The sequence below is a fragment of the Phytohabitans aurantiacus genome (assembly GCF_027923225.1).
Lineage (GTDB): Bacteria > Actinomycetota > Actinomycetes > Mycobacteriales > Micromonosporaceae > Phytohabitans > Phytohabitans aurantiacus.
Genome location: NZ_BSDI01000015.1, coordinates 1 through 57,258, shown reverse-complemented (window position 1 = coordinate 57,258; position 57,258 = coordinate 1). Strand labels below are relative to the sequence as shown.

Annotated in this window: 51 protein-coding genes and 2 pseudogenes (1 of these 53 only partly in view); 26 read left to right on the top strand and 27 right to left on the bottom strand. The window is 71.0% G+C overall.

Annotated features, from left to right (window positions below):
* On the bottom strand, positions 1 to 513 hold the 5' portion of the coding sequence (locus tag QMG73_RS17830) for a putative RNA methyltransferase (protein WP_407676816.1). It extends 321 nt beyond the left edge of the window; the window shows 513 of its 834 coding nt (coding positions 1-513); its start codon is at positions 511 to 513; the stop codon falls past the left edge of the window.
* Positions 514 to 522: 9 nt separating this feature from the next.
* Between QMG73_RS17830 and QMG73_RS17825 the strand changes: the two genes are divergently transcribed.
* From QMG73_RS17825 to QMG73_RS17805, 5 genes are all read left to right on the top strand, one after another.
* Positions 523 to 1,596: an adenosine deaminase gene (locus QMG73_RS17825; protein ID WP_281896971.1), complete on the top strand. Its 1,074-nt coding sequence runs from the start codon at positions 523 to 525 to the stop codon at positions 1,594 to 1,596.
* Positions 1,597 to 2,042: 446 nt separating this feature from the next.
* Positions 2,043 to 5,468: a sensor histidine kinase gene (locus tag QMG73_RS17820; RefSeq protein WP_281896968.1), complete on the top strand. Its 3,426-nt coding sequence runs from the start codon at positions 2,043 to 2,045 to the stop codon at positions 5,466 to 5,468.
* Positions 5,468 to 5,872, top strand: a complete 405-nt coding sequence (locus QMG73_RS17815; protein WP_281896966.1) for a roadblock/LC7 domain-containing protein — start codon at positions 5,468 to 5,470, stop codon at positions 5,870 to 5,872. The genes QMG73_RS17820 and QMG73_RS17815 overlap by 1 nt, the downstream gene beginning before the upstream one ends.
* Positions 5,873 to 5,944: 72 nt before the next feature.
* Complete coding sequence (locus tag QMG73_RS17810; protein ID WP_281896964.1) at positions 5,945 to 6,322, top strand: DUF742 domain-containing protein; 378 nt, start codon at positions 5,945 to 5,947, stop codon at positions 6,320 to 6,322.
* Positions 6,323 to 6,338: 16 nt separating this feature from the next.
* Positions 6,339 to 6,911 carry a GTP-binding protein gene (locus tag QMG73_RS17805; RefSeq protein WP_281896963.1) on the top strand — a complete coding sequence of 191 codons (573 nt, stop codon included), beginning with the start codon at positions 6,339 to 6,341 and terminating at the stop codon, positions 6,909 to 6,911.
* A 1,156-nt stretch (positions 6,912 to 8,067) separates the two neighbouring features.
* On the opposite strand, the gene QMG73_RS17800 is transcribed toward QMG73_RS17805, so the two are convergent.
* Both QMG73_RS17800 and QMG73_RS17795 read right to left on the bottom strand, forming a co-directional pair.
* A complete protein-coding gene (locus tag QMG73_RS17800) occupies positions 8,068 to 10,695 on the bottom strand; it encodes a transposase (protein ID WP_281896961.1) in 2,628 nt (875 codons plus the stop codon).
* 61 nt (positions 10,696 to 10,756) lie between these two features.
* Positions 10,757 to 11,725: a DNA primase gene (locus QMG73_RS17795; protein WP_281897095.1), complete on the bottom strand. Its 969-nt coding sequence runs from the start codon at positions 11,723 to 11,725 to the stop codon at positions 10,757 to 10,759.
* A 96-nt stretch (positions 11,726 to 11,821) separates the two neighbouring features.
* On the opposite strand from QMG73_RS17795, the gene QMG73_RS17790 reads away from it, so the two are divergent.
* Positions 11,822 to 12,148, top strand: a complete 327-nt coding sequence (locus QMG73_RS17790; RefSeq protein ID WP_281896959.1) for a PadR family transcriptional regulator — start codon at positions 11,822 to 11,824, stop codon at positions 12,146 to 12,148.
* An 11-nt stretch (positions 12,149 to 12,159) separates the two neighbouring features.
* On the opposite strand, the gene QMG73_RS17785 is transcribed toward QMG73_RS17790, so the two are convergent.
* From QMG73_RS17785 to deoC, 10 genes and pseudogenes are all read right to left on the bottom strand, one after another.
* Complete coding sequence (locus tag QMG73_RS17785) at positions 12,160 to 12,828, bottom strand: permease prefix domain 1-containing protein (RefSeq protein ID WP_281896958.1); 669 nt, start codon at positions 12,826 to 12,828, stop codon at positions 12,160 to 12,162.
* 60 nt (positions 12,829 to 12,888) lie between these two features.
* Positions 12,889 to 14,592, bottom strand: a pseudogene (cydC, locus tag QMG73_RS17780) (thiol reductant ABC exporter subunit CydC); the annotation flags it as partial.
* Positions 14,523 to 16,181 (bottom strand): thiol reductant ABC exporter subunit CydD, encoded by a 1,659-nt coding sequence (cydD, locus tag QMG73_RS17775; protein WP_281896955.1) that lies wholly within the window; start codon positions 16,179 to 16,181, stop codon positions 14,523 to 14,525. The gene cydD and the pseudogene cydC, both read right to left, overlap by 70 nt.
* The gene (locus QMG73_RS17770) at positions 16,178 to 17,125 is read right to left on the bottom strand and encodes a cytochrome d ubiquinol oxidase subunit II (RefSeq protein WP_281896954.1); all 948 of its coding nucleotides are present in this window, start codon (positions 17,123 to 17,125) and stop codon (positions 16,178 to 16,180) included. The genes cydD and QMG73_RS17770 overlap by 4 nt, the downstream gene beginning before the upstream one ends.
* Positions 17,126 to 17,135: 10 nt before the next feature.
* Positions 17,136 to 18,392, bottom strand: coding sequence for a cytochrome ubiquinol oxidase subunit I (locus QMG73_RS17765; RefSeq protein WP_281896952.1), 1,257 nt, complete (start codon positions 18,390 to 18,392; stop codon positions 17,136 to 17,138).
* Between the two features lie 105 nt (positions 18,393 to 18,497).
* On the bottom strand, positions 18,498 to 19,391 hold the full coding sequence (locus QMG73_RS17760) for a M56 family metallopeptidase (RefSeq protein WP_281896950.1): 894 nt from the start codon (positions 19,389 to 19,391) through the stop codon (positions 18,498 to 18,500).
* 32 nt (positions 19,392 to 19,423) lie between these two features.
* Positions 19,424 to 19,762: pseudogene (locus QMG73_RS17755) on the bottom strand (BlaI/MecI/CopY family transcriptional regulator); the annotation flags it as partial.
* A 79-nt stretch (positions 19,763 to 19,841) separates the two neighbouring features.
* Positions 19,842 to 20,666, bottom strand: a complete 825-nt coding sequence (locus QMG73_RS17750; RefSeq protein ID WP_281896948.1) for an aldehyde dehydrogenase family protein — start codon at positions 20,664 to 20,666, stop codon at positions 19,842 to 19,844.
* Positions 20,659 to 22,083, bottom strand: a complete 1,425-nt coding sequence (locus tag QMG73_RS17745; RefSeq protein WP_281896945.1) for an aldehyde dehydrogenase family protein — start codon at positions 22,081 to 22,083, stop codon at positions 20,659 to 20,661. The genes QMG73_RS17750 and QMG73_RS17745 overlap by 8 nt, the downstream gene beginning before the upstream one ends.
* A 3-nt stretch (positions 22,084 to 22,086) precedes the next feature.
* On the bottom strand, positions 22,087 to 23,037 hold the full coding sequence (gene deoC, locus QMG73_RS17740; protein WP_281896944.1) for a deoxyribose-phosphate aldolase: 951 nt from the start codon (positions 23,035 to 23,037) through the stop codon (positions 22,087 to 22,089).
* A 40-nt stretch (positions 23,038 to 23,077) separates the two neighbouring features.
* Between deoC and upp the strand changes: the two genes are divergently transcribed.
* Positions 23,078 to 23,710: a uracil phosphoribosyltransferase gene (upp, locus tag QMG73_RS17735; RefSeq protein WP_281896943.1), complete on the top strand. Its 633-nt coding sequence runs from the start codon at positions 23,078 to 23,080 to the stop codon at positions 23,708 to 23,710.
* Positions 23,711 to 23,712: 2 nt separating this feature from the next.
* On the opposite strand, the gene QMG73_RS17730 is transcribed toward upp, so the two are convergent.
* A complete protein-coding gene (locus tag QMG73_RS17730) occupies positions 23,713 to 24,201 on the bottom strand; it encodes an NUDIX hydrolase (protein ID WP_281896942.1) in 489 nt (162 codons plus the stop codon).
* A 50-nt stretch (positions 24,202 to 24,251) separates the two neighbouring features.
* Between QMG73_RS17730 and QMG73_RS17725 the strand changes: the two genes are divergently transcribed.
* Positions 24,252 to 24,932 (top strand): GOLPH3/VPS74 family protein, encoded by a 681-nt coding sequence (locus tag QMG73_RS17725; RefSeq protein WP_281896941.1) that lies wholly within the window; start codon positions 24,252 to 24,254, stop codon positions 24,930 to 24,932.
* Between the two features lie 3 nt (positions 24,933 to 24,935).
* On the opposite strand, the gene QMG73_RS17720 is transcribed toward QMG73_RS17725, so the two are convergent.
* Both QMG73_RS17720 and QMG73_RS17715 read right to left on the bottom strand, forming a co-directional pair.
* Positions 24,936 to 26,552, bottom strand: a complete 1,617-nt coding sequence (locus tag QMG73_RS17720) for a phospho-sugar mutase (protein ID WP_281896939.1) — start codon at positions 26,550 to 26,552, stop codon at positions 24,936 to 24,938.
* 67 nt (positions 26,553 to 26,619) lie between these two features.
* Positions 26,620 to 28,485 carry a serine/threonine-protein kinase gene (locus QMG73_RS17715; protein WP_281896938.1) on the bottom strand — a complete coding sequence of 622 codons (1,866 nt, stop codon included), beginning with the start codon at positions 28,483 to 28,485 and terminating at the stop codon, positions 26,620 to 26,622.
* 185 nt (positions 28,486 to 28,670) lie between these two features.
* Between QMG73_RS17715 and QMG73_RS17710 the strand changes: the two genes are divergently transcribed.
* Both QMG73_RS17710 and QMG73_RS17705 read left to right on the top strand, forming a co-directional pair.
* A complete protein-coding gene (locus tag QMG73_RS17710; protein WP_281896936.1) occupies positions 28,671 to 30,254 on the top strand; it encodes an acyl-CoA mutase large subunit family protein in 1,584 nt (527 codons plus the stop codon).
* 349 nt (positions 30,255 to 30,603) lie between these two features.
* Positions 30,604 to 31,869: an amidohydrolase gene (locus QMG73_RS17705; protein ID WP_281896935.1), complete on the top strand. Its 1,266-nt coding sequence runs from the start codon at positions 30,604 to 30,606 to the stop codon at positions 31,867 to 31,869.
* 7 nt (positions 31,870 to 31,876) lie between these two features.
* On the opposite strand, the gene QMG73_RS17700 is transcribed toward QMG73_RS17705, so the two are convergent.
* Positions 31,877 to 32,779, bottom strand: a complete 903-nt coding sequence (locus QMG73_RS17700; protein WP_281896934.1) for a DUF4349 domain-containing protein — start codon at positions 32,777 to 32,779, stop codon at positions 31,877 to 31,879.
* Between the two features lie 83 nt (positions 32,780 to 32,862).
* Here QMG73_RS17700 and QMG73_RS17695 point away from each other — a divergent pair, with 83 nt between their 5' ends.
* The 3 genes from QMG73_RS17695 to QMG73_RS17685 are packed head-to-tail and all read left to right on the top strand — an operon-like array spanning position 32,863 to position 35,590.
* Positions 32,863 to 33,723, top strand: coding sequence for a coiled-coil domain-containing protein (locus QMG73_RS17695; protein WP_281896933.1), 861 nt, complete (start codon positions 32,863 to 32,865; stop codon positions 33,721 to 33,723).
* A complete protein-coding gene (locus QMG73_RS17690) occupies positions 33,720 to 34,571 on the top strand; it encodes an SCO6745 family protein (RefSeq protein ID WP_281896932.1) in 852 nt (283 codons plus the stop codon). The genes QMG73_RS17695 and QMG73_RS17690 overlap by 4 nt, the downstream gene beginning before the upstream one ends.
* 8 nt (positions 34,572 to 34,579) lie before the next feature.
* Positions 34,580 to 35,590: a GNAT family N-acetyltransferase gene (locus QMG73_RS17685; RefSeq protein ID WP_281896929.1), complete on the top strand. Its 1,011-nt coding sequence runs from the start codon at positions 34,580 to 34,582 to the stop codon at positions 35,588 to 35,590.
* Here QMG73_RS17685 and QMG73_RS17680 read toward each other — a convergent pair.
* Positions 35,542 to 35,997: a gamma-glutamylcyclotransferase gene (locus QMG73_RS17680; protein WP_281896927.1), complete on the bottom strand. Its 456-nt coding sequence runs from the start codon at positions 35,995 to 35,997 to the stop codon at positions 35,542 to 35,544. The genes QMG73_RS17685 and QMG73_RS17680 overlap by 49 nt on opposite strands.
* 72 nt (positions 35,998 to 36,069) lie before the next feature.
* Between QMG73_RS17680 and QMG73_RS17675 the strand changes: the two genes are divergently transcribed.
* Positions 36,070 to 37,473 carry an NAD(P)H-quinone dehydrogenase gene (locus QMG73_RS17675; RefSeq protein WP_281896926.1) on the top strand — a complete coding sequence of 468 codons (1,404 nt, stop codon included), beginning with the start codon at positions 36,070 to 36,072 and terminating at the stop codon, positions 37,471 to 37,473.
* On the opposite strand, the gene QMG73_RS17670 is transcribed toward QMG73_RS17675, so the two are convergent.
* Positions 37,400 to 38,131 (bottom strand): DedA family protein, encoded by a 732-nt coding sequence (locus QMG73_RS17670; protein ID WP_281896924.1) that lies wholly within the window; start codon positions 38,129 to 38,131, stop codon positions 37,400 to 37,402. The genes QMG73_RS17675 and QMG73_RS17670 overlap by 74 nt on opposite strands.
* A gap of 278 nt (positions 38,132 to 38,409) precedes the next feature.
* On the opposite strand from QMG73_RS17670, the gene QMG73_RS17665 reads away from it, so the two are divergent.
* The 4 genes from QMG73_RS17665 (at position 38,410) to thrS (ending at position 43,145) form a co-directional block, all read left to right on the top strand.
* A complete protein-coding gene (locus QMG73_RS17665) occupies positions 38,410 to 39,993 on the top strand; it encodes a circularly permuted type 2 ATP-grasp protein (protein ID WP_281896923.1) in 1,584 nt (527 codons plus the stop codon).
* A complete protein-coding gene (locus QMG73_RS17660) occupies positions 39,987 to 40,925 on the top strand; it encodes an alpha-E domain-containing protein (protein WP_281896920.1) in 939 nt (312 codons plus the stop codon). The genes QMG73_RS17665 and QMG73_RS17660 overlap by 7 nt, the downstream gene beginning before the upstream one ends.
* Positions 40,925 to 41,782: a transglutaminase family protein gene (locus QMG73_RS17655; RefSeq protein WP_281896917.1), complete on the top strand. Its 858-nt coding sequence runs from the start codon at positions 40,925 to 40,927 to the stop codon at positions 41,780 to 41,782. The genes QMG73_RS17660 and QMG73_RS17655 overlap by 1 nt, the downstream gene beginning before the upstream one ends.
* Before the next feature lie 169 nt (positions 41,783 to 41,951).
* On the top strand, positions 41,952 to 43,145 hold the full coding sequence (thrS, locus tag QMG73_RS17650; RefSeq protein WP_281896915.1) for a threonine--tRNA ligase: 1,194 nt from the start codon (positions 41,952 to 41,954) through the stop codon (positions 43,143 to 43,145).
* Here thrS and QMG73_RS17645 read toward each other — a convergent pair.
* The 4 genes from QMG73_RS17645 to QMG73_RS17630 are packed head-to-tail and all read right to left on the bottom strand — an operon-like array spanning position 43,123 to position 45,808.
* Positions 43,123 to 43,929 (bottom strand): ABC transporter permease, encoded by an 807-nt coding sequence (locus QMG73_RS17645; RefSeq protein ID WP_281896912.1) that lies wholly within the window; start codon positions 43,927 to 43,929, stop codon positions 43,123 to 43,125. The genes thrS and QMG73_RS17645 overlap by 23 nt on opposite strands.
* Positions 43,926 to 44,888, bottom strand: coding sequence for an ABC transporter ATP-binding protein (locus tag QMG73_RS17640; RefSeq protein ID WP_281896909.1), 963 nt, complete (start codon positions 44,886 to 44,888; stop codon positions 43,926 to 43,928). The genes QMG73_RS17645 and QMG73_RS17640 overlap by 4 nt, the downstream gene beginning before the upstream one ends.
* A complete protein-coding gene (locus QMG73_RS17635; protein WP_281896908.1) occupies positions 44,872 to 45,336 on the bottom strand; it encodes a MarR family winged helix-turn-helix transcriptional regulator in 465 nt (154 codons plus the stop codon). Before QMG73_RS17635 ends, QMG73_RS17640 begins: the two co-directional genes overlap by 17 nt.
* A gap of 25 nt (positions 45,337 to 45,361) precedes the next feature.
* Positions 45,362 to 45,808: a DoxX family protein gene (locus QMG73_RS17630; RefSeq protein ID WP_281896907.1), complete on the bottom strand. Its 447-nt coding sequence runs from the start codon at positions 45,806 to 45,808 to the stop codon at positions 45,362 to 45,364.
* A gap of 84 nt (positions 45,809 to 45,892) precedes the next feature.
* Here QMG73_RS17630 and QMG73_RS17625 point away from each other — a divergent pair, with 84 nt between their 5' ends.
* Positions 45,893 to 46,465, top strand: a complete 573-nt coding sequence (locus QMG73_RS17625) for a TetR/AcrR family transcriptional regulator (protein ID WP_281896906.1) — start codon at positions 45,893 to 45,895, stop codon at positions 46,463 to 46,465.
* A gap of 13 nt (positions 46,466 to 46,478) precedes the next feature.
* Here QMG73_RS17625 and QMG73_RS17620 read toward each other — a convergent pair whose 3' ends face one another.
* Positions 46,479 to 47,918, bottom strand: a complete 1,440-nt coding sequence (locus QMG73_RS17620; RefSeq protein WP_281896903.1) for a GuaB1 family IMP dehydrogenase-related protein — start codon at positions 47,916 to 47,918, stop codon at positions 46,479 to 46,481.
* A gap of 10 nt (positions 47,919 to 47,928) precedes the next feature.
* A complete protein-coding gene (locus tag QMG73_RS17615) occupies positions 47,929 to 49,677 on the bottom strand; it encodes an acetyl/propionyl/methylcrotonyl-CoA carboxylase subunit alpha (protein ID WP_281896901.1) in 1,749 nt (582 codons plus the stop codon).
* Between the two features lie 76 nt (positions 49,678 to 49,753).
* Here QMG73_RS17615 and QMG73_RS17610 point away from each other — a divergent pair, with 76 nt between their 5' ends.
* The 4 genes from QMG73_RS17610 to QMG73_RS17595 all read left to right on the top strand — a co-directional run bounded on the left by QMG73_RS17610 (position 49,754) and on the right by QMG73_RS17595 (position 53,341).
* The gene (locus QMG73_RS17610; RefSeq protein WP_309299488.1) at positions 49,754 to 50,356 is read left to right on the top strand and encodes a PadR family transcriptional regulator; all 603 of its coding nucleotides are present in this window, start codon (positions 49,754 to 49,756) and stop codon (positions 50,354 to 50,356) included.
* 80 nt (positions 50,357 to 50,436) lie between these two features.
* Positions 50,437 to 51,393 carry an ATP-binding cassette domain-containing protein gene (locus QMG73_RS17605; protein WP_281896900.1) on the top strand — a complete coding sequence of 319 codons (957 nt, stop codon included), beginning with the start codon at positions 50,437 to 50,439 and terminating at the stop codon, positions 51,391 to 51,393.
* 2 nt (positions 51,394 to 51,395) lie between these two features.
* The gene (locus QMG73_RS17600; protein ID WP_281896899.1) at positions 51,396 to 52,142 is read left to right on the top strand and encodes an ABC transporter permease; all 747 of its coding nucleotides are present in this window, start codon (positions 51,396 to 51,398) and stop codon (positions 52,140 to 52,142) included.
* Positions 52,143 to 52,183: 41 nt separating this feature from the next.
* Complete coding sequence (locus QMG73_RS17595; protein WP_281896897.1) at positions 52,184 to 53,341, top strand: MFS transporter; 1,158 nt, start codon at positions 52,184 to 52,186, stop codon at positions 53,339 to 53,341.
* Positions 53,342 to 53,349: 8 nt separating this feature from the next.
* Here the strand turns inward: QMG73_RS17595 and QMG73_RS17590 are convergent, their stop codons facing one another.
* Entirely contained in the window at positions 53,350 to 54,003 is a 654-nt protein-coding gene (locus tag QMG73_RS17590; RefSeq protein WP_281896895.1) for an O-methyltransferase, read from the bottom strand.
* Entirely contained in the window at positions 54,003 to 54,596 is a 594-nt protein-coding gene (locus tag QMG73_RS17585) for a Maf family protein (RefSeq protein ID WP_281896894.1), read from the bottom strand. Before QMG73_RS17585 ends, QMG73_RS17590 begins: the two co-directional genes overlap by 1 nt.
* Positions 54,597 to 54,626: 30 nt before the next feature.
* On the opposite strand from QMG73_RS17585, the gene QMG73_RS17580 reads away from it, so the two are divergent.
* From QMG73_RS17580 to QMG73_RS17570, 3 genes are all read left to right on the top strand, one after another.
* On the top strand, positions 54,627 to 55,577 hold the full coding sequence (locus tag QMG73_RS17580; protein WP_281896893.1) for a type IV toxin-antitoxin system AbiEi family antitoxin domain-containing protein: 951 nt from the start codon (positions 54,627 to 54,629) through the stop codon (positions 55,575 to 55,577).
* A 101-nt stretch (positions 55,578 to 55,678) separates the two neighbouring features.
* Positions 55,679 to 56,176: a SigE family RNA polymerase sigma factor gene (locus QMG73_RS17575; protein WP_281896890.1), complete on the top strand. Its 498-nt coding sequence runs from the start codon at positions 55,679 to 55,681 to the stop codon at positions 56,174 to 56,176.
* A complete protein-coding gene (locus QMG73_RS17570) occupies positions 56,169 to 56,924 on the top strand; it encodes a hypothetical protein (protein ID WP_281896889.1) in 756 nt (251 codons plus the stop codon). Before QMG73_RS17575 ends, QMG73_RS17570 begins: the two co-directional genes overlap by 8 nt.
* Positions 56,925 to 57,258: the final 334 nt, after the last annotated feature.

Genomic DNA, 57,258 nt, shown 5'->3' with positions numbered 1-57,258 from the left:
GCCGGGCCGCAGTACGCGGCGGAACTCCGGGCCGTTGCGGGGCGCGAACACGTCGAGCACCAGGCCGGCCGCGCTGTCGGCGAGGGGCAGCCGCCCCCACGTGTCGCACACGGCCGCGCCCGCCCGCGGGTGGGCCCGGGCGGCCCGTCGCAGTGCCGGCTTCGAGGCGTCGAGCGCCAGGCCGTGGGCGGTCGGCAGAGCATCGAGCACGGCGGCCAGGTGATGGCCGGTGCCGGCGCCGGCATCCACGACCAGGCCGCCCGGGTACGCCTTTCGCGCGGCCTCGCACAGCGCGGTCGTGATGAAGTCGTAGTGCCCGGCGGCCAGGAACTCCGCCCGGGCCGCCACCATCTCGGCCGTGTCGCCCGAGTGCGGCGCCCGGCCCGCGGCCAGGTTGACGTAGCCCTGGCGGGCGCGGTCGAAGCTGTGCCCTCGGGTGCAGCGCAGCGCGCCGGCGGAGACCGTCATCGACTCGCGGCACAGTGGGCACCGGAGCAAACCAAGAGCATCCATACTGCTTTCATGGTCGCAATCGCACTCGATGACATCGTCAAGGCCCCGAAGGCACTGCTTCACGACCACCTCGACGGTGGCCTGCGACCGGCGACGATCGTCGACCTGGCCGGTGCGGTGGGTCATCAGTTGCCACACACCGACCCCGATGAGCTGGGCAGATGGTTCGTGGCGGCGGCCGATTCCGGGTCGCTGGAGCGATACCTGGAGACGTTCGCGCACACCGTGGCGGTCATGCAGACCGCGCCCGCGCTGCACCGGGTCGCCGCCGAGTGCGCGCTCGACCTGGCCGCCGACGGCGTCGTGTACGCCGAGGTCCGCTTCGCACCCGAGCAGCACCTCTCTCGCGGGCTGACCCTCGACCAGGTCGTCGAGGCGGTACTGGCGGGGTTCGCGGACGGCGCCGCGCAGGCCGCCGAGGCGGGCCGCCAGATCCGGATCGGGACGCTGCTCACCGCGATGCGGCACGCGGCCCGCTCACAGGAGATCGCGGAGCTGGCCGTGCGGTACCGGGACGCCGGCGTCGTCGGCTTCGACATCGCGGGCGCCGAGGCGGGCTTCCCACCCACCCGTCACCTCGACGCCTTCGAGTACCTCCAGCGGGAGAACTTCCACTTCACCATCCATGCGGGGGAAGCCTTTGGGTTGCCCTCGATCTGGCAGGCCATCCAGTGGTGCGGGGCCGATCGGCTGGGCCACGGGGTACGGATCGTGGACGACGTCACACCAGGGTCGTCGCCGGTACTCGGGCGGCTTGCGGCATATGTCAGGGATAAGCGGATACCGCTGGAGCTGTGCCCCTCGTCCAATGTGCAGACCGGCGCCGCGACCTCCATCGCCGAGCACCCGATCGGGCTACTGCGCGACCTTCGCTTCCGGGTGACGGTGAACACGGACAACCGGCTCATGAGTGGCACCTCCATGTCGCGGGAGATGGCCCTGCTGGTGGAGGCGTTCGGATACGGCTGGGCAGAGCTTCAGTGGTTCACGATCAACGCGATGAAGAGCGCGTTCATCCCGTTCGACGAACGGCTGGCGATCATCAATGAAGTGATCAAGCCGGCGTACGCGAAGCTGATTTGACCGACCTTCGGATGTCGACAATGCCGATTCGGTGACTGTCAAGGGGACGACTGGTTACTCAGTGGTATGCGCGGACTGCGTAAACCGGCGTTTTGGTCTTGCCTCGGGTGTACGGTCGGGCAATGGTCGGCAGGGTTGGACCTTGGGAAATAATCATTGAGCGCACAACAGGCGGTCCGGTACGCCCGACATAGGTCGGCTTGTCCTGGCCTAAAAAGCCGTCGGTGAGACAATTCGGACAGCCACTGTGGTGACTAAGTGTTATCGACCGCAAACGCCTTGCTATCAATTGCCCTTGCTGTCCCAAGATCGGGGCGTTCAGGGGCAACCTGGCCTTTCTCTTTGACACGCGTCGTGATGGAATCTCGGAGGTTCGACCCGACCGGGTCGGTCGATGAGCGGTGCCCAGCAAGAAGGATCGGGCGCCGGTACGGGAGGGCGGTGACGTGAGCAAGCGGCCGAAGACGGCGGACTCTGTCATGTCGCGTCTCCGCCGGCCACTGGGTCGGCTCCGCGATCTTCCGATCTGGTCGAAGCTCGGCCTCATCATGATCGTCCCGACGCTGGCGACCATCGGGGTCGGCACCAACGGTCTGATCGAGCACCTCGGCACGGCCAACGACGCCGACCGGGCACGCACGCTCGCGCAGCTCACCGAGGCCTCCGGCGCTCTGGTGCACAACCTGCAAAACGAGCGAGCCGCCGCGGTGATGCTGCTGGGCGCCCGTGACGACGGGACGGAAAAGCGGTACCTCGAGGCGTACAACAAGCTGACCCCGCCCGTCGACGAGACCAAGCGGCCGTACCAGCAGGAGCGCAACGCCCTCAACGCCGGCGACCTCCCCGCGAACTTCCGCGAGCTGCTCGACCGCATCGACACCGGGCTCGCCGAGCTGCCCGCCACCCGCAGCCAGGTGACCAACGCGCGGCTCACGTTCAGTGACGCGTCCAAGGACTACACCGAGCTGCTCACCTCGCTGCTGTCCATTCGCGACTCCGCGGCGCAGCTCGCCGGCGACAGCACGCTGGGTGACCAGATGCGCTCCGCGGCGGCGCTGGCCCGCGACAAGGAAGCCTCCTCGCAGGAGCGCGTCGTGGTGCACGACATGCTCAGCAAGGGCCAGTTCACGCCCAACCTGCGAAACAACTTCATCGAGACGCGGGCCGCCCAGAAGCAGGCCGAGCAGACCTTCAACACAGTCGCCACCCGGGAGTACCAGGAGCTGTTCAGCCAGACGGTGGCCGGTCCCGACGAGCGCAAGGCGGCCGGCTTCGCTGGCTTCCTGACCAGCAAAGACTCCGCGACCATGACCGACGTCCCGTTCAACACGGACACGTGGGACGACGCGATGGTCAACAAGGCCGACCTGATCCGCAGCGTCGAGTCGCAGATCGATGGCGATGTCGCCGAGCGGGCCACCGCACTGCGTGACGACGAGTACGAGCAGCTCCTCGTCGAGGCCGGCGTGCTGCTGGGCGTGCTCCTGCTGGCGATCCTCTTCGCCTGGGCGGTCGCCCGGTCGATGGCCCGATCGCTGCGCGAGCTGCGGCACGGCGCGCTCTCGGTCGCCCAGTACGGGCTGCCGCAGGCGGTCGCCCGGCTGCGTGACCCGCAGATCTCCAGCCAGCTCTCTCCGGTGCAGGTCGCCAACCAGATCGCCGAGCCGCTGCCGGTACGCACCAAGGACGAGTTCGGGCAGGTGACCGAGGCGTTCAACGCGGTCCACCTGGAGGCGGTTCGCACCGCCGCCGAGCAGGCCGCCCTCCGCGCCTCCGTCGCGACCATGTTCGTCAACCTGGCCCGCCGTTCCCAGATCCTGGTCGACCGGCTCATCGGCCACCTCGACCGGCTGGAGCGCGGCGAGGAAGACCCGGATCGGCTGGCCGAGCTCTTCCAGCTCGACCACCTCGCCACCCGGATGCGCCGCAACGACGAAAACCTGCTGGTGCTCGCCGGCGCCGACTCGACCCGCGTGCAGCGCGAGCCGGCGGCCCTCATCGACGTGCTCCGGGCCGCCCAGTCCGAGGTCGAGCACTACACGCGCATCGAGTTCGGGGTCGTCGACCGTGACATCGAGGTCTCCGCGAACGCGGTCAACGACCTCGTGCACCTGGTCGCCGAGCTCTTCGACAACGCGACCGCCTTCTCGCCGCCCGACTCGCACGTGGTCGTCGAGGCCCGCCGGGTCGGCGACCGTGCCGTCCTGTACGTCGAGGACCGCGGCATCGGCATGTCGCCCGACCAGCTCCACGACCTCAACGAGCGGCTCGCCACGCCGCCGATGGTCGACGTGGCCGTCTCCCGGATGATGGGCCTCGTCGTGGTCGCCCGGCTGGCGGCACGCCACGGCGTCAAGGTCGAGCTGCGGCCCGCCGCCGAACGCGGCACCGTCGCCGACGTCACCCTGCCCACCTCGGTACTGGTGCCGCGCGCGCTCTCCGGCCGCCTCCAGCCCGGGGCACCGCTGCCGCCGCCCGTCAACCAGCCCATGGCGCAGGAGCCGCCGGCACCGCCGCGCCCGCTGTTCAGCGCGCCCCTGGCGCTGGAGAGTGGCCCGCCGGCACCGATGGTCCCGCAGCAGCCCGGCCCCGGCCGCGCGTTCGAGCCGGCACCGCTCAACGGTGGCGGCAACCCGCCCGGCCCGATGGCCACCCCGCGCTCCATGCCCGCCTGGTCCGACCTCACCGGCGCCTCGTCGGCCGTCAACGGTTCGGCCAACGGCACCAACGGCACCAGCGGTCCCCACGGCGACATGTTCAGCCCTCGCACGCCGACCAACGGGCAGCACAGCGACCCGTTGCCGCAGCGCCGCGGTGGCGACCACTGGACCGTCGACGGCGAGGTCAGCGGTCCGGCGGGCAACATCCCGCGCCAGATGCCGCCGCCGGTCTCGGCGCCGCCGGCCCGCCCGGTCTCCGGCGCACCCAACGTGGTGCCGCCCGTGTCCGGCATCCCGGTGTCGGGCATGCCCGCCTCGGCTCCGCCGTCGCACGTGCCGCACCAGCAGCCGCCCGCCAGCGTCCCGCCGCCTGCGTGGCCACCGGTCAACACGCCTGATCGCGAGGCGACTACTCCGCCGGTACCCGAAAAGCTCGCCGCGGCGCTCGACATGACCGCGGAGCTGCCGAAGCTCAGCAGGCCGCAGCCCTCGGAGGGCGCGAGCCAGCCGCCCCTGACCGCAGCCGGTGCCAACGCGGCCGCAGCCGCGTCGGCGGCAGCCGCGGCCGCCGGGGCCAAGCAGCGGTTCGCCGACGAGACGATGGAACTGCCGATCTTCCGCGAGTTGGAGTCGGCGTGGTTCCGCACGCGCCGCTCGACCTCCGAGAAGCCGACCGCCGCGCCGACGCCCTCGCCGGCCAAGCCCGCTCCGACGCCGCCGCCGGTCAAGCCCACCGAGGCTCCCGCCGCGACCACGCCGAAACCGGCCGAGGTCAAGGACGACTTTGTCACCGTCGACGCCGGCATGGTCGCCGCGCCGGTAGCAGCGCGCAGCGGCCCGCCGGCCACCGGCAACGGCGTTGTGCGCCCGGAGGCCCCGACCAGCGGTTGGCAGACCGCTGCCGACGACGGCTGGCGGGCGGCCACCAAGGCCGCCGGCTCTTCATCCAGCGAGACCACCCAGGCCGGCCTGCCCAAGCGTGTGCCGATGGCACAACTTGTGCCCGGAGGGGTGGACAAGGGCGCCACTTCGGTGCAGCGTCGTACGCCAGAGGCGGTGCGCGGTCTGCTTTCCGCGTACCACCGAGGAGTGCAACGCGGACGCACGCACCCCAAGGACGAGCAACCGGCCAGCCCGGAGGCCACATCCAAGGAGCCTCCAGCTGCCGGCGCAGGCCCCGCGGCCGGGAACGGCCAGAAGGAGCATGAGTGATGACAACAACGCAGGATCTCGGCTGGCTGCTCGCCAACTTCGCCGATCGTGTGCCCGGGGTCGCTCACGCGGTCGCGGTCTCGGCGGATGGCCTGCTGCTGGCGGCGTCGCGCGACCTGCCGCGTGACAGAGCCGACCAGCTCGCCGCCATCGCGTCCGGCCTGGTGAGCCTCACCCAGGGCGCCGCGCGGTGCTTCGAGGGTGGCGCCGTGCTCCAGACGGTGGTCGAGATGGACAACGGCTTCCTGTTCCTGATGTCGATCTCCGACGGCTCGTCCTTCGCCGTGCTGGCCGCCCGCAACTCCGACGTCGGTCAGGTCGGATACGAGATGGCACTACTCGTCGACCGGGTCGGCGACGCGCTCACCCCGGCACCGCGCACCGCCGCGGGCATGCTGGGTTGATCAAGGCATACGTGAGCCGGGCGACCGGCTGTCATAACAAACGGGTCTGTTGAAAGGGGGTGAACGGCGTTGATGGCCGAACGTGACGAACCAACCGGCGCGCTGGTCAGGCCGTACGCCGTTACCCGCGGACGGACCCGCCCCAAGCTGGATATCGCGCTGGAAGCGCTCGTCGAGACCACGGTGCGAGGCCGGTCCGCGGGTGCCACCAAGGGCGGCCAGGGCAGGGAGCATCAATACATCGCCGCGCTGTGTGACGGTCGGCTGCAATCGCTCGCGGAGATCGCGGCGCGCATGCAGCTGCCGCTCGGGGTGGCTCGGGTACTCATCGCCGACATGGCCGCCGACGGCCTTCTCGCGGTGTACGAGCCCGCGTCCCTCGAAGACTCCAATGACGCGGTGGGCACTGAATTGCTGGAGAGGGTGCTGAGTGGACTTCGCAGGCTCTGACACGTCGCACCGCCCCATGACCGGGCGCGTGACCTCGGCGAAGATCGTCATCGCCGGTGGGTTTGGCGTCGGCAAGACGACGCTCGTCGGCTCGGTCTCGGAGATCACACCGTTGACCACCGAGGCCATCATGACCTCGGCAGGCGTGGGTGTCGACGACACCCGCCAGGTGCCGGGCAAGACGACCACGACGGTCGCCATGGACTTCGGTCGCATCACGATCGATCGCGATCTGATCCTGTACTTGTTCGGCACACCGGGCCAGACACGCTTCTGGTTCATGTGGGACGAGCTGGTCCGTGGCGCGATCGGCGCGGTCGTACTGGTCGACACCCGGCGGCTCGCCGACTGCTTCGCGGCGATCGACTTCTTCGAGCATCGGCGGCTGCCGTACCTGGTGGCGATCAACTGCTTCGACGGGATGCAGTACCACGACCCGCAGGACGTACGCGACGCGCTCGCTATCTCCAGCGACGTACCGGTGATCAGCTGCGACGCCCGCAACCGCGAGTCGACCAAGCACGTCCTGATCTCGCTCGTCGAGTACGTGCTGACGATGCGCCGCTCCCGCGCCGTAGCCCCCGCCTGACCGGGCCCGAGGACGCCGCGCGCAAGCGCGGCGCCCCCACCCCATCCAGCGCACTCTTGCGCCCACCGCGCCGTGCCCGCGCAGCGCGCCCTGTCCGCGCGGCGCCCTGCCCGCGCGCAGCGCGCTCCTTGCCGCCGATCAAGGGCGAACGCACGTGCTTTGATCTCCGATCCGCGTGCATTCGCCCTTGATCGATGAGCTTCTCCTCGATCGCGGTCTGAGGGCGAGACATCCCTGAACTTGTCGCAATGCCGCGCGGCCAGCACCAAGCCGACGGCAGATCTACGCGGCACTCGCCCTCCCGCCGGCCACAGACGGGCATACGACCCCCGAAGCCCCGCCCCTTCGCCAGCAAGCGGATCCTCGCCGCCCAAGGGCAGACGGCGCCTAGTCGGCGCCGGCCGACGCCCGTTCTGGGAGCCGCGCCCCGCGCGGCCGAGCGGGGAGGCGGCGCCGTTGAGGCGGAGGGCCCGGGCCAGGAGAGGCAAGGTCGCCGTTGCGGGGCAAGCTGTGAACGTTTGTGGCTGCTCCAGCAGCCACAAACGTTCACAGCGCGAGAGGTTCGGCGGACGAATCGCGACAATACGGCCGGTGTACCGGCGCCTAGCGGCAACCGCCGCGTAGCGGCGCCTGGGCGGCGGTGGGTGCAACCTGACACGGCGCGGATCGCGTAGCTCAAGAGCGACGATCCCCGGAGACACGCCGCCGAGCTGGGCGAGTCCGACTGCGGTTGAGGGCCCGCCGCTCGGCGGATCTTTGTGCACTTGTTGAGCTCGCCAGGGCAGCAACAAGTGCACAAGATTCATGCGGCCGCAGGTAGATATCGGGCAATCCGCGCGCTGGCGGCGCGGGGCCGGACCGGACGTTGCCGTGGCCTCGACTGAGGGCCGCCACGCCTCACTCGGCGGCGCCGATCAAGGAGATCTACATGGATCAAGGGCGAATGCACGCGGAAAAGAGATCCAACCGCGTGCATTCGCCCTTGATCGACGGAACGGGGGCGCGCGCAGGTGCGCGGGCGGCGTGCGGAGCGGGGGGCGCGCGCAGGCGCGCAGGCGGCGCGCGCAGCACGGGTGCGCGCGGGCGCAGTGCGGAGCAGGGGGCGAAAGCGCTGTGTCGGCGCGTGCGGGCTGCGGCGCGCGAGCGCCGACGACGGTTAGGAGCGGTAGGCGGCGGGGGAGCGGTAGCCGTAGCCGTCGGTGTCGTCGCGGTTGACGGTGTCGCGGCTGAAGTCCCAGCCGCCGGCGGACTCGCGGCCTGGGCGACCGCCGACAGCGTATCCGCCGATCTCCTGGCCGCGCCGCCAGCCGCGGAAGTAGCTGCTGGTGTGCGCAGCGATGTTTTCGGCGTCGCGGACGATCCGAAGTGGACGCTCCTCGCGCAGCGGCGAGCCGGGCACCAGGTTGGCGTTGGGCACGCGTCGCGGGAGGCCGGAGTTGGTCTCGGCGCCCACGGCGGGCCGGGCGGCCTGCTCGGCGGCGCGCCAGCCGCTGTCGACGGAGGAGGAGGTCCAGGTCAGCTCGGAGTCCTGCTCGGGGTGACCGATGAACCACGCCGAGCGGGTCTGGGCGAAGATCAGCAGGTCACCGTCGCCCTCTTCGGCCACGGGGACGGCGCTGCGCTCGACGGCGCGGCGCGACCGTGGGCTGCGGGCGCCGCTGTCGGTGTCGACCAGGCGCAGCGACGGGGTGTCGAGCGCGGACGGGCCGAGGGCCGCCGGGGTGAGGTCGTCGCGAAGCGCGCGGTCGGCCAGCGGGGGCGGCTCGACCAGGCGCAGGCTCGGCGGCTCCTGGGGGAGGTCGTCGGCCTGCCACGGGGGCTTCACGCGGCCGCTGTCAGAGGCCGCTGGGACGGTTTGACGGTCGAGATCGCTGTAGCCGTAGGGGCGGTCGTTGACGCCCGGCTGGCGGCCTCCTGGGACGGTGGCGCGGTCGTCGTCGCTGCCGATGAGCGGCCAGTTGGCCCGCGACCCGGGAGGGGCGTCGGGAGCCGGACGCGGGGTCGGCACCGGCACCGTGAGGTCGGTGGCGGCGAACCCGCCGCCAGCGGGAGCCGGCGGTGGATCTGTGCGGGTGTTGGGGCGCGGCACGATCGGCGTGGGGCGCCGCTCGGCACGCGCGCTGTTGATCGCCGCGGTGGTCAGCGTCGCGCGGAACGGCTCGCCCGCGTCGACCGGGGCCGTCGTGCGCTGTCCGGGCACGACCGGTGCGATCGGCGTGATACCCGGTGGCGGGGGCGGCGGCGCGGAAATCGGCCGGTTCGGCGCTTCGACCGGGCGCCCCATCTCGGAAGCCGGGCGCCCCAGGTCAGAAGCCGGGCGTCCGAGGTCAGAGCCTGGGCGCCCCAGGTCGGAGGTGATCTCCGGCGGGCGCGGGCCAGCGACCTCGGCTCGCGCGGCGGGCACCTCGAGGCCGCGTGACGGTGACGGCCGTGCCGGCGGCGCCGAAGACCGGATCGGCAACGGCGTCGGCGCGCTGAGCGCGGCCGGCGACATCGGCGGGGTCAGCGGCAGCGGTGCCGGCGGTGGGGGAGGCGCCTGGCGGGTGGCGGCGGGCAGGTCGACCGACGCGGCGGCGGGAGCCGCTGGCGCTGGCCGGGCTGGAGGCGGGGTGGGTGCCGCGGGCGGCTGGGGAGGAGCCACCGCGGCGGGACGGTTGACCGGAGGCGGAGCCACCGGCGGGCGGTGCACCGGCGCGGGAGCGACGGGCGGTGTGGTCAGGGGCTGCGGTGACGCGGGTGTCGCGCTCGCGGCGGCCGGCTCCGGGCGCGCCCGGCGGCCGACGCGGGTGGCTGGGTGCTCGGCGGTCGGCGTGCGGACCGCGTGCAGGCCGGCCACGGGAGGAGTGCCGGGCGTCGCGGCGCGGCGGACGGTGCTCCGGCGGGCGTTTGCGGGCTGGCTGGTGAGGCGGGCGCTGAGGGTGCCGACGAGCGCGTCGCAACCCGCGTCGCAGGCCCGTACGGCGGCGACGGCCTGGCGCACGGTCTCGGCGACCGCCGAGGTGAGCGACTTGTTGGCCGGGCTGCGGCGGGGCGTCTCGGAGATCGCCACACGCAGCGCGGTGATCGCGTCGTCGATCGTGTCGACCTCGGCCAGCCCGTCGGCGGCGAGCCGTGTGATCAGCGCCTCACTGGCGGCGGCCGACTCGCGACGGCCACCGCTGCCGCCGTTGAGCATGCCCGGCTCGGGGAGGGCGTCGAGCACGGCGAGCGACACCGGCTCGGCCGGGTCGGGATAGGCGCGGAGGGCTGCCGGGTACAGCTCGCGCAGCACCTCGCGGAGGGCGACCGCCGCGGAAAGCCGGCCGTTGCACAGCGCCGCGTGTGCGGCGAGCACCGGCTTGTACGGCAAGAGGTCGCGCGGCACCGGCAGGACGACAGCGGAGAGCGCACCGGCCTGCAGAGCGCGTGCGAGGCCGACCGCGCGGCGTTCTGCCGCGGGTGACTGCATCTCCTCGACCGACTCGTCGTCGGCGAACCGCTCGGCGTAGTCGTCGGCGGCGTCATCGTCGGAGATGGCCAGCGGGCGACCTGCCGCGGTGAGGAGCGACGTTACGAGATGGTCGTCGCTATCCGCCGCGATGGCGACACCGGTCGGTCCACTCGAACGCTCCACGAGCAGCGCGGCCAGCCGGGCGTACCCAGCCGGATCGTCACTGATCTCGCAGACGTCGAGCAGCCGCCCTGCGTCGTCAACTACGGCGACCGTCAGCGGCGACTCGGCTGGAGCCGGTCGCGCTGTTGGATCTGCCGACGCCAGCCCGCAGTACACCCGCACGAGCGCCACGGCGTCGTCCTCCTCCCCGGACAGTGTCGTGTGCCAAGGACTGATGCTCCCTGGTGAGGGGTCAGTCGCGCCAGTCCACAGCGGCAGAGATCTTGCCGATAATCGTGCGCCAGCCAATACTTGCCTGTTGTGCCCCGATTTTCTTCAATCGGCGCCGGCCGCGAAACGCCCCAAGCCCGCCACCAGCGGCGGAACGGAGGGCCTCATCCAGATCGTCCAGAGGGGATCCGGGCGAGAGAGCCGTGAGCACAGGCTGTAGCCGCAACGCATACGCGAGGTCACGGGCCACTTCGCCGGCGTCGATGAGCAGGTGCAGATCCCACGAATCGTGGCCACCGCGCAGGTTTTCCACGACGAGGTCGAGCTCGTAAGAGTCCTCTTCGGACGCTGCCACGTCGGCGGGCTGGATCCGCTCGCGCAACTCGTCCCAGGTGTCGAGCTGGGCGAGGTCGTTGGGCGCGCCGGACCGGACGAAGGCGACCAGCGACTCGGCGTTCTTGAAGAGGAGCAGCTGACCCTTGTAGGTCAGGAACGCCGGCACGTCTTCGGCCGGCTCCTCGTCTTCTTCCTCGTCTGCCTCGGCGTCTTCGTCTTCGTCGCGCTCGTGCTTACCGCGCCGCTCGATCTCCTCGGTGGCGTCCTCGTCCTCTTCGGCGGGGAAGTCGTCGTCGAGGATGATGACGGTGTCTTCGTCGTCTTCGGGCACCGCGTGCCGGGCGCGCGACTCGAACAGGTCTTCCTCGCGCTCGCCGATATCGGTCGGCGTCAGCGTCGTGGAGAGGCGGTAAGCCCGCAGCGTCAGACCAACGCCGGACGGCAGCGCGATCTCGACCGGATCGATGCGCGTATCGGTCCAGAGCGACCGGTCTCCGGTCGCGGCGGCGCCTTCGGCGGTGGGGGTGTCGTCGTCGAGCTCCTCGTCGAGCTCGTCGGCCTCGAGCTCGTCGGCGTCGATCTCGGGCTCGTCGGCGTCTGGCCGGTTGGGCGACTGGCGGGCCACGCTGACCTCCGTGTGTGAACTGTCGTGCAGGTGACTCTGCGCACACACACCCTAGTCGTCCATCCTGAGCCGTGAGCGCCCGCACCCCGTTGGAACTCGCGGCGCGAATCGGTAGTCTGTCTACTTATGAAGGCCCAGGCCCTGCACGGGCACCTGGATGCGCTGCTCCTGGCGGTGCTGGAGGGTGGAGCGCTGCACGGATACGCCATCATCGAGGCGCTTAAATTCCGCAGCGGCGGTTCGCTCGATCTGCCTACCGGCACCGTCTATCCGGCCATGCGAAGGCTGGAGCGAGCCGGATACGTGGAGAGCGCGTGGAGCACCGTCAATGGCCGGGAACGCCGGACATACCAGCTCACCAAGGCGGGGCACGGCGCGCTGGCGGGCGAGCGCGAGAGCTGGCAGGAGTTCAGCACGACGGTGAGCCGCTTTCTGGGCGCCGCACCGGCCTGAGCACGCGCCGGCTATGCCAGGCGCGCCGCCGCCACGCAGGTCGCGGCCGAGCGGCCCAGCCACCAGTACGCCACCATGATCGCGCCGCCACCCAACAGCATGGGCGGCCAGGTGAGCGCGGCATTCCAGAGCACCACCGACCACACGTACAGGACGAAGCCGCCCGCGGAGTTGACCGCCACCAGGGCGAACGCCCCGACGCCGACCGCCTTGGCAAGACCGCGCCGCACCGGGCCTCGCCGCCGGGCGGACCACATCATCAGCCCATACGCCGACAGGGCCATCAGTGCGACCACGTATCCGAGGTGGTCCTGCACGTCGGAGGCGAAGACGTAGGCATCCGGCGGGAACGGGCCGGACGCGGTCCACGGCGCCCGCCACCACATGAGCTGAGCGAACTGCGAGAGCAGGACAGGCACCAGCGCCAGTCGCAGCGCGAGCTGCCGGGCCGCGCCCATGGCCAGCTCCGCCTGGTAGGCCGGGGCCAGCTCCACCACCGTGCCGAACTCGGCCACCGCCTGCCGCTCGGCCTCGGACTCTGGCAGACCAGCCTCGCGGTATCCCTCAACGGCGTCGACCAAGCCGTGGCGCGCCTCGGTGAGCATGTCTTGCTTGAGCCGGCCGGGACCGATCAGTGCACCGTCGAGGTGGCGCATGTAGTCGTCGATGGTGGCGCGCATACCGCCGAGCGTGCCACGGGGCACCGACAGGTTGCATCAGGGTTAGACCCCTAGGCATCCTTAGGCGGCGCTGAGATAGCCGCGTTCGGCGGTCTCCTGTGCGAGCCACTGGTCCCGGTACCAGCCAGGAGCCTCGACCAACTCGGCGTGGCGGCCCTGCTGCACCACGCGGCCGTTGTCGAGTACGACGACGTGGTCGAAGTCGGCGAGGCCGCGCAGCCGGTGTGTGACAAGTACCACCGTGGCGCGGGCACTCGCCACCACGGCGGCCAGCACGCGGTCAGCGGCGCTCGGGTCGAGCCCTTCGGTGGGCTCGTCGAGCACCAGGACAGCCGGGTCGAGCAGGACCGCGCGGGCCAGCGCGAGCCGCTGCCGCTGCCCGCCGGAGAGCTGGCCACCGTCTTCGCCCACCACGGTGTCCCAGCCGTCCGGCTGTTCCCGTACCCAGTCCAGGAGCCCCGCGGTCGCGCAGGCCGCGGCGAGGTCGTCGTCGGTGGCGCCGGCCCGGCCGAGCGCCAGGTTTTCGCGCACCGTGGCGTGGAACACGTGCGCGTCGGCGAGCAGCCCACCCACCGCCGAGGGGGCGGCCGACTCGGCGAGCACCCGGAGCAGCGTGCTCTTGCCCGCCCCGCTCGGCCCCACGATGCCGATGCGGTGGCCGGGCGGCAGTTCGAGGCTGACGCCGTCGAGCGCCGGTGGTCCACCCGGCCGGTACCGCACGGTGACGTCGCGCAAGGCGGTCGGCGTGTCTCCCGACCGGTCTTCGAGGGGCGGCGGGTCCAGCAGGTCGGCGACGCGGCGCAGGCCGGTGCGCAGCTCGGTGTGCTGGCGGGCGGCGGTGACCAGCGCCAGGCTCGCCTCGACCGCGGCGAGCGTGCCGACGGCGAGCACCCCGACGAGCACGCCGTCGACGCTGGCGGAGAGCGCGGCGGCCACCACGGCGGCCGAGGTGGCGCCGGCGATCAGCACACCGGCCGCGTCGACGGCCCAGCCCGCCGCCGCGAGGCGCCGCTCCAGCGCGGCAAGCTCGCGGGCCCGGCCGGACGCCGCGTCGAGCGCGGTGCCGGTGGCGCCGAACGCCGCCAGGTCGGCCGCGCCGTGCGTGAGGTCGATCGCGTCGGCGGCAAGGGCGGCGCGCAGCGGGGCGACACGATCGGCGGTGCGCCTGGTCAGGGCGGTCGCGGCGGCGGGCAGCGCCACGCCGGCCACGAGCAGGCCACCTGCCAGCGCAAGCGCCGCCGGAAGCGAGATCGCCGTCGCACCAGCCAGCGCCAGTACGCCCACAGCCGACGCCGCGGCACCCGGCACGAGCACCCGGAGCAGCAGATCCTGTACGGCGTCCACATCGGACACGAGCCGGCTGAGCGCGTCGCCCGAGCGGGCCTGCTCGCGCCGCCCGGCCAGCGTCGCGAAGGCGCGAGCACGGACCTCCGTGATGATCCGCAGTACCGCGTCGTGCCCGGCGAGCCGCTCGGTGTATCGCAGCACGCCGCGCCCGATGGCCAGCGCGCGCACGGAGACGATCGCGACGGTGAGCGCGGCGACCGGCGGCTGCCCGGCGGCCGTGATCAGCAGCCAGGTGGCGGTCGCCATGAGGGCGAGGCCCGCCAGTTCGGTGCCCGCGGCCAGTACGCCGGCGAGCAGCAGCCGGCCCAGGTACGGGCGGGCGAGCCGCAGGACGCGGCGCTCGGGGCTCATGCTGGCGCTCCCACGGGGGAGTCGGCGGTCACCCGGCCGCCTTCGACCCGGATGACCCGGTCGGCCTCGGCGAGCAGTGCCGGCCGGTGCGCCACCAGCAGCGCGGTGCGGCCGGCGACGAGCTTGCGGGTGGCTGCCAGTACGGCTGCTTCGGAGGCGGCGTCGAGCCGGGCGGTCGGCTCGTCGAGGAGCAGGATCGGCGCGTCGCGCAGGAAGGCTCGGGCGAGCGCCAACCGCTGCCGCTGCCCGCTGGACAGGCCGTGGCCGCGCTCGCCGAGCACGGTGTCGAGCCCGTCAGGCAGGGCGTCGACGACCTCGTCGAGCGCGGCGGCCTTGAGCGCGATCCGCACCTGCTCGTCGGTGGCGCCGGGCGCGCCGAGGCGGATGTTGTCGGCCAGCGACGAGGCGAACAGGTGGGCCCGCTGCGGCACCCACGCGATCTGCCGGCGCCACCCGTCGAGATCAGCGGTGGCGAGGTCGACGCCGCCGACCAGTACCCGCCCGGAGGTGGGCGTCACGAACCCGAGCACCAGCCCCAGCAGCGTGCTCTTGCCCGCTCCGCTGGGCCCGATCAGCGCGACCCGTTCGCCGGGCCGGATCACGAGCGACACGTCGCGCAGCGCCACGCCCCGCTCGTACTCGACCGTCACGCGCTCCAACCGGATCTCGCCGGCCGGCACGGAGGCGGTGGCGGACGGCCGGGCGGACGGGTCACCGATCAGCGCGAAGGATTGGTTGAGGGCGGTGAGACCCTCCATGCTCGCGTGGAACTTGGCGCCGGCCGCCCGCAACGGCAGGTACGCCTCGGGGGCGAGCAGCAGCACCAGCAGCGCTGTCTGGAGCGTCAGGCCACCGGACAGCAGCCGCAGCCCGACCGGTACGGCCACGAGCGCCACGGACAGCGTGGCGACCAGTTCCAGGGCGAGCCCGGACAGGAACGCGATCCGCAGCGTGCGCATCGTGGCCACCCGGTGCCCGTCGGCCATCCGCCGGACCACCTCGACCTGGGCGCGCACCCGCCCGAACGCCCGCAGCGTCGGAAGGCCGGCCACCATGTCGAGGAAGTGGCCGCCGAGCATCGACAGGCGCCGCCACTGGCGCTCGGTGGCGGCCTGCGCCTGCCAGCCCAGCAGCGCCCCGAAGATCGGGATGAGCGGCAGGGTGACCGCGACGATCAGCGCCGAACTCCAGTCGGCGAAGGTCAGCCGCGCCAGCACCGCGACCGGCACGGTCACGCTGAGGACGAGCTGTGGCAGGTATCCGGTGAAGTAGGCGTCGAGTGCGTCCAGGCCCCGACCGGCGAGCGTGGCGATCTCGCCGGCGCGCTGGCCAGCCACCCATGCCGGTCCCCGCGCGCCGACCGAGCCGAGCAGCTCGGTGCGCAGCGCCGCCTTGACGGTGGCCGCGGCGCGGGCGGCCACCACGCCCTGCCCCCAGACCACGCCGGCTCGGGCCGCCACGGCGGCCACGAAGGCCGCGAGCGCCGGGCGATCGAGCCGGCCGTCCGCCGCCGCGGCGAGCAGCGTCGCGAGGGCGGTCGCCTGGGCGATGACGACGACACCGGCCGCGATCCCCAGCGCACCGAGTGCGCCGAACTGCCGCCGGGTCGCGGGAACCCGGCGGAGCAGTCGGGGATCGAACGGCCGTCGGCTCACCAGTACACCGGCGCCCGGTCGTCGATCCGGCCTCGGAAAGCCCACCAGCACATCGCTTGGAAGCCTAGTAGGGCCGGCAGCAGCGGGACGGCGAGCCAGCTCAACAGCCGCAACGTGGGACCGCTGGCCGCGGCGTCGGCCACCGTCAGGCCCGTGACCGGCGAAAACGGCCACATCGTGGCTCCCACCAGCAACACCGGCACCGCCAGCGCCAGGGATGTCGCCGCGAACGCGACACCGTTTCGCCGGCCCAGAGTGACGCGAGCCACCATCAGGCACACCACCAGCAGCGCCAGTCCGGCGATCACCACTGGTAGGCGGTGCGCGTGTCCGCGTACCCGAGAAGAGAGCAGGCCCGCGACGGTGGCGGCGCCGACCGCGGCGAGTGCCAGGGGTGCCAGCTTGCGGCCGATCTTGTCGAAGCCTCCCTCGGGGAGGCGCAGCGCGAGGAACGCGGCGCCGTGCGTCGCGACCAGCGCGACGAACGCGAGACCTGAGATCAGGGCGAACGAGGTGAAGACATGGCCGGGTACGCCTTGGAGGAGCCCGGCGAGCACCGCTCCCCAGGCGAAGGCGGCGACCGTGCTGCTCACGATGATCACGCGGTCCCAGGCGTGCTTGGCGACGTCGCTGGCCGGCCGGCTGCGCAACTGCACCGAGGCGGTCACGGTGAGCACGGCGGCGAGAGCGAGCGCCACAGCGGGATAGAGGCCGGACAGCAACTCGCCCTCCAGCAGGGGGAACGCGCCGAAGAGGATGCCGACGGCGGCGACAAGCCAGACCTCGTTGCCGAGGAAGAACGGGCCGACCGCGGTCAGCATGGCGCGGCGTTCCGGTGCGGTGCGGGCCCGCGCGAGCAGGATGCCGGTGCCGTAGTCGTAGCCACCGAGCACGAAGTAGGTGGCGAAGAAGAGCCCGAGCAGGGCGTACCAGGCGGTGCTCACAGGAACCTCCTCAGGCCAGGACCCGCTCGGGCCGGGGCTCGGTGGTGGGACTTTCGTAGTGACGCCCGAGCGAGGGGTCGGCGGCGCCGGCATGGGCGTATCGAGCTATCAGGTACCAGTCGGTGATCGCCAGCGTCAGCAGGAGCGCGGTGAAGCCGAGGAAGGAGGCGAGCATCGTGCCGCCGCTCACCGGGCTGACCGCGTCGGACGTCTTCTGCAGCCCGTACACGATCCACGGTTGGCGGCCGATCTCGCGGAACAGCCAGCCGAAGATCGCCGCGACGAACGGCAGCGGCACGGCGAACAAGAGCATGAACAGCGGTGCCCGCATCCGGATGATCCAGTCACGGAAGAGGAGCGGGAGCAGGAAGACGACGAGGCCCAGCAGGTTGGCAATAATGATCATGAAGCCGAGAGGGGCGCCGACCCATTCCGGTGGCAGGTAGTCGGCCGCGCTCCCGCCGAACCGGGCGGCGAAGTCGGTCGCGGCGGCCATCTTGTCGTGTTCGTCGCCGAACTTGGTGGGCTGGATCGTGCCCAGGTAGCCGAACTGGGCGTATCCGAAGCCGGTCACCATGACGGTGCCGATGCTCGCAGTGACGACGCCGATCCGCAGTGACGTGCGGAAAAGCTCGTAGTCGGCGGTGCGCCGGATGAGGTGCCAGGCGCTGATGCCCGCGACCAGGAAGCCGCCGACCGTCAGCGCGGCGAAGGTCACGTGGCCGAAGGCGATGCCGAACGACTGGTTGCGCAGCAGGGCACCGAAGTCCGCCAGGTGCAGGACGCCGTCTCGCACCTCGTAGCCCACCGGGTGCTGCAGGAACGAGTTGGCGACCATCACCCAGAACGCGGAGGCGTATGCCGTGATAGCGACGCCCCATAGCAGCGCCAGGTGCACGCCGCGCCGCAGCCGGTGCCACCCGAAGATCCACATGCCCAGGAACGTGGACTCCAGGAAGAACGCGACCAGCGTCTCGATGGCCAGCGGTGCCCCCACGACGTTGCCGGCGTAGTGCGAGAGGCCGCTCCAGTTCAGCCCGAACTGGAACTCCATCACCAGCCCGGTCGCGATTCCCAGGACGTAGTTGATCAGGTAGAGGGTGCCCCAGAAGCGGGTGAGGCGCTCGTACACCGGCTTCTTGGTGATCACCCATGCGGTCTGCAGGTAGACCAGCACGGTGACCAGGCCCAGCGTCACGAGCACGAACAGGAAGTGGATCGACGTCGTCGTGGCGAACTGGAGTCGCGCGAGGAGTAACGGGTCCATGAGTCAGCCCCCTCTCGATGTAGCCAGCCTACACGTAGGCTGGCTACACATTAATCTACGACGACTCGTAGTAGATTAACTCTTGGAGGTCAGCTCAGGAACAGCTCAGCTCAGGAACAGCGAGACTGGCAGCGCCACCAGCGTCAGCGTCACCGCGAGAGCCAGCGCGCCCCGCACCCGCGGTGGCCGGCCGGTCGTGAGCAGCCGGCGCACCCGCGCGTCCAGCTCCGTGTCCGCGATACCCAGGGCCCCGGCGGGCGTGACCCGCGACGGCGCGGTCGCGAACCGCAGAAGCGCCCCCGCGAGCTGCCCGTCGGCGTGCAACTGCCGCGCTTTGTCGTCCGCCCGCATCTCCACGAGCAGCGACACCCGCTCGCGCGCGGCCTCGACCCAACCGGCCCACGGCAGGGCCCGGCACAGCCCGGTGAACGGCAGCAGCACCAGATCGTGCCGCTCGTCGGCGTGGGCGCGCTCGTGGCTCAGTACCGCCGCGAGCTGCGCGCGGTCGAGCAGGCTGAGGGTGCCGGCGCTGACCACGACCTGCGGTCGCATGCCCGGCAGGCAGTACGCCGCCGCACTCGGATGGTCGAGCACGAGCGCGCCGGGCGCGGCCGGGTCGTCGCGGCCCACCAGGTTGAGCAGCTCGCGGTGCCGGCGCTGCGCCCGGATCGCGCGGAGCCCGCACGTCACCGTCGTGCCCAGCAGTACGCCGGCCACGCCGAGCGCGGCCGCGATCTGCAGAGCGTGCACGAGGCCGAAGCCGGGCGGGAGGTCACCACGCACCAGCCGGCCCAGCGCGGTGCTGACATTGGTGCCGTACGGCGCGAGGCCCATCGACAGCGGCAGCCCGATCGCCGACAGGCCCAGCGCGAGGCCGAGCGCCTGCCAGCAGACGATCGCGACCCGGGGCGCCCGGTATGTCCAGGTGGAGCGGGTCAGCACCTGCGCGGTGAGGTAGCACGCCATGACCGCGCCCGCGAAATGAACGGCGTACACCATGGCGGTCAGCTTTTCCCGTCCGCGGCTTCCTCAGCCAACGCCGCACGCAGCACGTCGGCCTCGGTGCCGCTCACCGAGCGGGCGAACCGGACCAGCGCCGCGTCGCGCTCGCCGGCCAGGTCGAGGGCATCGAGCATGAGCTGGGCGATGTACGCCTCGCGGCTGGCCGCCGGCCGGTAGCTCCAGGCTCGGCCGGCCCGCTCGCGCTCGACCATGCCCTTGCCGGCGAGCCGGTCGAGCACCGTCATGACGGTTGTGTACGCCAGCTCGCGGTCATGCAGAGACTCCGCCACCTCGCGGACGGTCAGCGGCGTGCGTCGATCCCACAGTACGTCCATCACGGCACGTTCGAGCTCACCCAGGCGCATCACGACATCGATGCTACCGCTCGTAGTAGCCCTCCCGCTCCCGCCGCCGCCCGCCGGATGTGAGTGCTGTCACGCGCGAGTTCTAGACGCCCTTGGGGTGCCAGACGGTCTTGGTTTCGAGGAAAGCGGTCAGGCGGCCCAGGCCCGGGTCGGCATGCCAGTCGATCGGGGTGGCGGATGGGCGCACTACGCGCTTGAGGTTGTCGGCCGCCGCTTCCTCCAGCGACCGCGCCAGCTCGGCCTCGAGGGCGCCGGTGAGGTCGATCGCGTTGACGTCCATGTGGGCGGCCAGCCAGGGCCCGGTCTCCTCGACCCGGCCCGTCAGGATGTTGACCACGCCGCCGGGCAGGTCGGACGTGGCGAGCACCTCGGCCAGCGTTACCGCGGGCAGTGGCTGCCCCTCGGAGGCGAGCACCACCACCGTGTTGCCGGTCACGATGGCGGGCGCCACGACGCTGACCAGGCCGAGCAGCGGCGAGTCCGGCGGGGCGACGACACCGACGACGCCGGTGGGCTCCGGGGCGGAGAGGTTGAAGTAGGGCCCGGCGACCGGGTTCGCGTTGCCGTACACCTGGGCGATCTTGTCGGACCAGCCCGCGTACCAGACCCAGCGGTCGATCGCCGCGTCGACGTCGGCGGGCGCTTCGCCCAGTCCGATGAACTGGTCGCGGCGGCCTTCCAGCATCTCGGCGATCCGGTAGAGGATCTGCCCCCGGTTGTACGCGGTGGCACCCGACCAGCCCTTCACGGCCGCGCGGGCGGCGACCACCGCGTCCCGTACGTCCTTGCGGGAGGCGAGCGCCACATTGGAGTCCTGCACGAGATACGACCGTCCCGACTCGCTGCGCGGGAACTTCCCGCCGACGTACAGCTTGTAGGTCTTGCGGACCGCCAACCGGTCAGACATCGAGGTACGCCTCCAGCCCGTGCCGGCCACCCTCGCGGCCGTAGCCCGACTCCTTGTACCCGCCGAACGGCGCGGTCGGGTCGAACTTGTTGAACGTGTTCGCCCACACCACACCGGCGCGCAGCCGATCGGCCATCCACAGGATGCGGGAGCCCTTGTCGGTCCAGACCCCGGCGGACAGCCCGTACGGCGTGTTGTTGGCCTTCTCGACGGCCTCGGCAGGGGTGCGGAAGGTGAGCACCGACAGCACCGGCCCGAAGATCTCCTCGCGCGCGATGCGGTGCGCCTGGGTGACGCCGGTGAAGATCGTCGGCGCGAACCAGAAGCCCCGGTCCGGCAACGAACACGGAGGCGACCACTGCGTCGCCCCCTCAGAAGCGCCGATCTCCGAGAGCGTGCGGATGCGGTCGAGCTGTGCGGCCGAGTTGATCGCGCCGATGTCCGTGTTCTTGTCGAGCGGGTCGCCGACGCGCAGCAGCGCCATGCGCCGCTTCAGCGAGGCCAGTACCTCGTCGTAGACCGACTCCTGCACGAGCAGGCGGGACCCGGCGCAGCACACGTGACCCTGGTTGAAGAAGATGCCGTTGACGATGCCCTCGACCGCCTGGTCGATCGGGGCGTCGTCGAAGACGATGTTGGCCGCCTTGCCGCCGAGTTCGAGCGTGAGCTTCTTGCGGGTGCCGGCGACAGCGCGGGCGATGGCCCGGCCAACATCGGTCGAACCGGTGAACGCCACCTTGTCGACGCCGGGGTGGGACACGAGCGCGTGCCCGGTGTCGCCCGCGCCGGTGACGATGTTGACCACGCCCGGAGGCAGGTCGGCCTCCTGGCAGATCTCGGCGAACAGCAGCGCGGTCAGCGGGGTGGTCTCGGCGGGCTTGAGCACCACCGTGTTGCCGCAGGCGAGCGCCGGTGCGATCTTCCAGGCCAGCATCAGCAGCGGGAAGTTCCACGGGATGACCTGGCCGGCGACGCCAACGGGGCGTGGCGATGGCCCGAAGCCGGCATATCCGAGCTTGTCGGCCCAGCCGGCGTAGTAGAAGAAGTGCGCCGCCACCAGCGGGACGTCGACGTCGCGCGACTCGCGGATCGGCTTGCCGTTGTCGATCGACTCCAGCACCGCCAGCTCGCGGGAGCGCTCCTGGATGATCCGGGCGATCCGGTACAGGTACTTGGCCCGCTCGCGACCCGACGTGCGCGACCAGACCTTCTCGTACGCCGTGCGTGCGGCACCCACCGCGCTGTCGACCTCGGCCTCGGTGGCCCAGGCGACCTCGGCGAGCACCTCTTCGGTGGCCGGGTTGACGGTCTTGTTCCGGTTTTCGCCGTCGACCCACTCGCCGTTGACGAACAGGCCGTACGACGGCTTGATGTCCACAATCGAGCGTGACTCGGGCGCCGGGGCGTATTCGAACATGGTTCAGTCCACCGTGAAGTAGTCCGGGCCGGAGTAGTGCCCGGTCCTGAGCTTGGTGCGCTGCATCAGCAGGTCGTTGAGCAGCGTCGAGGCGCCGAAGCGGAACCAGTCCGGATCGAGCCAGTCCGCGCCGGCGGTCTCGTTGACCACGACGAGGTACTTGATCGCGTCTTTCGTGGTGCGGATGCCGCCGGCCGGCTTGACGCCCACCTGCCGGCCGGTCGCGGCCCGGAAGTCGCGGACGGCCTCCAGCATCACGAGCGTCACCGGAAGGGTGGCGGCCACCGGGACCTTGCCGGTCGATGTCTTGATGAAGTCGCCGCCGGCCAGCATGGCCAGCCACGAGGCGCGGCGCACGTTGTCGTACGTGGCGAGCTCGCCGGTCTCCAGGATCACCTTGAGGTGCGCGTCGCCGCAGGCCTCCTTGACGGCCACGATCTCGTCGTACACCTCGGCGTACCGGCCGGACAGGAAGGCACCCCGGCTGATCACCATGTCGATCTCGTCGGCGCCGGCCGCCACAGCCGCCCGGGTGTCGGCGATCTTGACGTCGAGCGGGGCCTGGCCGGAGGGGAAAGCGGTGGCGACGCTCGCGAGGTGGACACCCGAGCCACGCAGGGCCTCGGCGGCGACGGGCACCATCGACGGGTACACGCAGACCGCCGCGACCGCGGGTGCCTCAGGGTCGGCCGGATCGGGGCGGCGTGCCTTGGCGCACAGCGCCCGCACCTTGCCCGGGGTGTCGGCACCCTCCAGCGTGGTGAGGTCGACCATCCGGATCGCGAGGTCGATGGCCCACGCCTTGGCGGTCGTCTTGATCGAGCGGGTGCCCAGCATCGCGGCGCGCTGCTCGGCGCCGACCTGGTCGACACCGGGCAATCCATGCAGGAACGTGCGTAACGCCGCGTCCGACCGCCCGATGTCGGCGAACGCCGAGGTAGCTGTCGCCGTCATACCGCCGAGTCTAGACAGACGGGAAGGTAGGTTGACGGCCGTGGACGTACTCGTGGTTGATCATCCCCTTGCCCAGTCGCGGCTGACCGCGATGCGCGATGCCCGCACCGATTCGGCGGCGTTCCGCGCCGCGCTGCACGAACTCACCACCATGCTGGTGTACGAGGCCACCCGCACCTCGGCCGTCGAGCACTACCAGATCGACACGCCCGTGGCGCCCACCCGCGGCACCCGGCTGGCCGCGCCGCCGCTGCTGGTACCCGTGCTGCGCGCCGGCCTCGGCATGGCCGACTCGGCGCTGGCCCTGCTGCCGGAGTCGTCCATGGGCTTCGTCGGGCTGGCCCGCGACGAGCACACCTTCGAGCCCCGGGCGTACATGGAGTCGCTGCCCGTCGACCTCACGAACCTTCCGGTGCTGGTCCTGGACCCGATGCTCGCCACTGGCGGCTCGCTGGAGCACTGCTGCCGGCTGCTCACCGAGCGCGGCGCGACCGACATCACCGTGCTGTGCGTGCTCGCGGCGCCCGCGGGTGTCGAGCGGTTGGAGCGGTCGGGCCTGCCGTTGCGCCTGGTCACGGCCGCGATCGACGAGGGCCTGAACGACAAGGCGTTCATCGTGCCGGGCCTCGGCGACGCCGGCGACCGCCAGTTCGGCGGCATGCCCCGCTTCTAGCTCTAGAGCTCGGTGTAAGACCAGCTCAGGGCGCGGCCCTGGGCGAAGGGCATGACACCGTGGAACACGCGCGGGCGCTCGGCGAAGACAAGGGGCAGGAAGTGCCGGTCGCTCTCCCACATGGGTACGCGGCCGGCCAGCACGTCGTCGAGCTCCCGCCACACCAGCGTGCCCTCGTCGTTGCCCTCCAGCGGCTCACCGGTCCACTCGGGTACCCGGAACAGGAACCCGAACCAGTGCTCGCCACCGCGCCCGAACCCCGGCCACGAGATCGTGCCGGCCAGCTCCAGCGCCTCGCACTCGATGCCGGCCTCTTCCCGGATCTCGCGGCGCATCCCGCTGACCACGTCTTCGTCGGGCTCGACCTTCCCACCGAGCCCGTTGTGATACCCGAAGTGCACGTCGTCCGGGCGGGTATCCCGACGGATCATGAGCAATCGGCGCCGATCGGGCGACAGCACGTACCCCAGCGTGGCGAGAATGGCCTGCACGCCGGGGAGGTTAATGCACAGGATGCCGAGACCGATTACCGTTCCAGGCCATGACCACCGTTGCATTGCCCGAAGAGCTCCTCCTGCTCGCGTACGACGACGTGTCCGGCAAGGCGGTCGGCTCGCGTATCGGGCTTGACCTGGGCATGGCCGCCGCTGTGCTGGTGGAGTTGGCGCTCGCCGGCAAGGTGGCGTACTCGGACGGCATGATCGTGGTCACCGACGCCACGCCGACCGGCGAGCCGATCGCCGACGACGTGCTGCGGCGGATCTCCGAAGACTCGCCGCACTCGCCCGCCTCCTGGGTACAGCGGCTGCGGCACGGCCTGCGCGACCGGGTACTCGCCGACCTGTGCTCCCGTGGCGTGATCCGGGACGTCGACGAGACCGCGCTGGGCTTCATCCACGTGCACCGGTACCCGACGGTGGACGGCAGCGTCGAGACCGACATCCGCGCCCGGCTCACCAAGGCGCTCGGCGGCGGCGAGCCACCGGACGAGCGCACGGCGGCGCTGGCCACGCTGGTCGCGGCGGTGCGCATGGAGCCCAGGCTCGGACTGACCGGCGACGAGGTGCGTGAGGCGCACAACCAGCTCGAGAAGATCGGCGGCAGCGCCGGGTTCAGCGGCGAGGTGAGCCTCGAGGAGTCCACGATCCGTCCGTCGGTCGCCCTGGTGATCGCCACCCTCGCTCGTGCCATCCACGCGGCGCTGGGCGCCCCCCGCCCCTGACCGCTACCAGATGCCCAGCGCGGCGGCGGTTTCGGTGCGGAGGGCACGGACCGAGGCGGCCGCGCGTTCCCGGGCAGCGGGGATGTCGTCCTCCACGACAGGCTCGACGACCTCCAGGTACGCCTTGAGCTTCGGCTCGGTGCCCGATGGCCGCACCACCACCCGAGCCGTGCCGGTGCGCAGGATCACCACGTCGGCGTCGGGCAGCAGGTCTTCGACCGAGGTGATCGGCTCGTCCAGGAGCGCGTCGGGGGTCTTGGCGCGCAGGTGGGCCATGATGTCCTGGATCTCGTGGGGCGCGTCGACCCGCACGGAGAGCTGGTCGGTGGCGTACACGCCGAACTCGGCCGCGATCTCGTCGAGCCGGTCGGTGAGGGTGCGCAGCTCCGCCTTGAGACCAGCGGCGAGCTCGGCCACCAGCAGCGCGGCCGTGATGCCGTCCTTGTCGCGCACGTGCCGCGGCGCCACGCAGTACCCGAGCGCCTCCTCGTACCCGTAGGCGAGGTCGTCGCCGGCCCGCACGATCCACTTGAACCCGGTCAGCGTCTCGCCGTACGGCACGCCTCGGGCCTCACACAGGGCCTTGAGCAGCGACGACGACACGATCGTGGTGGCGTACCGGCCACGCACACCCCTGCGCATGAGGTGATCGGCGATCAGCACGCCGACCTCGTCGCCCCGCAGCATCCGCCACCCGCGCACGGGGTCAGGCACGGCCACCGCGCACCGGTCGGCGTCTGGATCGTTGGCGATCGCGATGTCGGCGCCGTTGGCGGTGGCGAGCGCGATCAGCCGGTCGACCGCGCCCGGCTCCTCGGGGTTGGGAAACGCCACGGTCGGGAAGTCGGGGTCGGGCTCGGCCTGCTCCGCCACCACCGCGGGCCTGGCGAATCCGGCCCGCGCGAACGCCGCCGCGAACACCGGCGCGCCGACCCCGTGCAGCGGGGTGTACGCCACGGCAAGCTCCCGCGGCCCGTCGGGCTCGACGACGGCGGCCGCCCCGTCCACATAGGAGGTGATCAGCTCCTCGCCCAGGATCTCGCCCGGCTCGCCGAGCGGTACCGCCGACAGCGGGCCGACCGCCTGGATGGCGGCTTCGATTTCGCGGTCGGCGGGCGGGACGATCTGGGCACCATCATCCAGGTAGACCTTGTATCCGTTGTCCTGGGGCGGGTTGTGGCTCGCGGTGACCATGACGCCGGCGGCCGCGCCGAGGGTGCGGATCGCGTACGCGAGCACGGGCGTGGGCAGCGGCCGGGGCAGCACCAGCGCGGGCCGTCCCGCCCCGGTGGCTACCCGTGCGGTCTGCTCGGCGAACGCTTTCGAGCCGTGCCTGGCGTCGTACCCGATGACGAGCGGACCCGCCGCGCCACGGGCCTTGAGCCACGTGACCAGGCCGGCCGCTGCCTGCGTGACGACGGCGAGGTTCATGCCGTTGGGGCCGGCGCGCAGCGGGCCCCGCAGCCCGGCGGTGCCGAACGCCAACCGCCCGGCGAAGCGGTCAGCGAGGTCGGCGGCGGTCTCCGGGAGCCTGTCGATGACGCCGCGCAGCTCCTCGCGGGTCACCGGGTCAGGGTCGTCGTGGAGCCAAGCCTCCGCGCGTTCGCGAAGTTCATCCATGCCAGCTTTGATAGCACGTGTCCGTTGCGGTTCGGCGACCGAGGGCGAAAACAAGCCGAGGGTGAAATCAGCTCGCCGAGACCTGGAATGTTCGCACCATCTCGTCGAAGATGACCTTGCTCTCGTCGAACCTGCTCTCGGTCGCGGTCAGGTAGAACGAATACGCCTTGCCGTTCTGGACGATCGCCCGCCACACGCCGTGCCGCATGGTGTTGCCGGAGCCGCAGGTGTATTCGAGCTCGCCGGCCGGCTTGCCACCGACCTCGACCTCGGTCAGCCCCACCTGCTTGTACGGCCGGACACACGTCTTGGTGTTCTTCTTCAGCCCGTTTCCGGCGATCTCCATGAAGCGCGTGGGCGCCGGGTTGGAGTTGGCGTCTTCGACCAGGATGCGCACCCGGCGACCGCTGTCGTCGGGGTCCGTGTAGTCGATGTAGAGATTGGCGCTGCTCTTCTTCCAGCCGTCTGGCACGTTGACGGTGACGCCGCGCTCGGAGTGGGTCTGGGTGGGGAAGGCCGGCGCCGCCTGCTCGGTCGAGCCGACCTGGGCGGGATTGTTCCTGACCTCGTCGCCGCCGCTCGCGAGCACGATGACGCCGAGCAGCACGACCGCCGCGAGCCCGGCCGCCGCGCCGATCTGCACCTTGCGCGGCCATCGCTGGACGGTGGTCATCAGGTCGGCGCCGATGCGCTTGGCCGTGTCGAGGGCGGCGGGCTTGGCGGCCCGCTGGGGCTGGGCCCACTGCGGCGAGGGGTGCACGCCGGTGGGCATGTCGTTGGGCACCGGGGCGGCATGGATGGGGACGGTGCGGTCAGCGGGTGCGGGATACGCCCCCGTCGGCGGCAGCTCGACCGGTGCGGGCTTCGGCTTCTTGCCCAGTTCCTTGAGCCGGTCGGTGAGCGACTCGCCCGGCTGGAGCATCGCCCGGCCGCCGATCTGGCCGCCAGCCGGTGGCGCGGGCGTGGGGGCGGGCGCCGGTGCCGGCGGCTGCCAGGTGCTGCGCTGTGCGGGCACGACGGCGTACGGGTCCGTCATCATGTGCCCGGTCGCCTTGCTGGCCAGCGGGCCGGCGAGCAGCTCGCGGAGCATCGTGCGGGCCATCGTGACGTCGTACCGCCGGGCCGGATCCTTTTCCAGCAGGCCCATGAGCACCTGAGTGAGCGCACCGGCCCGGGTCGGCGGTGCCGGCGGGTCTTCGACCACGGCGTGCATGGTCTCGATCGGGTCACCCTTGTCGAACGGCGGCCGCCCCTCCACAGCGGTGTAGAGCGTCACACCGAGCGAGAACAGGTCACTGGGCGGGCCGAAGTCTTGCCCCATGGCCCGCTCCGGGGAGATGAAGTGGGGCGAGCCGAGCACCATGCCGGGCGTGGTGAGCTGCACCTCGGTCTGCATGCGAGCCACGCCGAAGTCGGTGAGCACGCAGCGGCCGTCGGAGCAGATCAGCACGTTGGCGGGCTTGACGTCGCGGTGCAGCACGCCGATCGCGTGTGCCACCTCCAGCGCGCCGAGCAGGGCGATGCCGATCTTCGCGACGGCCCGCAGCGGTACCGGACCGTCCTCAATGATCATGTCGGCGAGGCTGCGCGCGTCGAGCAGTTCCATGACGATCCAGGGGCGGCCGCCCTCGTGGACCACGTCGTAGACCTGCACGACCGCCGGGTGTTGCAGGGCGGCCGCGGCACGCGCCTCGCGGAGGGTGCGCTCGTACATCGCGTCGCGGTCGCTCGGCGCCAGGCCGGGCGGCAGGACGACCTCTTTGACGGCCACGTCGCGGCGGAGCAGCGTGTCAGCGGCGCGCCAGACCGTGCCCATGCCGCCGTGTCCCACGGCCGCACGCAATGTGTACCGTCCGCCAATGGTGGTGCCTGGTGCCGCGCGTCCGTTGGTGGGGCTGACTTGTCCGCCACTCCACGTCGGAATCTGAGTCACTGGTAATGCCACCGAGGGGGGATCGAGGGGCTGGGAATCCAACCCCCCTATCTTGCGGGGTGCTCGCCTCAGAGAAAAGCCAGACGCGAGAACATGACCCCTCGTGCTGGGCTATGCGCAGTGCGTGCGGGAATTGTGTGGTATCCCTCACCCTGTCCCGCCCTCCGTAGCCATACGATCCCGCTATGAGTGAACGGCGGTTAAGCGAGTCGGGCTTCCCGATCAAGCCGGTCTATGACGCGGCGGATGTTCCGGACGACCTCGAGTCGCGGCTCGGCGCTCCCGGCACGTACCCGTACACCCGCGGCGTCTACCCGACGATGTACACGTCGCGGCCCTGGACGATGCGCCAGTACGCCGGCTTCGGCACCGCCGCCGAGTCCAACGCTCGCTATCACCAACTGCTGGCCGCCGGCACGATGGGCCTGTCCGTAGCGTTCGACCTGCCCACGCAGATGGGGTACGACTCCGATGACCCGGTAGCGCACGGCGAGGTGGGCAAGGTCGGCGTCGCGATCGACTCGGTCGACGACATGCGGCTGCTCTTCGACGGCATCCCGCTCGACCGGGTGTCGACCTCGATGACGATCAACGCGCCGGCATCCGTGCTGCTGCTGCTCTACCAGCTCGTGGCGGAGGAGTCCGGGGTGCCGGGCAGCGCGCTCAACGGCACGATCCAGAACGACATCCTCAAGGAGTACATCGCCCGCGGCACGTACATCTACCCGCCCAAGCCCTCGCTGCGGCTGGTCGCCGACACGTTCGCGTACTGCCGCAAGGAGACTCCGAAGTGGAACACCATTTCGATCTCCGGCTACCACATGGCCGAGGCCGGTGCGACGCCCGTGCAGGAAGTGGCGTTCACGCTGGCCAACGGTGTCGAGTACGTGCGCGCGGCGCTGGCCGCCGGGCTGGCCGTCGACGACTTCGCGCCCCGCCTGTCGTTCTTCTTCGTGGCCCGCACGACGCTGCTCGAAGAGGTCGCCAAGTTCCGCGCCGCGCGGCGCATCTGGGCCCGCCTCATGCGGGACGAGTTCGGCGCGCAGGACCCGAAGTCGTGGATGTTGCGCTTCCACACCCAGACCGCTGGCGTGCAGCTGACCGCCCAGCAGCCCGAGGTCAACCTGATCCGGGTCGCCGTGCAGGGTTTGGGTGCCGTTCTGGGTGGTACTCAATCGCTGCACACGAACAGCTACGACGAGGCGATCGCGCTGCCCACCGAGAAGGCGGCTCGGCTGGCGCTGCGTACGCAACAGGTGCTGGCCTACGAGACCGACTTGACCTCCACCGTGGATCCGTTCGCGGGTTCCTATGTGGTCGAGGCGATGACCAGCGAGATCGAGGAGGGGGCGGTCGCGCTGATGGAACGGGTCTTCGGGCACGGATCGTCGGTCGACGCGATCGAGGCCGGCTTCCAGAAGCGGGAGATCGAGGCGTCCGCGTACCGGGTCGCCCAGGAGATCGACTCGGGCGAGCGGGTGGTGGTCGGCGTCAACCGCTTCGCCATGTCCGAGGAGGAGCCCTACGAGCCGCTGCGTGTCGACCCGACGATCGAGAAGGCGCAGGCGGCGCGCCTGGCGGAGCTGCGGGCCGCGCGCGACGCCGGCGCCGTCGAGCGCGCGCTCGACGATCTTCGAGAGACGGCGTCGGGTACCGGCAACGTCCTCTATCCGATGAAGGAGGCGTTGCGTGCCCGTGCCACGGTGGGAGAGGTCAGCGGTGCGCTCCGGGAAATCTGGGGTGTCTACCGTCCGACAGATCGCTTCTAAAGGGCGTAACGGGGTATTGGGCTAGACCTGACGGACGGAGTGTCCGGCGCTGCGATCACCCGCGTGCCAGGCTGGAAGATCAGGCCGCCGGGATCTCCCCGAGGGCAATTTGTCGCGTTTCACGTGTCGCTCGTGACCGACGTGACGGTTACTCGTTGTAGGAGGTGTGGGACACATGTCAGCGTTCGATAACGACGCTAACAGTGTTCCCAGGCTTGCGGAGCGCTCCTACCAGGGCATTCGTGACGCAGCGCGCTCAGACCACTACCAGAACGATGTTGCGCAGCGTCACCGTTTTCGGTCTAGGCTGTCCAAGTCCTATCCCATTCACAGTGATCGAGAATCAGACGTGACGACTGCGTTGACGCTGCCCGAGAGCGGCAGCCCACTGGCATCGTCCTGGCCCGAGACACCACCCGGGGCAGACCCTTTGCCAGGTCAGCTGGACCGTTGGCTCGCCTCCCGGGGCGCGGAGCTGGTAGCTGTACGCCGTCACATTCACGCCCATCCGGAGCTTTCGGGCCAGGAGTTCGAGACTGCCGCGCTGGTCGCTCGCGAGCTGGCGGTCGCCGGCCTGAGCCCCCGTTTCCTACCCAAGGGGAACGGAGTGATCTGTGATATTGGCCACGGCGACCGGGTGATCGCCCTCCGGGCGGACCTCGACGCGCTTCCGTTGCCGGACGGCAAGGACGTCCCGTACCGATCCACTGTGGAAGGCGTGGCGCACGCCTGCGGGCACGACGTGCACACGACCATCCTGCTCGGGGTCGGCCTCGCGCTGGCCCAGCTCGCCGAGCGCGACGAACTGCCCGGACGAGTCCGGCTGATCTTCCAGCCGGCCGAGGAGTGCATCCCGTCCGGCGCGCCCGACGTGATCGACGCGGGCGGCCTGAAGGACGTCGCCGGCATCTACGCCCTGCACTGCGCGCCGCAGCTGCCCGCCGGCCTGGTGGGCGTGCGTTCCGGCCCGTTCACCGCGGCGGCCGACACCGTCGAGGTGAAGCTGACCGGCCCGGGCGGGCACACTGCCCGGCCACACCTGACCGCCGACCTGATCCACGCGCTCGGCCGCGTGATCGTCGACGTGCCGTCGCTGCTCGACCGGCGTGTCGACCCGCGGGCTGGCGTGTCGATGGTCTGGGGGCGGGTGCACGCGGGTGAGGCGTACAACGCGATCCCGGGCGAGGGCAGCATCAAGGGCACCGTGCGGGTGCTCAACCGTGAGGCGTGGCGCGAGGCGCCCGAGCTGATCACCAAGCTCGTGCAGGACGTGGTGGCGGGCACCGGGGCCAGCGCCGAGGTGATCTACACGCGCGGCGTGCCGCCGGTGATCAACGACCGGATGGCCTCAGCGATCATCGCGGGTGCGGCCGGTGCCGCGCTCGGCCCCGACCGGGTGGTCGAGGCCGAGATCAGCATGGGTGGCGAAGACTTCGCGTTCTACCTGGAGCAGGTGCCGGGTGCGATGATCCGGCTGGGCACGAGCACGCCAGGCTCGGGGGTCAAGCTCGACATCCACCAGTCCGGCTTCGACGTGGACGAGCGGGCCATCGGGTACGGCGTCCGGGTGATGGTCCACACCGCGCTGGCCGCCCTGTCCACGGTCTCGCTGTAGTTCACGATCACGTAGACGGCCGCGGGCGGCGGAGTCGGCGGTACAGCCACACGCCGCCCAGGGCCGGAACGCCCAGCGCGACCAGCCATGGGAGCAGGGCGCCCAGCACCGTCACCAGCACCCCGAAGGTCGCGGCGAGAGCCTTCCAGCCGCCCTTGAGGCCGGCCAGGAACCCGGTCGCGTCATCGTCCTCCTCGGGCAGCGTCGCGCCCGGCCCCAGCAGCTCCACCGTGATCGTCGAGAGCGCGGTGAGGTCGTCGAGCCGGCGCTTCTTCGCCTCCAGCGACGCCAGGTCGGCCTCGCGCTTGGCCAGCTCGCTCTCCAGCATCACCAGGTCGGCCAGCGTCTTGGCCTGTGCGAGCAGCCGCCGGCCGCTGTCGACCCTGGCCCGCTGGGTGGCGATCCGGGCGTCGAGGTCGAGCGCCTCCTCGGTCACGTCTTCGGTGTTGATGTCGCGGCGTTCCTGCTTGCCGAGCCCGGCCAGCTCGTCGACCACGCCGGCGAACTTGCCGGCCGGTATCCGGAGCGTGATCGTGGCCTCGGTGTACGAGCCGCCGCTGCTGCGCTTGTCACCGCCGACGAAACCGCCGGCCCCGGTGGCGATCGAGGTGGCCCGGGTCGCGGCCCGCTCCACGTCGTCGACGCGTACCGAGATCGAACCCGTGTAGATGATCGCCCGGTCGTCCTTCCGGAACTCCACGGGCGCGCCGGCCTGACCGCCTTCGGCCTTGTTCGCGTCGGGGGCGGCACCCTGCGGCGCCTCCGCGGCCCCCTGCTTCGCGGCCTGCTCGTTCGCGGCACTACCCGCGGCGCTATCGGTAGCGCTTCCTCCGTCGTCGCCGCTGCCGCAACCGCCCATCAACACAGCTATCGCGACACTCGTCGCGCCGAGCCACCATCTGATTCGCATGGTTTCTCGGACGGGGCCGCCCGGTTACCGGTTCCGGGGGACTGGCCCCGGTAGCGTCACGGTTCGGGGACGAGGAGGTCACGATGCGGCAGGACGTCGCGACCCAGCTGTACACGGAACCGCCGGAACGCTTCGTGGCCGCCCGCGACGAGGCGGTCGCGGAGGCGCGCGCCACCGGCGATCTCGACGCCGCCCGGCAGATCGCCAAGCTGCGCAAGCCCACCGTGGCGGCGTGGCTGGTCAACCTGCTCGCGCACCGGCGGCCCGAGCTGGTCGACGAGCTCGCCGACCTGTCGGCGGCGCTGCGTGCGGCCCAGCGCAACCTGCGCGGTGCCGAGCTACGCGACCTCTCCAAGCAGCGGCGGCAGGCGGTCGCGGCGCTGGTCGCGGCGGCGAGGGCCCTCGCGGTGGCGGAAGACCCGCTGCTAGCCCGGGCCAAGCTGCCGCTCGCCGACGTGGAGAACACTCTGAACGCCGCCCTGTCCGATGAGCACATCGCCGCCCAGGTGCGCTCCGGCCGGCTGGTCCGCGCGGCCGTCTACGCGGGGTTCGGCGAGGTGCCGAGGCCACGCCTGCGGCTTGTCACCGACGACGAAGCGCCACCCGCCGAACGGGCACCCGAGCAGGCCGAGGAGGACCGCCGGGGCGCCCTCGTGAAGGAGCTGGAGGCGGCGCGTACCGAAGCGGCGCGGGTGGAGAAAGACCTGGTCCGCGCGGTCGACGACGAGCGGCGCGGCGCCGAGGCGCTGGCCGAGATCGAGGACGCGCTGGCCGACCTGGAACGGCGCCGGGCGGTCGCCGAGCAGGAGATGAGCCAGCACAAGCTGGCGCGGAAGTCAGCCGAAAGGGCCGTGGCCACGGCTCGGCGCCGTACCGGAGAGGTGGAAGGCGCGCTGGAAGCGCTCGACCAGAAGGGCGCGGGAAGGGCACAATCTGGCGCGTGACCCCCGAACAAGCCGCCACCGCCGCGAAGCCCGGCGTGCTGGAGCTGGGTGGGGCGTTCAGCGAAGATCCGCGTACGCTGCGCCGCGCCCGCCTCATGGGGCTGTCCGGCTGGGCGTTCTACGTGGCTGGCCGGGGCGGCGCCCTCGGTGACGTGCGCACCGACACCGTGGCGGCGGCGCTGGGCTTCATCGCGCCGGAGGCGGTGGTCGACGGCTGGGAGGCCGCGCGCCGCGTCGTGCCGCCCATGGACGTGGCCGCCGCCCGGCTGGCGGAGTGCTGCCGGTGGGGCGTCGACAACCTCGGCGACTTCCCGCGGCTCGACAGGCTGACCGAGCTGGTCCAGCGGCTGGTGATCTCGGCTGACCCGGCCGGCATGCCACTGTTCGCCGCGTGGCGGGCGATGCCGGTGCCCGACGACGCGCCCGCGGCCCGCGCCGCCGTGCTGCTCCACCTGCTCCGGGAGTACCGGGGCGGCGGTCACCTGCTGGCCGTACGGGCGAGCGGGCTGACGCCGCTGGAGGCGATCATCGCCGGGCCGGATGGCGAGGCGGGCGCGGTGGCGTTCGGCTGGCAGCCGCCGTACCCGCCGATCGGGCCACTGGTGCGCCGCCGCATGTGGGCCGAGGCGGTCACCGACCGGATCAGCTCCAGCGCGTTCGCGGTACTGGAGTCGTCCGAGCGGGTCGAGCTCGTCGGCCTGCTCGACAGCGCCCTGCACATGGTGCAGTCCCGCACGGGCGCCGGCCCCAGGGAGGGCAACACCGACGACCTCGGAGCGGCCGCCCGCCGTGCGATGGGCGGGCCGGGCCCGGTAAATGGCGAGCGGGGCAAGCCGCCGGCCGCTTGAATGCGAGGGTGGACCTTCCCAGCGGATGGACGACCCGACGCCCGGTGCTCGATGACGACCTGCCGGCGATCCTTGCCATGGTGCACGCCTGCGACATCGCGGCGGTAGGGCACCCCGACTTCACGGCTGACGACATCCGCGAGGCGCTGACCTCGCCACACATCGACCCGTCCGCCGACTCATGGCTGGCGGTGAGCCCCGGCGGCACGGTGGCCGGCTGGACGTACCTGGAGAACCCGAACGCCGGAGACCGCGAGTTCATCGAGGTGTACGTGCACCCCGAGCACGGCCTGCCGGCGCTGCGCCCACTGCTCGCGCTGGTCCTCGCCCGGGTCGCGGAACGGGCCGCCGCGTTCGGCCACCCGGAGGTCACGGTCCGCGCCGGGGGCGTACCCAACGAGGAGAGCTGGCTCGCGGCCCTGCGCGAGGCCGGCTTCGAGTTCGTCAAGCGGTACGCCCGGATGCGCCGGAAGCTGACCGACCTGTCGCCCGAGCCGGCCCTGCCCGACGGGGTGACCGTCCGCCTGCTGCGCCCCGAAGACGACGCGGACATGCGCGACTTCCACCGCATCCTCGACACGGCCTTCCGCGACACGCCGGACTACGCACCGCTCAGCTACGAGCAGTGGCGCGAGATGGTCGCCGCCCTGCCGAGCGTGACGTGGGACGAGTGGTTCGTCGCCTCGGTCGACGGCGTACCGGCCGGCATCCTGCAATCCGCCGACCAGGCACTGGATCAGAACGAGGGCTGGGTGAAGTACCTCGCGGTGCTGGGCGAGCACCGCCGCCGGGGGCTCGGGGCGGCGCTGCTGGCCCGGGCGTTCGCCACGTACGCGGCGAAGGGGCGTGACACGGCCGCGCTGGGCGTCGACCTGACCAACCCCACGCGCGCGGCCAACCTGTACACGGCGATGGGCATGAGCCCGGCCTTCGAAGTGGAGATGTACGAGCGGACGGTGACCGCTGCCGGCTACGGCGAGGCGGTGCGGGTGGGGCGCGACCGGAGTCCCGCCACGTAGTCGTCCGGGGCGCCCGCCTTTTCCGCCGCGTTGGCGATCTCAGACAGGTACCAGGCGGTCGGCATGCCGCCCTCGTACCCGTCGAAGACGTACACCCAGGCGGTCATCTCGCCATCGAGGGTGACCACGCGCACGGTCAGCTTGCGGTAGGTGCCCGACACCACGCCCTCGACCTCGTCGAGTTGGGAGGCGTCCCAGGGGTGGACGTCGTAGATCGACACGAAGACGCGGTCACCTGGTGACTCCACGATCGTCGTGACCGACCCTTCCCATCCGAGCACCCCCTCGCCTGCGAAGGTGAGCCGCCAGCCTTCCAGCCAGCCAGTGCCCACCATGGGCGAATGCGGACAGTAAGCACGCATCCGAGCGGGATCGAGGTTAGAGCCGTACGCGGCGTAATGACGCACGGCGATGACGATAGCCCGGCAGACCGGTGGGGGAGAATACGACGGAGCGTGTCGAGTCCTTCTGGGGGGAAAATGAGCCGCATCGTGATCATCGGCGGGGGTCCGGCTGGGTACGAGGCCGCACTTGTGGCCGCCCAGCTCGACGCCGACGTGACGGTGGTCGAGGCCGATGGTGCCGGGGGTGCCTGCGTGCTCTCGGACTGCGTGCCATCGAAGACCTTTATTGCCAGCTCAGACGTGGTGACCGGCTACCGGGACACGGAGGAGTTCGGCGTGCACTCGGATGGGCTGGAGGCCGTCACGGTCGACGCGAGCGCCGTGTACGAGCGGGTCAAGCGGCTCGCGCTGGCACAGTCCAGCGACATCCAGGCGAAGCTGATCAAGGCGGGTGTGACATTTGTCCACGGTCGGGCGCGGCTCGGCGAAGACACGCTCGGTCACACACACCGTGTGATCGTGTCGTCCGATGGTGGCAACGGAGAGTATTCGGTCGACGCCTCGACCGTGCTGATCGCCACCGGCGCGACCCCGCGCGTACTGTCCAGCGCGGTGCCGGACGGGGAGCGCATCCTGACCTGGCGACAGGTCTATGACCTGCCCGAACTGCCTGATCACCTGATCGTGATCGGCTCGGGCGTGACCGGTGCCGAGTTCGCCAGCGCCTATCTGGCCATGGGTGTCAAGGTCACGCTGGTGTCCAGCCGCGACCGGGTCATGCCGCACGAGGACCCCGACGCCGCCATGGCGATCGAAGAGGTGTTCCGGGCTCGTGGCATGACGATCCTGGGCAACTCCCGGGCGGAGGCGGTTCGCCGTACGGCCGACGGGGTGCTCGTCGAGCTGGCCGACGGCGCGACGGTGGTGGGCAGCCACGCGCTCATGGCGGTCGGCTCGGTGCCCAACACCGCTGACCTGGGCCTGGAGCAGTACGGCGTCAACGTCGCCAGGGGCGGTTACCTGACCGTCGACCGCGTCTCGCGTACCAACGTGCCCGGCATCTACGCGGCGGGCGACTGCACCGGGGTGCTGCCGCTCGCGAGCGTCGCGGCGATGCAGGGCCGGATCGCGATGTGGCACGCGCTCGGCGAGGCGGTCCAGCCGCTGCGCCTGCGCACCGTCTCCGCGAACGTCTTCACCGACCCGGAGCTGGCCACCGTCGGCGTCTCGCAGAACGAGGTCGACTCGGGCAAGGTGCCGGCCCGGCAGGTGATGCTGCCGCTGTCGGGCAACGCGCGGGCGAAGATGGCCGGGCTGACGGACGGGTTCGTCAAGCTCTTCTGCCGGCCCGCCATGGGCACCGTCATCGGTGGTGTGGTGGTGGCGCCCAAGGCGAGCGAGCTGATCCTGCCGATCACGATGGCGGTGGAGAATCACATGACCGTGGACCAGCTGGCCCACACCATCACGATCTACCCGTCGCTGTCCGGCTCGATCGCTGAGGCGGCGCGCCAGCTGATGCTTCACGGCCTGGAGTGAACCGCCCTTCGGGCAGTGGCCCCGCGCCGTCGTGCTCGCTCTGCCCCTCTCCAGGCCGCGGGCCCGGACGCCAGTGCGAATGGCCGGTGAGGGCTAGCGCCCAGCCCGCCGCCGCGAAGATGGCGGCGGCTGAGGCGGCGACGGCGAAGAGGCGCCAGGCAGACGCGGTCAGGGCCGCGCCGCCCAGGTGCCCCACCAAGCCGCCGTACGTGGCCCACGCGAGTGCGGCGGCGCCCTCGTACGGCAGGAACAGCCGGTACGGGTACCGCGTGCGGCCGGCGTGGAAGCACGCCGCCATGCGCCCACCGGGCACAAACCGGCACAAAAAGATCGTTACCGGACCCGGCCGGCGGAGCCCTCGGGTGAACCGCTCAGCCGCCGCGCGCACCCGGCTCGCCCCCATGAAGGTGCCGGACGACTGCGACTGGCGAGTCAGCCGGCCAAGGAGATAACACGCCAGATCGCCGCAGAACACGCCGACCGCGCCGACCGCCACGATCAGGGGCAGATTGAGCCCCCCGTACACCGTCAGCGCCCCGCCCGTGATCATCAACGCCTGGGTCGGCACGATCGGCACGAACGCGTCGACCCACAGCAGGGCCAGGAGCAGCACATACGCGGCAGCGGGCGAGGCGACGCCGCTCAGCAGCTCGAGCACGCCGGACCTCCCTCCACCCGCGGTCAGAATAGTTTCCCGAACCGCTGTCAAGCTGGGAATTCCCGCTCAGCCAGATCTCAGTAAGCGTCTTGCGCCGCCACCGCCCGCCGGGGGCGTACCGTTGCAGATGAGCGCGTTGAGGCCGGGTCCCCCGTTCCTGGTCTCCCGAAGCGCTCATGGACCGCCGGCAGGTCCCGTGCCGGCGGTCCATCATGTAACTCGTTCCACCAGGTAACTCGTGTTACGCACGCGCAACGAGATCGGCGTAGCGTGCTGCCATGGCGGATCTTTTCGAGGACTATCGCCTCGGCCCAGGCTGGGACGAGATGTTCGGCGAGGCCAGCATGCCGCGCGCGTCGTACGAGGCGCTGCACGCCACCCTTCAGCCGCTGTCCAGCGCCGAGCTGGGTGTCCGGGCCGACGTGCTGGCGCGGGCCTTCCTCGATCAGGGCATCACGTTCGCGCTGAAGGGCGTCGAGCGCCCCTTTCCGCTCGACATCGTGCCCCGGATCATCGCCGCCGACGAGTGGCGCACCGTCGAGGCCGGGGTGGGGCAGCGCATCCGCGCGCTGGAAGCGTTCCTCGCCGACGTGTACGGCGCCGCACAGGTGCTCGCCGACGGGGTGGTGCCCCGGAAGGTCGTGGTCACCAGCGCGCACTTCCACCGTGAGGCCGCGGGCATCACGCCGCACAACGGGGTACGCATCCACGTGGCGGGCGTCGACCTGATCCGCGACGAGCAGGGCACATTCCGGGTGCTGGAAGACAACGTCCGGGTGCCCTCCGGCGTCAGCTACGTGATGGAGAACCGGCGGGCGATGGCACACGTCCTGCCCGAGGTGTTCGCGTCCACCCGCGTCCAGCCCGTCGACTCGTACCCGGCGCAGCTCCTGCGCGCGCTGCGCGCCGCCGCGCCGGTGGGCGTGAGCGAGCCCACCGTCGTGGTCCTCACGCCCGGCGTCTTCAACTCCGCCTACTTCGAGCACGCCCTGCTGGCTCGCGAGATGGGCGTGGAGCTGGTGGAGGGGCGCGACCTGATCTGCGTGGGCAACGAGGTCGCCATGCGCACCACGGCCGGCGAGCAGCGGGTCGACGTCATCTACCGCCGGATCGACGACGAGTTCCTCGATCCGGTGCACTTCCGGGCCGACTCGGTGGTCGGCTGCGCGGGCCTGCTCAACGCCGCCCGCGCCGGCCGGGTCACGATCGCCAACGCGGTCGGTAACGGGGTCGCCGACGACAAGTTGCTCTACACCTACGTTCCCGACCTGATCCGGTACTACCTCGACGAGGAGCCGATCCTGCCCAACGTCGAGACGTACCGCCTCGACGACGACGCGGACGTGCTGGCCCACGTGCTCGACCGCCTCGACGAGCTCGTGATCAAGCCGGTCGACGGCTCGGGCGGTGCCGGCATCGTCATCGGCTCGCAGGCCACCGACCAGGAGCTGGCGAGGCTGCGCGAGCGGGTGGAGAAGGATCCGCGTGGCTGGATCGCCCAGCGCGAGGTGGCCCTGTCGATGGTGCCCACCCTCGTCGGCAACCGGCTGCGGGCGCGGCACGTCGACCTGCGGCCGTTCGCGGTCAACGACGGCGAAAAGGTGTGGGTACTGCCCGGCGGGCTCACCCGCGTCGCCCTCCCCGAGGGCGCGCTCGTCGTCAACTCCAGCCAGGGCGGCGGCTCCAAGGACACCTGGGTACTGACCGACGGCCTGACCGACCCGGCGGTGCTCGAAGAGGCGCTCGATCCGCCGGTCACCGTCGCGCCCGCCTCGCAGGGGCCCGATCCCGGTCCCGACCTCGGCCCCGTCTCCGCCCAGCAGCAGCAACAGCAACAGGCCGCGAGGAGTACGCCGTGCTGAGCCGCATCGCCGAGTCCCTGTACTGGATCGGCCGCTATGTCGAGCGTGCCGAAGACACCGCCCGCATCCTCGACGTGCACCTGCACCGGATGCTCGCCGACCCGTGGGTCGACGAGGAGACCGCGTGCCGGTCGCTGCTCGGCGTCATGGGCGTGTCCAATGTGGAGCGGCCGTTCTCGGCGGCGCGCGTGGTCGGGCTGTTGGGGCTCGACGAGAGCAACCCCAGCTCGGTCGTCGGTGCGCTGGCCGCCGCCCGGGAAAACGCCCGCGGCGCGCGCGAAACCGTCTCGTCGGAGATGTGGGAGACGCTGAACGCCACGTGGCACGGGCTGCCAGACGCGCGGCGTCGGGTCGAGCAGCAGGGCGTCCACGCGTTCTTCCGCTGGGTGCGGGAGCGGTGCGCGGTGATGGCCGGGCTCACCGACGCCACCATGAGCCGCGACGAGGGCTGGCTCTTCCTGGTACTGGGACGCAGCATCGAGCGAGTCGACATGACCGCGCGGCTGCTGTCGACGCACGTGCGGGCCGGTGGCAGCATCCCGTCCTGGCTGACGCTGCTGCGCTCGTGCGGCGCCTGGGAGACGTACCTGCGCACCTATCGGGGCTCCCTCGACGACCGTCACGCCGCCGAGTTCCTGCTCCTCGACCGGCTCTTTCCGCGCTCGGTCTTCGCCGCGCTGTCGGCCGCCGAGTCGTGCCTGGCCGAGCTCGAACCCGACCAGGGTCGCGCCGGCGTCGCCACCGACGCGCAGCGGATCGTCGGCCGGTCCCGCACCAACCTGGAGTTTCGCGGCGCCGACGAGCTGATCGCCGACCTTGCCGCGGTGCTCGACGGGCTGGAGCGCACGTGTTCGCAGGTCAACGACGCGGTGTCGCGGCGCTACTTCCGCCAGACGTCAGCCGTCATGTGGGTATCGGAGGCGGTGGCTTGATGGTTCAGAGTTGGCGGCTGCGGGTGCAGCACAAGACCGGGTTCACGTACGCGGGCAAGGTCAGCTCGTCGTACAACGAGGCGCGGATGTCGCCGCGCAACGAGCCGCACCAGGCGGTGCTCGACGCGCGCGTGGAGGTGTGGCCGCCGGCCCGCACCTACAAGTACGAGGACTACTGGGGCACGGCGGTCACCGCGTTCGACGTACACGCCGCACACGAGGCGCTGCAGGTCACCGCGACCGCCACGGTCGAGACGCTGCCGGCGGGCGATCGGCTGACCGGTGACGGTGCGAGCTGGGCCGACCTGGCGGCGCCGGAAAGCGTCGACCGCTGGCACGAGCTGCTGCTGCCCACGCCGCGTACGGCGCTCGACGAGGAGCTGACCGAGCTGGCTGAGTCGATCAAGAGCGCCCACGCCACCCCGCAGGCGTTCGCGATGGCGGTCAGCGAGCGCGTGCGCGCCGAGGTCGAGTACCAGCCCGGCGCGACCGGGGTGCAGACCGACGCGGTACACGCCTGGCGGCAGCGCAAGGGCGTCTGCCAGGACATCAGCCACCTCGTCGTCGGGCTGTTGCGTGCGGTCGGCATGCCGGCGCGGTACGTGTCCGGGTACCTGCACCCGTCGTCGAGCGCGGCTGTCGGCGAGACCGTGGTCGGGCAGAGCCACGCCTGGCCCGAGTGGTGGGCCGGGCGGTGGATGGCCTTCGACGCCACCAACGGCATACCGGTCGGCGAGCAGCACGTCGTGGTGGGGCGTGGCCGCGAGTACGGCGACGTGCCGCCGCTCAAGGGCGTCTACTCCGGTCCGGAGAACACCGGACAGGGCGTCGAGGTCGCCATTACCCGTTTGCGGTGAGCGGTATGGTTGGTTTCATGCGCAGCGCGTTCGTCACGACGACGCCGGGTCACCCCGGCGCCGCGTCGTGATGCGCTGACCACGACATCCAAAGGCCCCGGGGCAATCCGCTCCGGGGCCTTCGTCGTGCCTCGCGGCGGGTCGCCCCACCTACCCGTCAGGGGGAGAAATGATCGACCACCGCAAGCTCGGGCGCGACCTCGAACTGTTCCGTTCCGACCCGCTCGCGGGCGCCGGCCTGCCGATCTGGCTGCCCGATGGCGCCGCCGCGCGGCATGCCGTCGAGGAGTACATCCGGGAGGAGGAGCGGCTCGCCGGGTACCAGCACGTGTACTCGCCGCCGCTCGGTAAACGCCAGCTCTTCGAGCTCTCGGGCCACCTGCCGCACTTCGCAGACGACATGTTCCCGTCGATGAGCCTGTCCGAGGACGACGAGTTCGTGCTGCGGCCGGCCATGTGCCCGTACCACGCCCTGGTCTTCCGATCCCGGAGCCGGTCCTATCGCGACCTGCCGTTGCGAATAGCCGAACTGGGCGGCATGTACCGCGCCGAGCGCTCCGGCGTGCTCGGCGGCCTGAGCCGGGTGCGCAGCATCTGGCTCAACGACGCGCACAACTTCTGCGCGATCGACCAGGCGGAGGACGAGGTGGCCGCGATCCTCCAGATGATCCAGCGGGCGCACGCCGCCCTGGGTGTACGCCCAGCCGGGTTCCGGCTGTCGCTGCGCGGCGAAGGCGGCAAGTACGTCGACAACCCGCCGATGTGGGACCGCGCCTCGGCGGTGCTCCGTTCGGCGCTGGACCGGCTCGGTCTGCCCTATGTGGACGCTCCGGGCGAGGCGGCGTTCTACGGACCGAAGATCGACGTGCAGGTACTCGACGCGGCCGGGCGGGAGATGAGCCTGTCGACCGTGCAGCTCGACTTCCACCAGCCGGCCCAGTTCGGTCTGTCCTATGTGGATCGCGATGGTGCGCGGCGCCGGCCGGTCATGTTGCACCGCAGCATCGTGGGCAGCATGGAGCGGCTGTTCGCGTACCTGATCGAGGTGCACGAGGGCGCGTTCCCGGTCTGGTACGCGCCCGTGCAGGTGGAGGTGCTGCCGGTTGGTGACGTCTCCGTGGAACCCTTCGTGCGAGAGGCGCTATCCCACGGGCTGCGCGTCCGGGTGAACGCCGAGGGCAGCCTCGGCTCCCGGATTCGCGAGGCGGTCAGCCGCCGCATCCCGTACGCCGCGGTCATCGGTGCCCGAGACCCCGACCGGATCTCTCTGCGCCCGCGCGGCTCGGCGCCCCTCCCGCCCGTCCCATTCAGCGAGGCGATCGAGCGGGTGGGCGCCGAGGTCAGGAGAGGGCGCGGCGCATGAAACCGCGGATGCCTATCGCGGTGAACAGCGCGCCCGAAAGCGTCAGCACCAGCAGGCAGATCCATGGAGCGATGTGCGGCACGTCCGGCACGACCGCGGCCCGCACCACCTCCGACAGGTACGTCAGCGGGTTGAACGCGGTCACCACCTGGAACCAGCGCATCGAATCCAGCGACTTCCACGGGTACTGGGTGGCGCCGGTGAACATCAGCGGTGTCAGGATCACCGCGAAGATCACGCTGATCTTGCTGGGCGGCACCATCGTGCCGAGCGCCAACCCGATGCCCGCGCCCACCCAGCTGCCGAGGATCAGGCTGACGACCAGGAGGGTCAGGCCGTCGGCGTGCCACGGTGCCGAGCCGAGCACGAGGGCGCCGATCGGAAACATCACCACGGCCGACGCGAGCGCCCGCACGATCGCGAGCGTCAGCTTCTCGATCGCCACCAGGTAGGTCGGGAGCGGTGCGAGCAGCCGGTCTTCGATCTCCCGCGTGAAGCTGAACTCCATGATCAGCGGGAACGACACCGTCTGCAGCGCGGTCAGGAACGCGGTCAGCGCCACGATGCCGGGCAGCAGCAGGTGGGCGTAGTCGTCGGTGACGTATCCGCCGGCGTTGAGCACCTTGGCGAAGACGAAGAGCATGAACAGCGGCTGGAGCGCCACCTGGGCCAGGAAGACCCAGAACTCCTTGCCGGTCACGAACACGTCCCGCCACAGGATCGCCCGGAACGCCCGCCCAGCGGATGGCCGAGCCTCAGAGGGCCGAATGTCCACATCGGTCATCGCAGTGCCCTCCCGGTCAGGTCGATGAACACGTCTTCGAGGGTGGTGGAGCCCATGTGCACGTCGGTCACGGTGGCCGAGCGCGAAGTCAGCACGGTCACCGCCGGACCGATGAGCGTCTCGGGCTCCGCCGTCACGTACAGCCGGATCGAGCCGTTGTTGCCGACCGGCTCACCGCGGGAGACGCCCGCGACGTCGGTGAGCGCCGCGATCAGCTTGTCGGTGTCGTCGCCGGCCGCCGGGGTGACGCTGAGGTCGAGCACGCCCTGCCCGGCGACGCCGCGGGTGAGACCCGCCGGTGTGTCCAGCGCCAGCAGCTTGCCGTGGTCGACGATGCCGACCCGGTCGGACATCTCCGCCGCCTCGTCCATGTCGTGCGTGGTCAGGACCACGGTGACGCCACGGGAGCGCAGGTCGCGTACCCGCTCCCACATGAAGATCCGGGACTGCGGGTCGAGCCCGGTCGTGGGCTCGTCGAGGAAGAGCACCCGCGGCTCGTGCATCATCGCGCGGGCGATCATCAGGCGCTGGGCCATGCCGCCCGAGTACCAGTCGACCTTGACGTCGGCCTGCTCGGCGAGGCCGAACTCGTCGAGCAGGGTCGCCGCGCGGGCGTTGCGCTCCGCACGCGGATAACCGTGGTACGCCGCGTGAAACGCCAGGTTCTGGCGCGGTGTGAGCGACCGGTCCAGGTTGCTCTGCTGCGGTACGACGGCGAAGAGCCGCCGCGCCGCCACCGGATCGCGCACCACGTCGATGCCGGCGACCGTCGCGTCTCCGCTGGTCGCCCGGACGCGGGTGGTGAGCACCCCGATCGTCGTGGACTTGCCGGCGCCGTTCGGGCCGAGCAGCCCGAAGATCTCTCCCGGCTCGACCGTGAAGCTCAGCCCGTCGACCGCGTTGACGTCACGCTTCGGGTACCGCTTCACCAGGTCGCGCACCTCAACGGCTGCGCTCATCTGATTCCTCCCCCGTATGTAGTTTGCGGATCAGTTCGAGGAGAAACTCGCGAACCACCGCCGCCTTCGCGGGATCGGCGTCCACAGTGGTCAGTGGTGCACCCCGGTGCATGTACGCCACGAGCCGCCGGCCACGCTCGGCGCCGTGCTCGGTGAGCGCCAGGGTCACCGCGCGCCGGTCGCCCGCGCTCCGGCGCCGCTCGACGTAGCCCGACTTTTCCAGCGTGTCGATGATGCCGGTGAGCGTGGCGGGCCGGACCATGCAGTGCCCGGCCACCTCCCCGTGAGGCAACTCACCCTCGCGCAGCAACGTCATCACCACGTTCATGCCCGATGGCGTCAGGTCGAACTCCTCCGTCAGCAGTTGCTGCCAGCGCTGGGTGGCCAGCCGCCCGGCCAGGGCAACCAGCCGCCCCAAAGGGACGTCGTCCATCACCGCGAGTTTCACGCCGGCTATGTTAGCCCCCTAATGATTAGGTGCCAAACAAAATTGCTACGGCCGCGCCGACGAAGAGGACCTGCTCCGCCGTACGGCGTCCCAACGGCGTCGCCGGCCGGCCGCCGAACGGCACCTTACGGCGTGCGGCGGAGATGTTCGCGGGAAATAACGCGAGCATCAACAGGGCCAACCCGCCCGCCGCCCAGGGCGCGGTCGCGGGGATCAGCAGGCCGATCGCACCGGCGATTTCGAGTACGCCGGTGGCGGTGACCAGCAGATCCGGACGGGGGAGTGCCGGCGGGACCATCGCGATCAGGTCACCGCGCATCTTCGGTGCGAAGTGTGCGTACCCCGTGAGCAGGAACATCAGCGCCAACCCCACCCGCAGGGCCGGCTGCCAGCCGTCGAGCGCGTCGACACCGGCGAAGCCGGCGATCCGCGCCAGGAGTGAGCCGGCGACGAGAGCGATCAGTGGTGCCATGCGCGGTACCTTCCCTTCCAACTTGTCGCTGACAAGATTGCCTCGGCCGGTGTCATCTTGTCAATGGCAAGTTAGAGTGAGGGCATGAGTGAGAGGCGCACGTACCACCACGGCGACCTGCGGCGCACGCTGCTGGCGGCGGCGGTCACCGCGATCGACGAGTCAGGGCCGGCCGCGCTCAGCCTGCGTGACCTGGCGCGCCGGGCGGGCGTCTCGCACGCGGCGCCCGCGCACCACTTCGGTGACAAGTCAGGGCTGCTGACGGCGCTCGCCACCGAAGGATTCGAGCTGCTGGGTGCCGCGCTCGCCGACGCGCGCGAGCGCACCGGCGACCTGCTGGAGGTCGGCGTGGCCTACGTGCGGTTCGCCGTCGACCACCGTGCGCACTTCGAGGTGATGTTCCGCCCGGACCTCTACGACGCCGACGACCCGGCGCTGCGGGCCGCCCGCGACCGGTCCGGGGAAGGCCTTTCGCTCGGTGTCGCGACGTTGCCGGCGGATCGCGTGGGCGGCGACGCGCTGCCCGCCCAGATCGCCGCCTGGTCGATCGTGCACGGCTTCGCGACCCTGTGGCTGGGCGGCGCGCTGCCACCCGAGGTGGGCACCGACCCGGAAACGGCTGTGCGCGCGATGGCCCGCTTCCTCTTCAGCACCTGATCACGCGGGTGGGTCACCAGCTGGTGGGTACCGGCATGCCCTCCGTGTAGCCGGCCGATGTCTGGACGCCTACCACGGCTCGCTCGTGCAGCTCCGCCAGTGAGTTGGCACCGGCGTACGTGCACGCGCTGCGCACCCCGGCCACGATCTCGTCGAGCAGGTCTTCCACGCCGGGGCGCTCGGGGTCCAGGTACATGCGGGCGGTCGAGATGCCCTCCTCGAAGACCGCCTTGCGGGCCCGGTCGAACGGCGTGTCGTCGGCGGTGCGGGCGCTCACCGCCCGAGCCGACGCCATCCCGAAGTTCTCCTTGTACCGCCGGCCGTCCGCGTCGGTGTACAGGTCACCGGGCGACTCGTAGGTGCCGGCGAACCACGAACCGATCATCACGTTGGACGCGCCCGCCGCCAGTGCCAGCGCCACGTCGCGCGGGTGCCGTACCCCGCCGTCCGCCCACACGTGCCGGCCCAGCTCGCGCGCGGCGGCAGCGCATTCGAGTACCGCCGAGAACTGCGGCCGCCCCACGCCGGTCATCATGCGCGTGGTGCACATCGCGCCCGGCCCGACGCCCACCTTGACGATGTCGGCGCCCGCCTCGACCAGGTCACGGACGCCGTCGGCGGTCACCACGTTGCCGCCCACGACGGGCACACCCGGATCGAGTGCGCGTACCGCCCGAAGCGCCGCGATCATCCGCTCCTGGTGGCCGTGCGCCGTGTCGACGACGAGCGTGTCGACGCCCGCCTCCAGCAGGGCGGCCGCCTTCCGGGCCACGTCCCCGTTGATGCCGATCGCCGCGGCGGTGCGCAGGCGGCCCTTGTCGTCCAGCGCCGGCCGGTACAGCGTGGCCCGTAGCGCCCCCTGGCGGGTCAGTACGCCCACCAGCCGCCCCTCGATGTCGACCACCGGAGCGAGCCGGCGCCGCCCCGCCGACAGCCGCTCGAACCCCTCCCGCGGATCCGCCTCGGCGCGCACGGTGTGCAACTCCGTCGACATCACGTGCCGCACCTGCGCGAACCTGTCCACCCCCACGCAGTCGGCCTCGGTGATCACGCCGACCGGCCGCCCGTCGTCGTCCACCACGACCACGGCGCCGTGGGCGCGCTTCGGCAGCAGGTGGATCGCGTCACCCACGGTATCGGTGGGGCTCAGCGTGATCGCCGTGTCGTGTACGAGGTGGCGCTGCTTGACCCACGAGATCACCTCGGCGACCACGTCGATCGGGATGTCCTGCGGGATCACGGCGACCGCGCCGCGCCTGGCCACCGTCTCGGCCATCCGGCGGCCGGCCACCGCCGTCATGTTCGCCACGACGATCGGTACCGTCGTGCCGGTGCCGTCGGCGCTGGCGAGGTCGACATCGAGCCGTGATCCGACCTCGGATCGGGCCGGCACCATGAAGACGTCGCTGTAGGTCAGGTCGTGCGCGTAGGACGCGCCGGAGAGAAACCGCACTCAGCTCATGTTAAGTGAGCTGGCAGATCGCCGCTCCCGCTGTGACCACGTCGCCGACCGAGGCTGTGAGGCCCGTCACCACGCCCGCCTTGTGTGCCGTGAGGGGCTGCTCCATCTTCATGGCTTCCAGGACCACGATGGTGTCACCCTCGGCCACGGTGTCACCGTCGGCGACCGCGATCTTCACGATCGTGCCCTGCATCGGGGACGCGAGCGTGTCGCCACTGGCAGCCGCGGCAGCGGGGCGGCCACGACCGCGACGCGGAGCGGCGCCTCGGGCGGTCGCCCCGCCCGGCGTACCGCCGAAGCCGGCTGGGAAGGAGACCTCGAGGCGCTTGCCGCCGACCTCGACCACGACGGTGTCGCGTTGCTCTTGCTGCGCGGACCCCGACTCGGTTGGAATCCACGCCGGAACGGCGTCAGACCACTCGGTCTCGATCCAGCGCGTGTGGACGGTGAAGGGTTCGCTGGTGAAGGCGGGGTCGCGAACGATGAGACGGTGGAAGGGCAGGACCGTCGCCATCCCGTCGACGACCATCTCGTCGAGAGCTCGGCGGGCGCGTTCGATGGCTTCGGCGCGCGTCTCGCCCGTGATGATCACCTTGGCGAGCAGGGAGTCGAAGTTGCCGCCGATGACATCGCCGGTTCGCACCCCGCTGTCGACGCGCACGCCCGGCCCGGATGGCAGGCGGAAGTCGGTGACCGTGCCGGGGGCGGGCAGGAAGTTACGGCCGGCGTCTTCGCCGTTGATGCGGAACTCGATCGAGTGCCCGCGCGGGGTCGGGTCGGCGAGCAGCCGCAGCCTGTCGCCCGCCGCGATCCTGAACTGCTCGCGCACGAGGTCGATGCCGGCGGTCTCCTCGGTGACCGGGTGCTCGACCTGTAGCCGCGTGTTGACCTCCAGGAAGGAGATGGTGCCGTCCTGCCCGACGAGGTACTCGACGGTGCCAGCGCCGTGATATCCCGCCTCGCGGCAGATCGCCTTGGCCGACTCGTGGATCTGCTTGCGCTGGTCGTCGCTGAGGAACGGGGCGGGCGCCTCCTCGACGAGCTTCTGGTGGCGCCGCTGGAGCGAGCAGTCGCGCGTGCCGACGACGATCACGTTGCCGTGCTGGTCGGCGAGGACCTGCGCCTCGACGTGCCGGGGCTTGTCGAGGTACCGCTCGACGAAGCACTCGCCGCGCCCGAACGCCGCGACCGCCTCGCGGGTGGCCGACTCGAACAGCGCGGGGATCTCCTCGACGGTGCGGGCGACCTTGAGGCCGCGCCCGCCGCCGCCGAACGCCGCCTTGATCGCCACCGGCAGCCCGTACTCCTCGGCGAACGCGACCACCTCGTCCGGCCCGCCGACCGGGTCGGGCGTGCCGGGGACGAGCGGAGCGCCGGCCCGCTGCGCGATGTGGCGCGCGGTCACCTTGTCGCCGAGGTCGCGGATGGCCTGCGGGGTGGGCCCGATCCAGGTGAGCCCCTTGTTGCGAACGGCCTCCGCGAAGTCCGCGTTTTCGGACAGGAAGCCGTAGCCGGGGTGCACGGCGTCGGCCCCGGCGCGCTCGGCGATGCCGATCAGCTTGTCGATGCGCAGGTAGGTATCGGTCGCCGTGTCACCCCCGAGCGCGTACGCCTCGTCGGCCAGCGTCACGTGCAGCGCGTCGCGGTCGGAATCGGCATAAACCGCCACGCTGCCCAGCCCGGCGTCGCGGCACGCGCGAATGACCCGGACGGCGATCTCGCCACGGTTGGCGATGAGGACCTTGCGCATGGTGGGGAGTGTATAGCGACGCCCTTAAGTTGATGTTACTCGCGGGTTAGTCAAATTTGCCTATTACGCTTGTCGGGTGTCGACAACGCGCATGCTGATCCTTGGCCTCGTCAACTGGATGCAGCCGGTGCACGGCTACGACGTGCGCCGTGAGCTGCTCAGCTGGAGCGCCGATAAATGGGGGAACGTTCAGCCCGGCTCGATCTACCATGCCCTGCGCAAGCTGACCGAGGAAGAGATGCTGCGCGAGGTCAAGACGGAGCAGGTCGGGGCGCGGCCGGCCCGGACGACGTACGAGATCACGCCGAAGGGTGTCGACGAGTTCGAAAACCTGCTCCGGGGCTACTGGTGGGAGGTCAAGCCGGCGGCTGACCCGTTCTTCGCCGCGCTTGCCTTCCTGCCGGCGATGCCCCGCGACGAGGCGGCTGCGGCGCTGCGCAACAGGGCGGCCCAGCTCCGCGCCGGCAGCGACGGCATCGAAGCGGCCGCCGAGAAGGGCTGGTTGCGCGACAAGCCGCCGCACGTCGCGTGGATGTGGGAGCTGGCGGTGGCGCGCAACGAGGGCGAGATCGCGTGGTGCGAGCGGGTGGCGGAGCTGATCGAGTCCGGAACGTCGTACCTGCCGGGGAGGATGCCTCCGCACCCCGGCTGGGAGCAATGGCGCTCCAAGGTCGAGTAATAATCAAGGTTGACTAGTTGCGTTATATCGCGTTAGCGTGTGCGCGATAGTCAGTCATCCGTGTCCACGGGGAGCGGGGCATGATCGAGACCAAAGGTCTACGGAAGTCGTTCAAATCCCGGCAAGGCCGCGAAACAAAGACCGTTGAGGCGGTGCGCGGCGTCGACCTGTTCGTCCAAGAGGGAGAGATCTTCGGTTTCCTCGGGCCGAACGGCGCCGGCAAGACCACGACGCTGCGCATGCTGGCGACGCTCATCGAGCCTGATGGCGGCGAGGCCACCATCGCGGGCGCCGACCTGCGTAAGGCACCGGGCGAGGTGCGCCGGCGCATCGGATACGTCGCGCAGGGCGGCACCACGTGGGACGAGGTCAGCGCCCGCGAAGAGCTGGTGCTGCACGCCCGGATGTATGGCATCAGCAAGGCGGAGGCTCAGCGCCGCGCGGTGCGCGCGCTGGAGGCGTTCCAGCTGACCGAGTACGCCGACCGCAAGTGCAAGACCTACTCGGGCGGCCAGCGCCGGCGCGTCGACATCGCGCTCGGCATCATCCACGAGCCCAAGGTGATCTTCCTCGACGAGCCCACCACCGGCCTCGACCCGCAGAGCCGGGCGCACATGTGGGACGAGATCCGCAGGCTGCGCGCCGAGGGCATGACGATCTTCGTGACCACGCACTACCTCGAAGAGGCCGACGCGCTCTGCGACCGGATGGCCATCATGGACCACGGCCAGATCGTCGCCGAGGGCACTCCCGCCGAGCTCAAGCGCGAGATTTCGGGAGACGTGGTCACCGTCGGGCTCAACGGTTCGACGCCGAAGGCGGCCGAATTGTTCGACACCGAGGCATACATCAAGAAGCTGGAGACCGTCGACGATGGCGGCCTGCGGCTCTACGTCGACGAGGGCGCCACCGCGATCCCGCTGATCCTGCGCAAGCTCGACGCCGCCGGCATCGCCCTGGGCTCGATCGAGCTGCACCGCCCGAGCCTCGACGACGTGTTCCTGGAGAAGACCGGCCGATCGCTGCGGGAGAGCTGACGATGAAACCGTTCCGTGACACCTGGCTGATCTTCCAGCGCCAGACGTTGCTCATCCTGCGCAACCCGGTGTGGCTGATCATCGGCGTGCTCCAGCCGCTCTACTTCCTGCTGCTCTTCGGCCCGCTGCTCAAAGACGCGCTCCAGGCCGACAGTGCCGCCGCGGCATACCGGATCTTCGTGCCCGGCCTGCTGGTGATGCTGGCGATGTTCGGGGCGATGTTCACCGGGTTCGGGCTGATCGCCGAGCTGCGTGCCGGTGTGATCGAGCGCAGCCGGGTCACCCCGATCAGCCGCGTCGCTCTCATGCTCGGGCGAGCCCTGCGTGACGTCGCCACCCTGCTCTTCCAGGCGCTGCTCATCACCGTGCTGGCCATCCCGTTCGGGCTGACGGTGCACCTCGGTGACCTGCTGCTGGCGTTCCTCATGCTGGGCCTGATCGGCGTGATGATGTCGGCGGCGTCCAACGCGCTCGCCCTCAAGCTCAAGACCGAAGACGCGCTGGCCCCGCTCATGAACGGGCTCGCCCAGCCGCTTCTGCTGCTCTCCGGCATCCTGCTGCCGCTCACCGGCTGGGTGGCGACGGTCGCCAAGTTCAACCCGTTCGCGTGGGCGGTCGACGCCAGCCGGGCGCTCTTCGCCGGTGACGCCGGCGACCCGAAGGTGTGGCAGTCGCTGCTGATCCTCGGCGTGCTCACCGTGGCGGCGCTCATGTGGGCGGGCCGCTCGTTCGCACGGGGCGTTCGGTAGCTACGAGTTGCCGAGCGGGGCACGGTCCGTACGGTGGAACCGTGCCCCGCCTCATGCACGACCGCGTGACGTGGCTGATCTACGCGCAGCTCGGCGCCTGGGGCTTCTTCCTCTACGGATTCGGTCCGGTGGTGCCGCTACTGCGCGACGAGCAGGGCACGACCGCCGCCATCGCCAGCCTCCACAGCACCGCGCTCGCGGCGGGCGGCCTGCTCGGCGCGGCGACGTTTCCGGCACTGGCACAGCGGATCGGCCGCGGGCGCACCCTCTGGGCCGGTCTCGCCGGCGTCGTCGCCTCCGTGCTCATCCTGTGCGCCTTCCGGCCACTCCCGGCGACGCTCACCGCGACGATGCTCGCCTCCGCCTTCGGCACCTGGGTGGTCTGCGCCGTCAACACCGCGCTCTCGGACCATCACGGTCCGGCCGCGCCGGCCGCGCTCAGCGAGGCCAACGCGGCTGCCGCCGGCGTCGGCGTCCTCGCACCGATCGTGGTCGGCCTCACGGTGGGCGCCGGCCTCACCTGGCGGCCGGGCCTCGCCGTCGTGATCCTTCTGGTCGCGTTGGTCACCGTCGCGTCGTTGATTTTTCGAGTACGCCTTCCGGCCGGCCCGGCGTTGTCTGGTGGCCCACCGGAGCGCACGCCGTTGCCACGCGCCTACTGGATCGCCTGGACCCTCATGGCCGCCACCGCCTCGATAGAGGTGTGCCTGTCGCTGTGGGCGGCCGACGTACTGCGCACCCACGCCGGCATGTCACCGGGAGCGGCGTCCGCAACCGTCGCGTCGATCGTGGCGGGCATGTTCGCCGGGCGGCTGATCGGTGGACGCATCGCGCTGCGGGTCGCGCCCGCGCCGCTGCTGCTCGGGGCGCTCGCCGTGAGCCTCGCCGGATTCGCGATCTTCTGGACCTCGCCGGTCGGCTGGCTCGCCGCCGCCGGCCTGGTCGTGGTGGGCCTCGGCAACGCCCTGCACTACCCGTTGGGCGTGTCGATGGCGCTGGCCGCGGCGGGCGACCAACCCGACCGCGCGGTGGCGTACTCGTCGTACTCGGTCGCGGTCGGGTTCGGCGTCGCACCACTGGTACTGGGATGGGTGGCCGACGGCATCGGGCCACACATGGCGTTCCTACTGCTGCCCGCGTTCATCGCCGTGGCAGCGCTGCTCGTGGCTCGCCTCCGTCTTCTACCCGCGACGGGCTAGCGCGCTGGTTACCTGCGACGGGCCAGCGTTAGTCCGTCTGCGACCGGCAGCAGCACCTGGTCCACCCGGTCGTCGCCCATCACCTGCTCGTTGAACTTCGCGATCGCGTGATCGCCCTCATTGACTGGGGCGAGCACCCGGCCGTGGCGCAGGACGTTGTCCACGAGAATCAGTCCGCCCGGGCGCATGCGCGGCACGATCTCCGCCCAGTACGCGGGGTATCCGGGCTTGTCGGCGTCGATGAACGCCAAATCCAGGTGCGGCTCGGCCGGCAACTCCTTGAGCCGGTCCGCCGCCGGCCCGATCCGCAGCTCGATCCGGTCAGCCACCCCGGCCCGCTCCCAGTATCGCCGCGCCACCGACGTGTACTCGTCCGAGATGTCGAAGCACGTCAGCTTGCCGTCGGCGGGCAGTCCGCGTGCGATCGACAGCGACGACAGCCCGGTGAATGTGCCCACCTCGACGGCCTGACGCGCGCCGATCAGCTTGGTCAGGAACATCAGCAGGGCCGCCTGCTCGGGCGCGACCTGCATCTCCGCGTCGTCGGGCAGCGCCGCCTGCGTCTCGTCGATCAGATCCTGGACGATCTCGTCGGGCGGCGTGCCGTGGGCGACGACGTACGCCTGCAACTCAGCGGTCATCTGCATCGTCTTGAGCGTCATCATCGCCTCCACAAATCGGTGATCGAATATCCAAGTTCGCCGAGCAGCCTACGCAGCAGCGGCAACGACAAGCCGATCACGTTGCCATGATCGCCCTCAACCCGCTCGATGAACGCCCCACCAATCCCGTCGATCGTGAACGCTCCCGCCACCAGCAGCGGCTCGCCCGTTGCCACGTACGCGGCGATCTCGGCGTCGCTGACGTCGGCGAACCAGACGGTGGTCTTGGCGACGGCTTCCGCCCTGCTGTCCCCGTCGATCAGGAAGTGACCGGTGTGCAGTACGCCGCTCCGACCGCGCATCCGCAGCCACCGCTTGGTCGCTTCGTCGGCGTCGGCGGGCTTGCCCAGAATCTCGCCCTCGAAGGCGAGCACGGAGTCACAGCCGAGCACGAGCGCATCGGGCTGTCTGACGGCTTCTGCCTTCATCCTGGCGAGTGTGAGACACAGTTCTTCGGCTGTGGCCGCCTCGATCACTGACTCGTCGACGCCGCTGACCAGGACTTCCGGCTCGATGCCGGCGGCTTGAAGCAGCTTGCGCCGCGCCGGACTCGCCGACGCGAGCACCAGCCGCGGCCCGTTGTGGGTACGCACGGCTCCGACGCTACCGGTCAGACTGCGTGAGTGACGGCCTTGCCCGCGTCGCGCCTCGACCGGCTCGCCTTCGACCAGTCCGGCGTACTGACCACGCGACAGGCTGTCGAGTCGGTGGGTCACGCCACCGTGCGGCGCATGGTGCGCTCTGGACGCTGGCGAACGATCTGCCGCGGCATCCTGGCAACGACCAACGGCAGGCTCACCCGTGACCAGCAACTCTGGGTCGCGGTCCTGGCAGCCGGCCGCGGCGCTTTACTCGCGGGGGCGACCGCCGCACTGGAGTCTGGTGTCCGCGGCCTGCAGGCCGAGCCCATCTATGTGTTGGTGTCCGCGACGCGGGTGCCCAGCGGGCTGCTCCGCCACCTGCCGATCGACATGCCAGCTGTCGTCGTACACCGCACCACGGTCCTGCCCGACGACCACATCCAGGTCGGCCGTCCCATGCGCACGACCACTCCGCGATCGCTGGTGGACGCCGCCGCCTGGGCCCGCAGCGACGATGATGCACGCGTGGCGCTAGCTGCGGGCTGCCAGCAGCGCAGAGTCCTGCCAGGGGAGTTGCGAGAGGTCGTCTCCGTGCTCCCTCGCTTGCGCCGCCGACGAATCATCCTGGAGACGATAGGTGATCTGGAAGGGGCCGCGACGGCCCTCTCCGAGATCGACTTCGTGCGGCTCTGCCGCCGATACCGGCTCCCCCGACCCGACCTGCAGGAGCGACGCGTGGACGCCAGCGGCAGGCTCCGTTTTCTCGACGCGTATTGGCGCGAGTGGCACCTGCACGCCGAGGTCGACGGCGCTCACCATATGGAGGTACGCCATTGGGAAGCCGACATGCGACGCCAGAACGACGTCTGGATCAAGGGCGACCGAACTCTACGATTTCCGGCATCCTGGATCCGCAGCCGCCCCGACGATGTGGCAGCTCAACTTCGCCGCGCCTTGGAGGCCGCTGGCTGGTCTCCTCCCGCGCAATCTTGATGACTTACGACCACCAGCGCGCACTAAGTCATCAAGATTCGCAACCTTTTCGGCTGGGCAGGCGTGACTAGGGTCGGTTCGGTCAGCGCCGGGGAGTGGTCGTGGCGGAAAACGACGGGTTTGATGCCTTTTACGCGGAGAGCCGACAGCGGCTCTTCGAGTGCCTGTACGCCCTGACCGGCAACGCCGCCGAAGCCCAAGACGTCATCCAGGAGGCATACGCCCGCGCGTGGCAACGCTGGTCGACGGTGCGCGGATACGGCGACCCCGAAGCCTGGGTACGCACCGTCGCCCGCCGGATCGCCATCAGCCGCTGGCGCCGCGCCCGAAACGCCGTCTTCGCCCACCGCCGCGCCGGCCCACCGCCATCGATCCCCGGCCCCAACCCCGACACCGTCCTCCTGATCTCCGCCCTCAGACGCCTGCCGGTACCCCAACGCGAGGCGATCGTGCTCCACCACCTCGTCGGCCTGCCAGTGGCCGAGGTAGCCCGCGAAACAGGCGTAGCGACCGGCACCACCAAGGCCCGCCTCACCCGCGGCCGTCGCGCGCTCGCCGAACTGCTCGCCCTGGACCCGTCGGAGGGCACCCATGTCTGACAACCTTTCGACGCTCTTCGAGCAGATGCACGGCGCCCAACCACCAGCCCCGTTCGCCTCCCCAGACCAACTCCGCCGCCGCGCCCGCCAACGCAGCCGCCGCCAGGCCCTGGCCGCCGCCTGCACGGTGCTCGCCGTCGCCGGCGCGGGAGCATGCTGGGCAGCACTCCGCCCATCTGCCGCGCCACCACCCCGCCCCGGCGCCTCGGTCTCCCCACCCGCGGCGGTCCCCACCGCCGTACCGCAGTCGGCTCTCCTGAGGGTCCCCGACTTCTCCTTCACCCAAGTCGAGGCCGGCGAGCTCGACGACCAGGGCCCGGACGGCCCAGACTGGCCCATCTCCACCATCGTTTCGGGCTGCCCCGACTACCGCGAGTCCAACTACCAAACGCCAGCCCAACGCCGAGCCGCACGCGCCGCTACCTACCTAGGCCCAGACGGCTGGAACGCCTGGCAGATCGTCGAGCTCTACCCCGACGCCTCAGCGAACATCCTCGACATCAGCCGCGTCCTCATAACCTGCCGAGGCTTCTCCGTCCCGGACGGCGCAGACATCAAACTCTCAGTAACCGACCGAGGCTTCGCCGGCGACAACTCCCTGCTAATCAGCCAACTCTCCGGCAACCGAATCACCTATATCGTGGTCGTCCGCGTCGGCTATTTCGTCAGCACGCTGAGCCTGTCCGGCGACGACGAAAACCAAGCCCGGACCCTGGCCAAAACAATGGCCACCCGCCTCCGCACCTAGCTATTCTCCGCAGATCGCTCGACTTGCATTTTGCCCCGGTCCGACTCACCTGCGGACCGCATGCTCCCGCGGGCACCGCGCGGGCCGGCGGCTCGCAAGCGCTCGCCGAAACCCCCGGCCCACGCTGCCGACTCCGCGAGCCAAGCCCCACCGACCCGACGACGTCCCTTCCATGTCCGTGCGCGCAGCCACTCGTCTTGTTCAGGCATCTGCGAGATCTTGAACACTTATTGCTGCCAGAGGCGAGCTCAACCGGTGGTTGCAACACCGAGTAGTTGGGCCATTTTGTCAGCTGGGTTGGCCCAGCCGAGGGTCATTCGGGGTCTTGTGTTGA

Coding starts and splice junctions, on each gene's coding strand:
- QMG73_RS17825 (WP_281896971.1), top strand. CDS start 523: ATGGTCGCAATCGCACTCGATGACATCGTCAAGGCCCCGAAGGCACTG.
- QMG73_RS17815 (WP_281896966.1), top strand. CDS start 5,468: ATGACAACAACGCAGGATCTCGGCTGGCTGCTCGCCAACTTCGCCGAT.
- QMG73_RS17810 (WP_281896964.1), top strand. CDS start 5,945: ATGGCCGAACGTGACGAACCAACCGGCGCGCTGGTCAGGCCGTACGCC.
- QMG73_RS17805 (WP_281896963.1), top strand. CDS start 6,339: ATGACCGGGCGCGTGACCTCGGCGAAGATCGTCATCGCCGGTGGGTTT.
- QMG73_RS17790 (WP_281896959.1), top strand. CDS start 11,822: ATGAAGGCCCAGGCCCTGCACGGGCACCTGGATGCGCTGCTCCTGGCG.
- QMG73_RS17785 (WP_281896958.1), bottom strand. CDS start 12,828: ATGCGCGCCACCATCGACGACTACATGCGCCACCTCGACGGTGCACTG.
- QMG73_RS17765 (WP_281896952.1), bottom strand. CDS start 18,392: ATGGACCCGTTACTCCTCGCGCGACTCCAGTTCGCCACGACGACGTCG.
- QMG73_RS17760 (WP_281896950.1), bottom strand. CDS start 19,391: ATGGTGTACGCCGTTCATTTCGCGGGCGCGGTCATGGCGTGCTACCTC.
- QMG73_RS17750 (WP_281896948.1), bottom strand. CDS start 20,666: ATGTCTGACCGGTTGGCGGTCCGCAAGACCTACAAGCTGTACGTCGGC.
- QMG73_RS17745 (WP_281896945.1), bottom strand. CDS start 22,083: ATGTTCGAATACGCCCCGGCGCCCGAGTCACGCTCGATTGTGGACATC.
- deoC (WP_281896944.1), bottom strand. CDS start 23,037: ATGACGGCGACAGCTACCTCGGCGTTCGCCGACATCGGGCGGTCGGAC.
- QMG73_RS17725 (WP_281896941.1), top strand. CDS start 24,252: ATGACCACCGTTGCATTGCCCGAAGAGCTCCTCCTGCTCGCGTACGAC.
- QMG73_RS17720 (WP_281896939.1), bottom strand. CDS start 26,552: ATGGATGAACTTCGCGAACGCGCGGAGGCTTGGCTCCACGACGACCCT.
- QMG73_RS17710 (WP_281896936.1), top strand. CDS start 28,671: ATGAGTGAACGGCGGTTAAGCGAGTCGGGCTTCCCGATCAAGCCGGTC.
- QMG73_RS17700 (WP_281896934.1), bottom strand. CDS start 32,779: ATGCGAATCAGATGGTGGCTCGGCGCGACGAGTGTCGCGATAGCTGTG.
- QMG73_RS17695 (WP_281896933.1), top strand. CDS start 32,863: ATGCGGCAGGACGTCGCGACCCAGCTGTACACGGAACCGCCGGAACGC.
- QMG73_RS17675 (WP_281896926.1), top strand. CDS start 36,070: ATGAGCCGCATCGTGATCATCGGCGGGGGTCCGGCTGGGTACGAGGCC.
- QMG73_RS17665 (WP_281896923.1), top strand. CDS start 38,410: ATGGCGGATCTTTTCGAGGACTATCGCCTCGGCCCAGGCTGGGACGAG.
- QMG73_RS17655 (WP_281896917.1), top strand. CDS start 40,925: ATGGTTCAGAGTTGGCGGCTGCGGGTGCAGCACAAGACCGGGTTCACG.
- thrS (WP_281896915.1), top strand. CDS start 41,952: ATGATCGACCACCGCAAGCTCGGGCGCGACCTCGAACTGTTCCGTTCC.
- QMG73_RS17645 (WP_281896912.1), bottom strand. CDS start 43,929: ATGACCGATGTGGACATTCGGCCCTCTGAGGCTCGGCCATCCGCTGGG.
- QMG73_RS17640 (WP_281896909.1), bottom strand. CDS start 44,888: ATGAGCGCAGCCGTTGAGGTGCGCGACCTGGTGAAGCGGTACCCGAAG.
- QMG73_RS17630 (WP_281896907.1), bottom strand. CDS start 45,808: ATGGCACCACTGATCGCTCTCGTCGCCGGCTCACTCCTGGCGCGGATC.
- QMG73_RS17625 (WP_281896906.1), top strand. CDS start 45,893: ATGAGTGAGAGGCGCACGTACCACCACGGCGACCTGCGGCGCACGCTG.
- QMG73_RS17615 (WP_281896901.1), bottom strand. CDS start 49,677: ATGCGCAAGGTCCTCATCGCCAACCGTGGCGAGATCGCCGTCCGGGTC.
- QMG73_RS17605 (WP_281896900.1), top strand. CDS start 50,437: ATGATCGAGACCAAAGGTCTACGGAAGTCGTTCAAATCCCGGCAAGGC.
- QMG73_RS17600 (WP_281896899.1), top strand. CDS start 51,396: ATGAAACCGTTCCGTGACACCTGGCTGATCTTCCAGCGCCAGACGTTG.
- QMG73_RS17590 (WP_281896895.1), bottom strand. CDS start 54,003: ATGACGCTCAAGACGATGCAGATGACCGCTGAGTTGCAGGCGTACGTC.
- QMG73_RS17570 (WP_281896889.1), top strand. CDS start 56,169: ATGTCTGACAACCTTTCGACGCTCTTCGAGCAGATGCACGGCGCCCAA.